42 protein-coding genes, 1 tRNA gene and 9 pseudogenes (1 of these 52 running past the window's edge) are annotated in these 57671 nt (G+C 72.0%); 27 read left to right on the top strand and 25 right to left on the bottom strand.

Annotation, left to right across the window (positions count from 1 at the left end):
- Positions 1 to 16: 16 nt before the first annotated feature.
- On the bottom strand, positions 17 to 232 hold the full coding sequence (locus ABEB13_RS23825; protein WP_345707121.1) for a hypothetical protein: 216 nt from the start codon (positions 230 to 232) through the stop codon (positions 17 to 19).
- 139 nt (positions 233 to 371) lie between these two features.
- A complete protein-coding gene (locus ABEB13_RS23820) occupies positions 372 to 1343 on the bottom strand; it encodes a sigma-70 family RNA polymerase sigma factor (protein ID WP_345707120.1) in 972 nt (323 codons plus the stop codon).
- Between the two features lie 296 nt (positions 1344 to 1639).
- Here ABEB13_RS23820 and ABEB13_RS23815 point away from each other — a divergent pair, with 296 nt between their 5' ends.
- The 4 genes from ABEB13_RS23815 to ABEB13_RS23800 all read left to right on the top strand — a co-directional run bounded on the left by ABEB13_RS23815 (position 1640) and on the right by ABEB13_RS23800 (position 8726).
- Positions 1640 to 2677, top strand: coding sequence for a phosphatase PAP2 family protein (locus ABEB13_RS23815; RefSeq protein ID WP_345707119.1), 1038 nt, complete (start codon positions 1640 to 1642; stop codon positions 2675 to 2677).
- 305 nt (positions 2678 to 2982) lie between these two features.
- Positions 2983 to 4914 (top strand): murein biosynthesis integral membrane protein MurJ, encoded by a 1932-nt coding sequence (gene murJ / locus ABEB13_RS23810; RefSeq protein WP_345707118.1) that lies wholly within the window; start codon positions 2983 to 2985, stop codon positions 4912 to 4914.
- A 423-nt stretch (positions 4915 to 5337) separates the two neighbouring features.
- Positions 5338 to 8529: an N-acetylmuramoyl-L-alanine amidase gene (locus ABEB13_RS23805; RefSeq protein WP_345707117.1), complete on the top strand. Its 3192-nt coding sequence runs from the start codon at positions 5338 to 5340 to the stop codon at positions 8527 to 8529.
- Positions 8526 to 8726 (top strand): N-acetylmuramoyl-L-alanine amidase, encoded by a 201-nt coding sequence (locus tag ABEB13_RS23800; protein WP_345707116.1) that lies wholly within the window; start codon positions 8526 to 8528, stop codon positions 8724 to 8726. The genes ABEB13_RS23805 and ABEB13_RS23800 overlap by 4 nt, the downstream gene beginning before the upstream one ends.
- A gap of 1958 nt (positions 8727 to 10684) precedes the next feature.
- Here ABEB13_RS23800 and ABEB13_RS23795 read toward each other — a convergent pair.
- Complete coding sequence (locus tag ABEB13_RS23795; protein WP_345707115.1) at positions 10685 to 11479, bottom strand: TRADD-N-associated membrane domain-containing protein; 795 nt, start codon at positions 11477 to 11479, stop codon at positions 10685 to 10687.
- A 525-nt stretch (positions 11480 to 12004) separates the two neighbouring features.
- On the opposite strand from ABEB13_RS23795, the gene ABEB13_RS23790 reads away from it, so the two are divergent.
- Entirely contained in the window at positions 12005 to 12319 is a 315-nt protein-coding gene (locus ABEB13_RS23790) for a hypothetical protein (protein WP_345707114.1), read from the top strand.
- 74 nt (positions 12320 to 12393) lie between these two features.
- On the top strand, positions 12394 to 12855 hold the full coding sequence (locus tag ABEB13_RS23785) for a nuclease-related domain-containing protein (protein WP_345707113.1): 462 nt from the start codon (positions 12394 to 12396) through the stop codon (positions 12853 to 12855).
- A 3-nt stretch (positions 12856 to 12858) separates the two neighbouring features.
- Here the strand turns inward: ABEB13_RS23785 and ABEB13_RS23780 are convergent, their stop codons facing one another.
- Positions 12859 to 13617 (bottom strand): GntR family transcriptional regulator, encoded by a 759-nt coding sequence (locus ABEB13_RS23780; RefSeq protein WP_345707112.1) that lies wholly within the window; start codon positions 13615 to 13617, stop codon positions 12859 to 12861.
- Positions 13618 to 13810: 193 nt separating this feature from the next.
- Between ABEB13_RS23780 and ABEB13_RS23775 the strand changes: the two genes are divergently transcribed.
- From ABEB13_RS23775 to ABEB13_RS23725, 11 genes and pseudogenes are all read left to right on the top strand, one after another.
- Positions 13811 to 14158, top strand: coding sequence for an SCO3933 family regulatory protein (locus ABEB13_RS23775; RefSeq protein ID WP_345707111.1), 348 nt, complete (start codon positions 13811 to 13813; stop codon positions 14156 to 14158).
- Between the two features lie 5 nt (positions 14159 to 14163).
- Positions 14164 to 15551, top strand: a pseudogene (locus tag ABEB13_RS23770) (FtsK/SpoIIIE domain-containing protein).
- Positions 15552 to 15644: 93 nt separating this feature from the next.
- Positions 15645 to 16340 (top strand): DUF2637 domain-containing protein, encoded by a 696-nt coding sequence (locus ABEB13_RS23765; protein WP_345707110.1) that lies wholly within the window; start codon positions 15645 to 15647, stop codon positions 16338 to 16340.
- A 14-nt stretch (positions 16341 to 16354) separates the two neighbouring features.
- Entirely contained in the window at positions 16355 to 16546 is a 192-nt protein-coding gene (locus ABEB13_RS23760; RefSeq protein WP_345707109.1) for a mobile element transfer protein, read from the top strand.
- 15 nt (positions 16547 to 16561) lie between these two features.
- Entirely contained in the window at positions 16562 to 16765 is a 204-nt protein-coding gene (locus ABEB13_RS23755) for a hypothetical protein (protein WP_345707108.1), read from the top strand.
- Entirely contained in the window at positions 16762 to 17301 is a 540-nt protein-coding gene (locus tag ABEB13_RS23750; protein WP_345707107.1) for a DUF6197 family protein, read from the top strand. Before ABEB13_RS23755 ends, ABEB13_RS23750 begins: the two co-directional genes overlap by 4 nt.
- Positions 17302 to 17378: 77 nt before the next feature.
- On the top strand, positions 17379 to 17927 hold the full coding sequence (locus ABEB13_RS23745; protein WP_345707106.1) for a GGDEF domain-containing protein: 549 nt from the start codon (positions 17379 to 17381) through the stop codon (positions 17925 to 17927).
- A 392-nt stretch (positions 17928 to 18319) separates the two neighbouring features.
- Positions 18320 to 18508: a hypothetical protein gene (locus ABEB13_RS23740; protein WP_345707105.1), complete on the top strand. Its 189-nt coding sequence runs from the start codon at positions 18320 to 18322 to the stop codon at positions 18506 to 18508.
- An 82-nt stretch (positions 18509 to 18590) separates the two neighbouring features.
- Positions 18591 to 20020: pseudogene (locus ABEB13_RS23735) on the top strand (replication initiator).
- Positions 20005 to 20211, top strand: coding sequence for an excisionase family DNA-binding protein (locus tag ABEB13_RS23730; protein ID WP_345707104.1), 207 nt, complete (start codon positions 20005 to 20007; stop codon positions 20209 to 20211). Before ABEB13_RS23735 ends, ABEB13_RS23730 begins: the two are co-directional and overlap by 16 nt.
- Positions 20211 to 21377 (top strand): tyrosine-type recombinase/integrase, encoded by a 1167-nt coding sequence (locus tag ABEB13_RS23725; RefSeq protein ID WP_345707103.1) that lies wholly within the window; start codon positions 20211 to 20213, stop codon positions 21375 to 21377. Before ABEB13_RS23730 ends, ABEB13_RS23725 begins: the two co-directional genes overlap by 1 nt.
- Before the next feature lie 96 nt (positions 21378 to 21473).
- On the opposite strand, the gene ABEB13_RS23720 is transcribed toward ABEB13_RS23725, so the two are convergent.
- A tRNA-Arg gene (locus ABEB13_RS23720) sits at positions 21474 to 21546 on the bottom strand.
- Positions 21547 to 22061: 515 nt separating this feature from the next.
- On the opposite strand from ABEB13_RS23720, the gene ABEB13_RS23715 reads away from it, so the two are divergent.
- The 3 genes from ABEB13_RS23715 to ABEB13_RS23705 all read left to right on the top strand — a co-directional run bounded on the left by ABEB13_RS23715 (position 22062) and on the right by ABEB13_RS23705 (position 25457).
- Positions 22062 to 23537, top strand: coding sequence for a glycosyltransferase family 39 protein (locus tag ABEB13_RS23715; RefSeq protein ID WP_345707102.1), 1476 nt, complete (start codon positions 22062 to 22064; stop codon positions 23535 to 23537).
- 58 nt (positions 23538 to 23595) lie between these two features.
- Positions 23596 to 24387, top strand: a complete 792-nt coding sequence (locus ABEB13_RS23710; protein WP_345707101.1) for a polyprenol monophosphomannose synthase — start codon at positions 23596 to 23598, stop codon at positions 24385 to 24387.
- 197 nt (positions 24388 to 24584) lie between these two features.
- Complete coding sequence (locus ABEB13_RS23705; protein WP_345707100.1) at positions 24585 to 25457, top strand: ribonuclease BN; 873 nt, start codon at positions 24585 to 24587, stop codon at positions 25455 to 25457.
- Between the two features lie 147 nt (positions 25458 to 25604).
- On the opposite strand, the gene ABEB13_RS23700 is transcribed toward ABEB13_RS23705, so the two are convergent.
- Positions 25605 to 26435, bottom strand: a complete 831-nt coding sequence (locus ABEB13_RS23700; RefSeq protein ID WP_345709796.1) for a hypothetical protein — start codon at positions 26433 to 26435, stop codon at positions 25605 to 25607.
- Positions 26432 to 28174, bottom strand: a complete 1743-nt coding sequence (locus ABEB13_RS23695) for a hypothetical protein (RefSeq protein WP_345707099.1) — start codon at positions 28172 to 28174, stop codon at positions 26432 to 26434. Before ABEB13_RS23695 ends, ABEB13_RS23700 begins: the two co-directional genes overlap by 4 nt.
- Positions 28175 to 28457: 283 nt before the next feature.
- On the opposite strand from ABEB13_RS23695, the gene ABEB13_RS23690 reads away from it, so the two are divergent.
- The 3 genes and pseudogenes from ABEB13_RS23690 (at position 28458) to ABEB13_RS23680 (ending at position 30578) form a co-directional block, all read left to right on the top strand.
- On the top strand, positions 28458 to 29198 hold the full coding sequence (locus ABEB13_RS23690; RefSeq protein WP_100888878.1) for a GOLPH3/VPS74 family protein: 741 nt from the start codon (positions 28458 to 28460) through the stop codon (positions 29196 to 29198).
- Positions 29199 to 29507: 309 nt separating this feature from the next.
- Positions 29508 to 30372 (top strand): annotated as a pseudogene (locus tag ABEB13_RS23685) (helix-turn-helix domain-containing protein).
- A complete protein-coding gene (locus tag ABEB13_RS23680) occupies positions 30369 to 30578 on the top strand; it encodes a DUF397 domain-containing protein (RefSeq protein WP_345707098.1) in 210 nt (69 codons plus the stop codon). The pseudogene ABEB13_RS23685 and the gene ABEB13_RS23680 overlap by 4 nt, the downstream one beginning before the upstream one ends.
- A 25-nt stretch (positions 30579 to 30603) precedes the next feature.
- Here ABEB13_RS23680 and ABEB13_RS23675 read toward each other — a convergent pair whose 3' ends face one another.
- Both ABEB13_RS23675 and ABEB13_RS23670 read right to left on the bottom strand, forming a co-directional pair.
- Positions 30604 to 31701 carry an ADP-ribosylglycohydrolase family protein gene (locus ABEB13_RS23675; protein ID WP_345709795.1) on the bottom strand — a complete coding sequence of 366 codons (1098 nt, stop codon included), beginning with the start codon at positions 31699 to 31701 and terminating at the stop codon, positions 30604 to 30606.
- Positions 31702 to 31861: 160 nt separating this feature from the next.
- The gene (locus tag ABEB13_RS23670) at positions 31862 to 34435 is read right to left on the bottom strand and encodes a bifunctional FO biosynthesis protein CofGH (protein WP_345707097.1); all 2574 of its coding nucleotides are present in this window, start codon (positions 34433 to 34435) and stop codon (positions 31862 to 31864) included.
- A gap of 166 nt (positions 34436 to 34601) precedes the next feature.
- Between ABEB13_RS23670 and ABEB13_RS23665 the strand changes: the two genes are divergently transcribed.
- Genes ABEB13_RS23665 through ABEB13_RS23655 form a run of 3 tightly spaced genes read left to right on the top strand, consistent with a single transcriptional unit; the run spans position 34602 to position 37697 of the window.
- On the top strand, positions 34602 to 35801 hold the full coding sequence (locus ABEB13_RS23665; RefSeq protein ID WP_345707096.1) for a LolA family protein: 1200 nt from the start codon (positions 34602 to 34604) through the stop codon (positions 35799 to 35801).
- Positions 35802 to 35818: 17 nt separating this feature from the next.
- Positions 35819 to 36799, top strand: a complete 981-nt coding sequence (locus tag ABEB13_RS23660; RefSeq protein WP_345709794.1) for an ABC transporter ATP-binding protein — start codon at positions 35819 to 35821, stop codon at positions 36797 to 36799.
- Positions 36786 to 37697: an ABC transporter permease gene (locus tag ABEB13_RS23655; RefSeq protein ID WP_345707095.1), complete on the top strand. Its 912-nt coding sequence runs from the start codon at positions 36786 to 36788 to the stop codon at positions 37695 to 37697. Before ABEB13_RS23660 ends, ABEB13_RS23655 begins: the two co-directional genes overlap by 14 nt.
- Before the next feature lie 41 nt (positions 37698 to 37738).
- On the opposite strand, the gene ABEB13_RS23650 is transcribed toward ABEB13_RS23655, so the two are convergent.
- The 3 genes and pseudogenes from ABEB13_RS23650 to ABEB13_RS23640 form a co-directional block, all read right to left on the bottom strand.
- On the bottom strand, positions 37739 to 38176 hold the full coding sequence (locus tag ABEB13_RS23650; protein ID WP_100888886.1) for a hypothetical protein: 438 nt from the start codon (positions 38174 to 38176) through the stop codon (positions 37739 to 37741).
- A gap of 121 nt (positions 38177 to 38297) precedes the next feature.
- Positions 38298 to 39367, bottom strand: a pseudogene (rarD, locus tag ABEB13_RS23645) (EamA family transporter RarD).
- A 99-nt stretch (positions 39368 to 39466) separates the two neighbouring features.
- A complete protein-coding gene (locus tag ABEB13_RS23640) occupies positions 39467 to 40321 on the bottom strand; it encodes an NAD(P)H-binding protein (RefSeq protein ID WP_345707094.1) in 855 nt (284 codons plus the stop codon).
- Positions 40322 to 40414: 93 nt separating this feature from the next.
- On the opposite strand from ABEB13_RS23640, the gene ABEB13_RS23635 reads away from it, so the two are divergent.
- The gene (locus ABEB13_RS23635) at positions 40415 to 40846 is read left to right on the top strand and encodes a winged helix-turn-helix transcriptional regulator (RefSeq protein WP_345707093.1); all 432 of its coding nucleotides are present in this window, start codon (positions 40415 to 40417) and stop codon (positions 40844 to 40846) included.
- Positions 40847 to 40943: 97 nt separating this feature from the next.
- Here ABEB13_RS23635 and ABEB13_RS23630 read toward each other — a convergent pair.
- The 13 genes and pseudogenes from ABEB13_RS23630 to nuoF form a co-directional block, all read right to left on the bottom strand.
- Positions 40944 to 41986: pseudogene (locus tag ABEB13_RS23630) on the bottom strand (2-oxoacid:ferredoxin oxidoreductase subunit beta).
- Positions 41983 to 43951 (bottom strand): annotated as a pseudogene (locus ABEB13_RS23625) (2-oxoacid:acceptor oxidoreductase subunit alpha). Before ABEB13_RS23625 ends, ABEB13_RS23630 begins: the two co-directional pseudogenes overlap by 4 nt.
- A 183-nt stretch (positions 43952 to 44134) precedes the next feature.
- Positions 44135 to 44794 carry a LuxR C-terminal-related transcriptional regulator gene (locus ABEB13_RS23620; RefSeq protein ID WP_345709793.1) on the bottom strand — a complete coding sequence of 220 codons (660 nt, stop codon included), beginning with the start codon at positions 44792 to 44794 and terminating at the stop codon, positions 44135 to 44137.
- 73 nt (positions 44795 to 44867) lie between these two features.
- Complete coding sequence (locus ABEB13_RS23615; RefSeq protein ID WP_345707092.1) at positions 44868 to 45881, bottom strand: polyprenyl synthetase family protein; 1014 nt, start codon at positions 45879 to 45881, stop codon at positions 44868 to 44870.
- 304 nt (positions 45882 to 46185) lie between these two features.
- Positions 46186 to 47815, bottom strand: a pseudogene (gene nuoN, locus ABEB13_RS23610) (NADH-quinone oxidoreductase subunit NuoN).
- Positions 47812 to 49428 carry an NADH-quinone oxidoreductase subunit M gene (locus ABEB13_RS23605; RefSeq protein WP_345707091.1) on the bottom strand — a complete coding sequence of 539 codons (1617 nt, stop codon included), beginning with the start codon at positions 49426 to 49428 and terminating at the stop codon, positions 47812 to 47814. The pseudogene nuoN and the gene ABEB13_RS23605 overlap by 4 nt, the downstream one beginning before the upstream one ends.
- A gap of 36 nt (positions 49429 to 49464) precedes the next feature.
- Positions 49465 to 51362, bottom strand: a pseudogene (gene nuoL, locus ABEB13_RS23600) (NADH-quinone oxidoreductase subunit L).
- A gap of 14 nt (positions 51363 to 51376) precedes the next feature.
- Positions 51377 to 51676, bottom strand: a complete 300-nt coding sequence (gene nuoK, locus ABEB13_RS23595; RefSeq protein ID WP_100888896.1) for an NADH-quinone oxidoreductase subunit NuoK — start codon at positions 51674 to 51676, stop codon at positions 51377 to 51379.
- On the bottom strand, positions 51673 to 52518 hold the full coding sequence (locus ABEB13_RS23590; protein WP_345707090.1) for an NADH-quinone oxidoreductase subunit J: 846 nt from the start codon (positions 52516 to 52518) through the stop codon (positions 51673 to 51675). Before ABEB13_RS23590 ends, nuoK begins: the two co-directional genes overlap by 4 nt.
- Positions 52515 to 53099, bottom strand: coding sequence for an NADH-quinone oxidoreductase subunit NuoI (gene nuoI / locus ABEB13_RS23585; RefSeq protein ID WP_345707089.1), 585 nt, complete (start codon positions 53097 to 53099; stop codon positions 52515 to 52517). Before nuoI ends, ABEB13_RS23590 begins: the two co-directional genes overlap by 4 nt.
- A 6-nt stretch (positions 53100 to 53105) precedes the next feature.
- Positions 53106 to 54451: pseudogene (nuoH, locus tag ABEB13_RS23580) on the bottom strand (NADH-quinone oxidoreductase subunit NuoH).
- Positions 54451 to 56886, bottom strand: a complete 2436-nt coding sequence (locus ABEB13_RS23575; RefSeq protein WP_345709791.1) for an NADH-quinone oxidoreductase subunit G — start codon at positions 56884 to 56886, stop codon at positions 54451 to 54453. The pseudogene nuoH and the gene ABEB13_RS23575 overlap by 1 nt, the downstream one beginning before the upstream one ends.
- Positions 56883 to 57671, bottom strand: the 3' portion of a protein-coding gene (gene nuoF / locus ABEB13_RS23570) for an NADH-quinone oxidoreductase subunit NuoF (protein WP_345707088.1). The gene runs 570 nt beyond the window's last position; only the last 789 of its 1359 coding nucleotides appear in the window; its start codon lies off the right edge, out of view — the gene reads right to left on this strand; its stop codon occupies positions 56883 to 56885. The genes ABEB13_RS23575 and nuoF overlap by 4 nt, the downstream gene beginning before the upstream one ends.

Below are 57671 nucleotides of genomic sequence, written 5' to 3'. Positions count from 1 at the left end.
CCCTGCCCGCGGCGGGCTACTCCCCGTGGTGGGGCGGGCGCTGGCTCAGGTACCAGTCCAGGCCTCGGCCGCCGGCCCCGCCGGGCCGCTCGCCCCACCCGCTGTCCGTGTCGTCGCTGGTCTGGCGATCCAGCGGGTCGTCGAAGACCAGCCTCGTCGCACCGGGCTTCGGCTCCACGACCGTCTCCGGCTCCCCACCCTGTGCGGGCCGCGCGCCGTCCTGCTCACCCATACGTCCTGCCTCCCACTCTCTCGACCGCAAGCGTAGGGCTCCACGGCTCGACGGCTCCACGCCTCCACAGCCCCACGGCAGCCGACCCGACCGGCCCGGTACCGGAGAACGTGTGCAGTTCCGGCACCGAGCCTCCGGCTCACGCCGCCTCGAAGCCCGCGTGGTCGGCGATCTTCTTCAACTCGGCCAGCGCGTGCTTCTCGATCTGGCGGATCCGCTCACGCGTCAGACCGTGCTGCTTTCCGACCTCGGTGAGCGTCCGCTCGCGACCGTCCTCCATCCCGTACCGGGACCGGATGATCGACGCCGTCCGGTCGTCGAGCCGGCCGATGAGGTCGTCCAGCTCCTCGCGACGGAGCATGACCATCACGGCATCCTCCGGCGACACGGCGCCGGTGTCCTCGACCAGGTCGCCGAACTGGGTCTCGCCCTCGTCGTCGACCGCCATGTTCAGGCTGACCGGGTCGCGCGCCCAGTCCAGCACGTCCTTGATCCGCTGCTCGGTGGTGTCCAGCTCGGCCGCGATCTCCGACGGGTCGGGCTCCCTGCCCAGCTCCTTGGCCTTCTCCCGCTGCACCCGCCGGATCCGTCCGAGCTCCTCCACGAGGTGGACGGGCAGCCGGATGGTGCGCGACTGGTCGGCGATCGACCGCGTGATCGCCTGCCGGATCCACCACGTCGCGTACGTGGAGAACTTGAACCCCTTGGCGTAGTCGAACTTCTCGACCGCCCTGACCAGGCCTGCGTTGCCCTCCTGAATGAGGTCCAACAGCGGGAGCCCGCTGCGCGGGTACCGGCGGGCCACCGCGACCACCAACCGGAGGTTGGACCTGATGAAGACGTCCTTGGCGCGCTCGGCGTCGTCGGCTATCGCCTCCAGTTCGTCACGCGTCACACCCGCGGGCACCTCGTCGTCGTCCAGCAGGTGCTGGGCGTACACGCCCGCCTCGATGCGAAGCGAGAGCTCGACCTCCTCGGCAGCGTCGAGCAGAGGCGTCCGAGCGATCTCGTCCAGGTACATGCCGACGAGGTCACGGTCGGCCTCAAGGTTGGTCGGGCGGGCCGAGCGAGTCCGGGCGGCCTTGTCGCGTACGACGGCACGGGTGGCCATGCTTGCTCCCTTGCTGGATAGCCGGGTGGGGCGGCGATGCCCGCGCGGGGCTGCGCTGCTCATAGAGATGCGGGCCTCATGGAGGCTCACACGTAACGATCCAACGCACAGAAAAGGGACAACATTCCCAAGACACTCAGATTTTCTCGCACTATGCAGTATCCTGCCGGTTTTCACCGGGGTGGTCAGCAGAACGTCACCGACTGCACACCCTGAGACTCCGACCGCGACTCTGCGGCCCGCCTCACCCCTATCAACGAACAACACCGCGCGATGGCACCAACCCTGCACAAAAGATGCCGAATCGCTATCCCGCCAAGGCCGCACAGGCACTCCCGCCGGGGAATGTGAAGGCCATGCACCCGCCGGCCGCCACCGCCCGCGCCGCTCGCCGGCGACCGGCCCGGCACGCCCTGGCGGGCATCGGCTGCGCGATGCTGTTCCTCGGACTGCTCACGCTGGTCGAGCGGCACTGGGGCCCGCTCGCCCGCCTCGACCGCCACTGGATCGAGGGGCTGCACAGCTACGCCCGGCAGCACACCGCATGGACGGCCGCCATGCAGACGCTCACCGACATCGGCGGTCCGGTCACCCTGCGCGTGGTGGCGCTCGCGGTGGCCGCCTGGCTCTGGATCGTGGGTGCCCGCACACTGTCCTGCTGGACCTCGACACAGGCGCTGCTCGGCTGGGCCTCGGCGGCGGCACTGCGGAGTGTGATCGGGATGCCCCGGCCGCGCTTCGCCGACCCGGTGTCGCATGCGAGCGGAGGCTCGCTCCCCTCCGACCACGCCATGGCCTCGGCGATCACCTGCGCCGCACTGGCCGCACTGGTCTGGCCGGTCTCCGGCCGAGCACTGCGGATCGGGGCCTGCACGGTCGCCGCCCTCACGGTCTTCGCGGTCGGCTGGAGCCGGATCGCCGTCGGCGCGGAGCGCCCGAGCGACGTCCTGGCCGGCTGGCTCGCCGCAGCGACCACGCTCGGCCTGCTCACGGCCGCGGTCGAGCTGTGGCGCCCGGGGGCCTTGGTGCGCGACTTGGCCACCGTCAACCGGCTCACCCGGCCACGGGTGCAGCGCGTGTTCGTCCGCGGCACGGGTCCGGCGCGACCCTTCGCCGAGGACACCGAAGGCACCGCGGACGACGAAGGCGCCGAGGACGACGAAGGCGCCGAGGACGACGAGAGCAGCACGAACAACGGAGGCAGCGCCGGCCATGCCCCGGGCCGGCCGGGGGCAGGAGCCGACCCGGGCCGATCGACCGACCGCGAGGACGGCGACGGCCTGGCCGTCCGGCGCGCCCACCGGAGCGGCCCCCTGGGCGGGCAGCACCTCTAGCTGACATGCAGTGAGAAAGGTCACATGTCGCGCGGGAGATCCATCGAAGGGAGGGGCGGAGCGATGGTCGATCAACCCGAACGGGGCGATCACAAGGCGGACATAAGGGTTCTGATCGTGACAATCCATCACGCTCCTCGCGCCTCGGACCGTCGAGGCACCGATATCCTCCGTTCACGGAGAGCTGTCCTCCACGACACCGGTCTCCCCAGCGAGTGCCGCCGTTTGGCAGACTTCTCCGGCTGGGTGCACCTGCGCGGAGGCCCCGCAGCCCCACCGCCCAGGCACCGAGTGACGGGGGTCCGATGACCATGCACACGACGGACGAGTCCTCCGACTCGTACGCGTACGCCGACCCGCCCACCATGGCGCTGCGCAAGATCCCCGCCCAGCCCCCGCAGGCCGGCCAGCCGGCCGCGCCCGGGCAGCCGCCGGCCCCGGCCGTACCGGCCCAGCGCCAGGACGAGACCGGCCGGAGCCCGGAGCCCGCGACCTCGACCGGCCGCAGCGGCCTGATCATGGCCCTGGGCACGCTGTCGTCCCGCGCCCTCGGCTTCATCCGCAGCTCGATGATCGTTGCCGCGCTGGGCGCCGGCCCCGTCGGCGACGCCTTCAACATCGGCAACTCGCTGCCGAACGTCGTCTACATGATGCTCATGGGCGGTGTCCTCGCCTCGGTCTTCGTGCCGGAGCTGGTCCACGCCGCCCAGACGCACAAGGACGGCGGCGTCGCCTACACCGACCGCCTGCTCACCCTGTGCGGCGTCATCCTCGTGGTGCTGACCGTCGGCGCCTGGCTGGCCGCACCCACCATCGCGGACTTCTACTCCGGGTACCCGGACGGGCCGCAGCGCGACCTGACCATCGCATTCGCCCGCTACTGCCTGCCGCAGATCTTCTTCTACGGCGTCTTCACCCTGCTCGGCCAGGTGCTCAACTCGCGGGACCGCTTCGGCGCGATGATGTGGACCCCCGTCCTCAACAACGTCGTCGCCATTGGCGTCTTCGGCCTCTACATCGCGATCGGCGCCAGCGCCCGCGACGCAGGTGAGATGACCTCGGGCCAGACCATGCTGCTGGGCCTCGGCAGCACCCTGGGCATCGTCGTGCAGGCCGTGGGCCTGCTGCCGTCGCTGCGCTCGTCCGGCTTCCGCTGGCGCCCGCGCTTCGACTGGAAGGGCGCCGGCCTCACCAAACCCCTCCGCGCGGCCACCTGGGCCCTGCTCCTGGTCGTCGTCACCCAGCTCTCCTTCGCCGTCATCACGCAGCTCACGGCCCGCGCCGGCGCCCTCGCCGACGGCAGCGGCCTGAAGGAGATGGGCCTGGGCTTCGTCGGCTACAACAGCGCCTACCAGCTCTTCGTGGTCCCGCAGGGCGTCATCACCATCTCGCTGGTGACCGCCCTGCTGCCCGGCATGACCCGCGCGGCGACCGCCGGCCGGCTCTCGCAGATCGGCTCGGACCTCGCGGGCATGCTCCGCTCGTCCGCCGCGATGATCATCACCGCCTCGGTCCTGTTCATCGCACTGGCCCCGCAGATCACCGCCATCGCGTACGGCCACGGGCGGACAACGCCCGCCGCGACCTGGGTCATTGCGCAGACCCTGATCGCCTTCGCGATCGGCATGCCGGCCTTCTGCGCGCAGTACGCCCTCGCCCGCGGCTTCTACGCCATGGGCGACGCCCGGACCCCGTTCTGGCTGACCACGGTGACCACCGGCGCGAACGCCGGCCTCGCGTGTCTCGCCTACGCGCTGCTCGGCCCGCGCTGGATCATCATCGGCATGGCCGGCGCCCAGACGGTGGCCTGCCTGATCAGTGTCGCGATCACGGGCTGGGCCCTCGGCCGCCGCCTGCGCCGTCCGGTCGCACCCGCGGCCGGCGCCCCCGCGGCCGCTCCGGACGCCACTATGCAGCTCGGGCTCCGCCGGGGACGCCCGCACAGCGGCCTGGACGGCGGCTCGGTGGTGGCCCTGCACCTGTCGCTCGCCGCGGCCTGCGCCCCCGGTGCGCTGGCGGCGGTCTGGATCGGCGGCCGGATCAACGACAGCCTGGGCAACGGCCTGCTGAGCAACACCGTCGGCCTCGCGGCCGGTTCGCTCACCGTGCTGCTGTCGCTGTTCGTGCTGGCCCGCCCGTTCGGTGCGGGCACCTCGGTGGCGCCGCTCGCCCGCAAGCTGCGCATCCCGTACCCGGAGCCCGCGGCAGCCACCGGCAACGGCAAGCACCGCCGCTAGGGCGTTCGGGGGCGTCGCCGAAGCCCCCGCGGTCCCACCACACCTCGTGGCGCCCGGCACAGCATCGTCCTCAGCCCCCGCAGTACCCCTGGCCCGCGGCACCGGGCTCCCGCCGGCAGGGTCGGCCCCGCCCGCGGGAGGCCGGTCATCCGTCGGAGCCGGGTCGACCGAGGGGCACTCCTCGCCTGACTCCGGGTCAGCCCGTACGGCCCCCTGGTCCGCCCGTCCCGGTGACGTTCGTGGTCGAATCCCCGACGGGTCGACCCCGCCGGGGTGTACACGTCCGACCAGGTGCTAGCTTCTCGTCGCCCGCTGTGTGACCAGGCACACCAGCCCCCGCTGGGACGCCCCTTCGCGCGCCAGCCGGCTCAGACACGGGCCGACTCCCCACCGGCCCTGAACACGGGAAGGCCGCAGACTCCCTTGACTGCCTCTCACAGAGCCGGGAACGGCTCCACAGGTGCCGCACACCGCCGTAGCCACCGGCTGCGGATTCCGCTGGCGATCACCGCAGCGGTCGTCGCCTCCGCCACCGGCTTCGCCCTGTTCGCCGGTGCAGACACCACCCCGGCGTCCGCCGCGGCGGGTTCGGATGCGCTCCAGCGCCAGTTCGCGGCCGCGGCCGGGGAGTTCCACGTGCCGGAGAGCGTCCTCCTGGCGCTGTCCTACCAGCAGACCCGGTGGGAGTCGCACCACGGCGAGCCGAGCACCACCGGCAACTACAACGTCATGGGGCTCACCCAGGTCGACCCCGCGGCCGTCGCCAAGGCCATCGCCGCAGGCCCGGGACCGGAGGTGGACGGCCGTGGCGACGACGCGCCCGTGCGGGCCAAGGCCGCACCGGTCCAGGTCGAGGACAGCCCGGCGCTGCACACGCTCGACAAGGCCGCCAAGCTGATCAAGAAGCCCGCGGACCAGCTGCGGACGGACTCCGAGCAGAGCATCCGCGGCGCCGCCGCCCTCCTCGTGAAGTACCAGAAGGAGGCCGGGAAGCCGCTGTCGGGCGACCCCGCGTCCTGGTACGCCGCGGTCTCACGGTTCAGCGAGTCGCCGGCCGACCAGGGCGGCAACGACTTCGCCGACCGCGTCCTGGGCACCGTCCGGGTCGGCGCGAGCCGGATGACCGCCGACGGGCAGCTGGTGACGCTCGCGGCGGCCCCCGCGGTCACCGCGGGCGACTCGGCCGCGCTGCGGCTGAGCTCGGCGGACGGCCAGACCCCCGTCCCGGTCGCCGCCCCCGTCAAGGCGGTCAAGCGTCCGACCGGGGCAGGGAAGACCGGCAGGACCGGCAGGACCGGCAGGACGGGCACCACCGGCACTGCGGGCAAGGGCGGGACGACCGGCACCACCCCGCACGGCACCGCCGGCACCTCGTCGCACGCTGCCACCGGCACCACCGGCACCACCACGGCCGTCCAGGCCGGGTTCACCACCGCACCGGCGGCCGTCGGCCTCGCCGCCGCGGACGAGCCCCACCCGATCGAGTGCCCGACCGGCCTCGGCTGCGACTTCAAGCCGGCTGCGTACGCGCTGACCTCGGCGTCCGACCCGACCTCGTACGGCAACTACACGATCGCCGACCGGCCGAGCGACGGCGACACCATCCGGTACATCGTCATCCACGACACCGAGGGCGGCTTCGACGGCTCGATCGCCACCTTCCAGAAGCCGGCCACCCAGGCCAGCGCGCACTACATCATCCGGTCCTCCGACGGCCACGTGACCCAGATGATCAACACCAAGAACATGGCCTGGCACGCCGGCAACAAGACCGTCAACATGCACAGCATCGGCATCGAGCACGAGGGCTACGCCTTCCCGACGACCCAGTCGACCTGGTACTCGGAGCAGCTGTACCAGTCCTCCGCGGCACTGACCCGCTACCTGGCGGACCGCTTCGGCGTCCCGCTCGACCGGCAGCACATCATCGGCCACGACGACGTGCCGGGGCCGCGCCAGAGCGACATCTCGACCATGCACTGGGACCCGGGCACGTTCTGGGACTGGAACCACTACATGGACCTGATCGGCGCCCCCGTCCGGGCCAGCACCGGTGGTCCGATCCTGGTCGGCGGCAAGGTCACCATCGCGCCCGCCTTCGACTCGACCAACACGCCCCCGGTGGACGGCACCGCCGCCCGCCCGGAGAACTTCGTCTACCTGCGGACCGCGCCCAATGCGAGCGCCGCGCTGATCAGTGGCGGCACCACCCAGGCGGCGAACTGGAAGGCCAAGGCCGTCGCGGGCACCAGCTACGTGGTCGCCGGCCAGCAGGGCGACTGGACGGCCATCTGGTACGACGGTGTGAAGGGCTGGTTCTACAACCCGAACGGGCAGAGCGGCGCTGCCGACAACCGGGCCGGCCAGAGCGTGCTCGTGCCGCGCGCCGGGCTGTCCTCGATCCCCGTCTACGGCCGGTCGTACCCGGAGCTCGACGCCTACGCCCAGCACCCGGCGATCGACACCACCAACCTGGCGCCGATGCCGTACACCGCGACGATCCCCGCCGGTCAGGGGTACCTCCCCGGCGCCGACCAGCCGCTCGCGGGCGACTTCTACTACGCGCAGAACATCGACGGCGATGCGCCCGACGACCGCACGCTGGTGGTGGGCAGCGACACCTACTACCCGATCCGCTACAACCACCGGCTGGCCTTCCTCAAGTCCACCGACGTCGACGTGGTCACCGCGACGACGCCCGTACCGAGCGGCTACAGCCCGGTGACACCGCAGCGGCTGTTGGACACCCGGTACGGCACCGGCGCGCCGAAGGCCCGGGTCGGTGCTGGCGGCACCGTCACGCTCCCGATCACCGGCGGCAGCACCGGGGTGCCCGACGGGGCCACCGCGGTGATCCTCAACGTCACCGCCGTGAACCCGACCTCCGGCGGCTTCGTCACCGTGTACCCGGACGGCCAGCCGCGGCCGGTCGCGTCGAACCTGAACTTCGCGGCCGGACAGGTCATCCCCAACCTGGTCGTCGTCCCGGTCGTCAACGGCAAGGTGGACCTGTACAACAAGTTCGGCAACGTCGACCTGCTGGCCGACGTCACCGGCTACTACGCGCCGGACGGTCCCGGCCGCCTGGCCACGGTCGCGCCGACCCGCCTGCTCGACACCCGGTACGGCACCGGCGCCACGAAGGCCCCGGTCGGTCCGGACAGCACGATCACGCTGGCGCTCGACGGCGTGCCCGCGAACGCCACCGGCGTGGTTCTCAACGTCACCGCCGTGAACCCGTCGTCCGGCGGCTTCGTCACCGTGTTCCCGCACGGCAGCGCGCTCCCGGTGGTCTCCAACCTGAACTTCACCGCGAAGCAGACCATCCCGAACCAGGTCATAGTCCCGATATCCGAGGGCAAGGTGGACCTGTACAACAAGTTCGGCAGCGTCGACCTGGTCGCCGACATGACCGGCTACTACTCCCCGATGCCGGCGCGAAGTTCATCAGCACCGGCCCGGCACGACTGCTCGACACCCGGACGGGCACCGGCACCGCGAGCGGCAAGGCGGCCCGCCTGCACGGCGACAGCTCCCTGGACCTCGGCGTCGCCGGCCGCGCGGGGCTCCCGCTCACCGGGGTCACCGCGGTCGTCCTCAACGTCACCGCCGTGAACCCCACGGCCGGCGGCTTCGTCACCGTCTACCCGGCGGACACCACACGCCCCGTCGCGTCCAACCTCAACTTCACCCCCGGCCAGGTCATCCCCAACCTGGTCGTGGTCCCGGTGAACAACGGCAAGGTGTCCTTCTACAACCGCTACGGCGACATCGACCTGGTCGCCGACATCACCGGCTACTACACCGGCTGACGGCGGACCGCCCCACGACGTCTCCGCCGCTCGAATCGACAGCAAAGGGCCGGCTCCCGAGGTTCCCCCTCGTGAGCCGGCCCTTCCTCGTTCCGCACCGCCTCCGACAGAGCGCCTCACGGCGGGGTTCGAAGCTGTGGCAGCGACATGGCGCAACGAGCCGGCGGTTATGGCTGGAGATGATCCTTGAGCACCCTTACAGCCGTTGTCACGGCCTCGTCAGCGCTTGTCGTTTGAAGCAGTGCTTCGACCGGGTGATCGTGCTTGTGGGCCACCGAGTAGCTGCCCCCGAGAGAAGTGCGATGCACACGGGGAGCACGTCGCCCTCTCCCAGCCAGTACCGGGGACCGGTGCTGAAGCAGAGCCTGGCGTGGCTGGTGAAGGGATAGAACCGGCCGAGCACGCTGTTCCGCGCCGCATCAACGAGGGCTTGCATGATCGGCGGTACCCAAATCGCGGTGGAGGCTCTGGCCCGGTCGTCCCAGTCCGCCGCGGAACGTGCCTGGAAGTCCCATGCCGCCTCGACCGAGTCGCCGGATTCTCGCTCTGGGCCCATGGCCTGATCCCCCTCTGCGCTGCTCACGGCACGCTACTGCGTGGGTGACGGGGCCTCAGTATCCGACGTCAACGCCGGCGTGAGTGCGGACGTGCATTTCCACGATCCTCGGGCACGGCGCGGGCACGGGAGGCGCAGCCGTCCGGAACGAGAGAGGCCCAGGTCGGAGGGTTCCCACCCTCTGGCCTGGACCTATTTCTGTCTCCGGTTGTGTGCCCCATGCAGGATTCGAACCTGCGACACCGGCTTTAGGAGAACGGGCGTTGCCCTACCTGTCTGACCTGCACGCTTGCTGTGCTGCATGGTTGGTGACTTCTCCTCCGCTACCACCCGAGACTCCCCGCGACTCCCCGCCCCACATGGCACGGCTGTGGCACGGCCGTCAGCCCTAGAAGAGGTTCGGATAAGGGCAGACCTCCAGCGGTTCCCCCGGCCTATCTGACCAACCCCACCAGACGTGCCCACGAGCGCAGCCCCACACTGCTCTACAGACACGCTGCCCGTCCTCCTCACGGCGGCCGAGCACCATGGCTCCTTGCGTCAGGGACTGGTCACAGTCGGGACAGCGTGGGCTGTTCTCGTCAGCTGGCATGGTGTGCACCGTATCGCGCAAGCACCGAGCCTCGATCCGATTAGCTGCTGACCCGAGGCTCGTCCTCGGACCGCTGCATGCCCTGGGCTTGTTGAGGTCGTGGCCTCTTCGTCCCGAAGCAACCCAGATGACCTTCTCGGCAGGTTCCAGGTCGTCGATGGCCTGTGCAAACAGTCCCCTGGAGTCCGCGATCGTCCGTTCAAGTGCGGGGTCGTTGTAGCGAAGTTAGACACTCAGTCTCTCGAGAGTCTGCAGGCATAGCCGGCAGCCAACTCAACTCGGGCAGAGACAACTTAGACTCCTGGGCATGAGTGAAGCACCAGAGTGGACAGCGGCCACCGAAGTTGTTGTGAAGAGCCCCAGCCTGGCAAGGGCCGAGATCACGCACGCGTGGGACAGCGGCCGGCAGCACACAGCTTGCGGTAAGGGGGGCGAAGGCCTTGCCCTGCGGTCTCGTCCGTGGGGGATCAGCCGCGATGGACGATGCTCAGACTGCGAGCGCCAGACCTCCCGTTGACCACCTGAGTTGCTGGCAGGTTCTGATCACCCGCCCTGCCGACCAACGACCGCACTCACTCCAGCTAGCTGACCAGCAGGAGCGCCGTCACCAGTCGCCATCGTCGATTGGCGCTGGCTGACCTCGTATCGCCCAGAGGCGGCCCCGGACTCACCGTCCGGGGCCGCCTCGGCGTCTAGCCACGTCTATGGCGGGTCAACCAACCCCCAACATGTTGAGTCGAGCCGTCGACCCACCGGACCGCAGAACCGTCGGCAAGTGCCAAGATCCGCCAGCGCCCGCCGCTGTTGCTATCAGCCGGAAGCTGCTCGCTGGCTTGCCACCTGTGGCGACGGAGCAGCATCACTCAGATCGGGAAGCTGGGCATCTGAGAACTTCAGAATCAGGGCGGCCTGTAGCCGGGATCGCAGTGCCTTGTCATCGACGTGGTCCACCAGCCGCACAGCTTGTCGGAACCCGCGTTCAGTCCTCATGTCCAACCGGAGATGTTGCGCTTGGCCCTCCATGTGCTGCAGCGCAAGGCGTCCCTGCCTGTGGAATAGCACAGCAATCGTGCCGGTCACGAGGCCACTGACGCTAGTGGCCATAGCCGCATATAGCTGGCCAGTCGTCTCAGAGCGCCAGATCGCGAGCGAAACGCCAGCCATGAGAATGATCCCGCCTACAATTGATGCTGCCAGGCTGACCACTGAGCTGCGCTGTGCTTGAGCCAGACCGTGAGCGTAGTAGTCAGCCAAGAGGACCGTGAAGGTCTGCTCCTCCCGCTCAGCACGTTGTTGCTCAAGCGCATCCTGGTGGACGTGGATCTCATAGTGGGTGTTGGTGACGCGACGATCAGAACCGCTCGGCTCCCCGGCAGTGTCCCCGGGAGGCTCCTCGGGTGGAATGGTGAGCACCACGCCGCTTGCATCGGCAGCGAGCTTGGTTCCGCCGGCTGGGGTGGCAGGCAGCTCACGCCGGAGGCGTTCACGGTATTCATCTACCAATCGTCGGTACGATGCCGAGGCGCCTCGGGCGGCAAGGGCCGTACCAGTCATAGCACCCACCAGTGCAACCGCTGGTGCTAGCCATTGGATCGTGTTAGTCACAGCATCATGCTCCCAGCCCCGCCGTCCACTGATTGGGCCTTCCGGCAAACGGGCTCAGATCGCAACTCGGGCGGTGGAGCGGTTTTGGCCGGTGCCCTGTCTGGTCTGGGTCCGAGCATGATCGGGGGCCGTAAGCTGTTGCGACTCGGTCAGGGCTTCTGGGCCTGACCGCAATTTGGCCGAGTGGCCCCCGGTCTTGCTCGGTGCGGGTCCCGGTCCTGACAGGTGGGTAAAACCGTGGAGCCGCCCGCCCCCGGCCCCGGCGGGGTTCTGGGCTCAGCCCATCCCTGCCGTCCGTCCGCCGGCGCGGCCGGGGCGCCGCCGGAGCGGGGCGAAGACAGGAGCGTCGGCGAGCGGCCAGGGCCGCGCGCTGGCGCGCTGTGCGCGCCTTGATGAAGTAGCGAAACTCGTAACAACCTCTCCACCTCGACCAACCAACCACCCACCCCGCCTCGTTGACTGCGCCACGACGATCGTCCGTGTACTGGCTCTTGCGCCTGGGTAGCTCCTGTTCCGGGGGTGGGGATGGACGGCTTCGAGATCAAGCGCTGGCGTCGTCACGGGCACGACCGGCTGTATGTGAACCGGGTGGCTGACGGCACGTGTGTGGGGTGGCACGACGTGGTCACCGGTCGGACCGTCATCCTCGATGAGAGCTGCCGCGAGGTGGTGATGGCCGCCCATCCTGCTGCAGCTGGCACCTCCCAGAGACCTGCTCCCCCGGCAGAGTTCGCCCAGTCGGCCCCGGAGCTGCCGGCTGGACAGCCGGTGGACCTATCCCTGAACAAGCCCGGCGATGCTCTCCGTCGGCAGATCTCGGCTCTTGAGCCGAGCCCCTGAAGAGGCTCGTAGCCCGATGGCTGCCGGCCGACCGAACGGAAGCGCATTCCTGGGCAGTTGGCCTGCGAGGCGAGATGGTCACCGGGCGACGGCTGAACCGCCTTCGTGGCCGGGGCTGGGAGGTGATCCACTCGCTCCAGTTACCGAGCGGCAGTGACATCGACCATCTGGCCATCGGTCCTGCCGGCGTGTTCACCATCAACACCAAGCATCACCGGGGCGCCGCCCTCTGGCAGGGCGACCATGCCATCACGGTGAATCGCGCGTCGACTCGCTACGTGCCGATCAGCGAGAACGAGGCTGCGCGGGTCACTCGCCTGCTCTCCGCGCTCTGCGGCTTCGCTGTCACCGTCCGACCCGTAATAGCCGTCGTGGGTGCCGACAGCATCACCGTGGCGAACGCACTCCCGTCAGTCCTGCTCGTAGACGGGGGACGGCTGGACCGAGTGCTCGCAGGGCTGTCTCCGACATTGAGCTCCGAACAGGTGGGCCGAATCTTCTCGGTGGCCCGGCAAGGCCGCACCTGGGAGCGCTGACGTTCAGGCGTCGAAGTCGTACTCCAGGACGTAGGAAGCGGAGTCGAGGGTCATCTCATTGACCTCAACGGCGTGCCCTTCCCCGGCGAATGCGGTCCGGCAGATCAACATCACCGGCGTACCCATGGACAGGCGAAGCCGGTCGGCCTCGTCCTGGGACGGCATCCGGGATCGGATCTCCTCACGGAAGTGCACGGGCTTGTGGCCCAGCTCTGCCAGCCGGGCATACGTCCCGCCAGGGCCGGTGTCCTCCTGGGTGATGGCCGAACCCGCCACTAGATCGGCGGGAAGGTAGGACGTCGACAGCAAGACCGGCTTGCCATCGAGAACGAACCGGCGACTCCGGACGCACACCGCACGCCCCGGCTCGACGCCGAGCACCTGGGCGATGTCGGCTGGCGACTCCTCCTCGGTGACGCTGACCTGATCGACCACCAGAGTGCGGTCCTCGATGTCGGCCGACCAGATCGAGCGGCCAGAGCCCCACTGCTCCTGTGAGAGCCGCTTGATGCCCTGCCGGCGGAGCGGGCGGAAGTCACGCACGAAGACGCCCACGCCCTTTCGAGCCTCGGCGATCCCTTCGTTCTGCAGCACGCCCAGAGCCTGACGCGCGGTCATGCGGGCGACCCCATGGGTGGCCATCAGATCGTTCTCACCAGGGAGACGGTCGCCCGGCCCGTACTGACCAGACCGGATGGCGTCCTTGAGCGCATCGGCGATCTGCTGGTACTTGGGCTGGCGGCGGTCGTCTGGGCTGGCCATCGTGGCGGCTCCTCGCTGTTCTCTAGACATCCTAGGGTCGCCCCCTTCTGCCCGCACCTCTGGCATCACAGGCATCCCACTCCATAGATCTCTAGAGAAGTAGATTGACTTCTCTAGAGATGAGAGCTTCACTGGAGACATCTCTAGAGAAGAGCCTCACTCGGAGGCTCCTCAACGAAGGGGAGATGCCGTCATGGCTGTGTTCAAGGTCGACACCTCTACCGCGTTCGTGTTCGTCGCCGTCCCGCCGGCGCCCAAGGTGACCAACCGCCAGACGGGCGAGGTCGCGATCGACCGGGAGACCGGGGCCCGGATGGTGACCGTGGGGCTGACCATCGCGGACGAGGGTGAGGCGAACCTCTACACCGTGTCGGTCCCGGAGACCGGGATCTCGGACGGGCTCACCGTCGGCACGCCGGTCGCGCTGACCGGGCTCAAGGCGCGGGACTGGGAGAACGAGTTCAACGGCCAGAAGCGGCACGGGATCTCGTTCCGCGCTACCGCGGTGACCTCGCTCGTCCCCGCCGCGGTCCAGGGCTGATCGCCATGTCGGGGGCTCTCGTTCTCACCGAGGCGGGTACCGCGCTCGCCGCCGTCACCAGTGGCGCCGCGTACGCCCGGGTCAAGGCTCCGGCCGTGTTCTGGTCGGCGGTCGGTCTGCCGGTCACCGCACTGCGCTTCTCGGCTACCTACAGCAGCACGATGGACTCGTGCGGGCTCACCGTGGCGCCGTCCCGGCTGCGGGTCCTGGTCACCCGGGCGACCACTCGCCGCGAGATCCGTCCGGTTCCGCCTCGCATCCGCCGGGTCCGGCCGACGACCACGGGCCTTCGGGTCCGGCTCCGGCTGGCGCCCGGGCAGGAACCGGCGGACGTGGCTGCCTCTGCGGAACGGCTGCGGCACGCTTGGGGTGTCCACTCCGTCCACGTCGCCGAGATCAAGCCGGGTGTGGTGGAGCTTCGGATGACCGGCTTCGACGTGCTCCGCAAGGTGCGGATGCCGCGCCGTCCACCGTCTGGTGACCTGGTGGTGCCGGTCGCGATGCGGGACGACGGCACGGCGTTCACCCGGGACTACCGGGCGGTGCCGCACTGCATGACGCTCGGCGCAACGCTGACCGGCAAGTCCGTCTACATCCGCAACCTGATCACCCAGCTCGCCGGCCGGAACGTGGCGCTGGTCGGGATCGACTGCAAGCGGGGCGTCGAACAGGCCCCGTTCGCACCGCGCCTCTCAGCGCTGGCCACCGATCCGGACATGGCCCGGGGCCTGCTGGACGCCCTGGTCCAGGAGATGGAGGACCGGTACGACCTGATCCGTGAGTACCAGGGCATCCCGCGGGCCGTGGCGGCCGACGACATCGCCTCGGACATCTGGGGTCTACCGGCCAAGCTCCGGCCGGTCCCGGTGGTCCTGATCGTGGACGAGATCGCCGAACTGTTCCTCATCGCCACCCGCAAGGAGGAGGAACGGCGGGACCACATGGTCACGCAGCTGATCCGTCTCGCCCAACTTGGCCGCGCCGCAGGGATGTTCCTGGAGATCTGCGGCCAGCGGTTCGGCGCCGAACTGGGCAAGGGCGCAACGATGCTCCGCGCCCAGCTGACCGGCCGCGTCATTCACCGCGTCAACGACAAGCCCACCGCGGAGATGGGCCTCGGCGACATCTCGCCGGAGGCTGTCCTCACCGCCACTCAGATCGCCCCCGACATGCCGGGCGTCGCCGTCGCCGGTGACACCTCCGGCGGCTGGTCCCGCATCCGCACCCCGAACCTCTCCTCGCCGACGCCGCGGCCGTCTGCCGCGCGACCACGCACCTGGTGCCCGATCTGGCGACGCTCGCCGCATTCCGGCCGTACGTCCCGCCGGTGGTCATCATCCCGCCGAAGCCCTCGGTGCCGCCCCGGTTCTTCCCGAACCCGGTCACCGAGTAGCACCGCACCCCATCGGCCGGCGCTGCCGTCTCCGCGCCACGTCCCTACCCAGTCATGCCCACACCCGGGCTCTCATCGAAGGGAGGAAGACCGATGCGCCTGCCCCGCCCGGACGCCGTCCTGATCCAAGCCGCCATCGCGGGCGCCCTGTCCTTCGCCCATCTCCACGACATCGCCGAAGCCGCCGGCCAGCACGGCTGGAAGGCCTGGGCCTACCCGGTCTCCGTGGATCTGCTGCTGGTCGCCGCCTGGCGCCGGATGCGCACCCTTCGCGCCTCCGGCCGCCCGGCGGGCTCGGCCTGGACCTGGTTCGCCATCGCCTTGGCCGCCTCGCTCGGCGCGAACGTCGCCACCGCCGGGCTCCTCGACCTGGTCCACGTCCCGGCCTGGCTCCGCATCCTCGTCGCCGGGTGGCCCGCCCTCGCCTTCTTCGGCGGCACGCTCCTCGCCCACAGCCCCGGAAGCCACGCCGAACCGGCCAGCGAAGAAGCCGACCTGCCGCTCTACGAGACCGCCGCGGAGCTGGTCGACACCGAACCGGCCCCGGTCCCCGTCCTGTCGCCGGAACCACTGCCCGCACTGCCCACCGCGACTGCCGCTGACCCGGCTCCCGCCCCTGCCCCGGTTCCGCCGGCCGTCGCCGTCCCGGCCGCCCTGGTCGACCACGCCCGGAAGGTCGCCGACGACCACCGCGCCCGGACCGGCGAGCCGATCGGCACCGACACCCTCCGGGCCCGCCTCGGCGTCCCGCCGCACTTCGCCGACGCCATCGCCGCCCAACTCGCCTGACAGGAGGACATGCCATGCCCCGCCCGATCCGCCCCCGCAACGTCGTCCGCATCGGCCCCGTCCAGGTCGCCACCTACTACGACGGCCGCGGCCGCGAGATGCACACCGCCGTCTGCACTGCCCCGCGCTGCGGCTTCTCCGCCGAGTACACCGGCCGCGCCGCCGCCGAGATCGCCGCCCGCACCCACCGCTGCACCGTCCGCTGACAGGAGAGATCCGCCATGACCGTCACCCTGCCGCTCGTCGTCGTCCTCGGCGTCATCACCTGGGCCGTCATCCGCTTCCTCGGCATCCGCCTCTGGGTCGCCGTCGCCATCGGCCTCTTCGGCTTCTACCTCGCCCACAGCTTCCTGGCGCCGGTCATCGACGGCACCACCCGCACCGGCGTCCAGGTCGTCAACGGCACCCAGCAGGACCACCGATGACCACCGCCGCCGCGCTCCTCCGGGGACCGCTCGTCCTCACCCCGGAGGGCTCCGCCCTCGTCGCCGAGATCGAGGCGTACCTCGCCACCCTCCCGGCCGCCACCCGGCAGACAGCCCCGTACGTCTGCCCGCTCGGCAGCACCGTGCAGGCCTGGAACGCCGCCTTCCCGCTGACCCGCCCGACGCTCCTCGACCGGCTCACGCACCGCCCCGCCCGTCCGGCCCCGGTGACCGTCGCCGACCACCTCCGCCTCACCTCCCGCTACATGGCCGCCTTCGGCTGGACGCAGGGCCGCCTCTGGGACACCACCGGCAGGGTCTGCCTCCTCGGCGCCCAGGCCGCCGTCCTCGCCCACGGCTACGGCACCCCCGGCACCGTCACCCGGGCCCGGGTCCAGGTGATGGAGGTCCTCCACGCCACCGGACGGGCGCACGCCTCTCCGGACCGCTTCAACGACGCGCCCGGCACTCGCCAGGCCGACGTGCACCACCTGCTCGACCGGGCGTCCGCCCGCGCCCTGTCCCTCGGTATCTGACCGGCCCCCGGGGCGGCAAAGCCGCCAAGCATCCCGCCGTCCTCGGGCCCGCAACCCGCTCCGGAAGGACTCGCACCATGGACCTCGCCCCGATCCTCGCCGCCGGCGTTCCCCTCGCCGGGTGGACCGGCCACAGCCTCTGGCTCCACCAGAAGCTCACTACCGCCCGCCGCGACCCGCTCACCGGCCTGCACACCCGCGACGGCTTCACCACCCGCGCCGAACACCTGATCCGCACCCACCCGGACCGAGTGACCGTCCTGCTCATCGACCTGGACGACTTCAAGACGACCAACGACACCCACGGCCATGCCGCCGGAGACACCGTCCTCGCCGCCACTGCCGAGCGCCTGCACATCTGGTGCGGACGCAACGGGACCCCCGCCCGCCTCGGCGGGGACGAGTTCGCCGTCGTCGTCTTGGACGCGGCCGACCGCCTCGAAGCCCTGAGCACCACTCTTGGAGAACCGGTGCCCTACCTCGGCCAGCCGCTGCCGGTGGGCGCCTCCGTCGGCGTCTGCCACCTGGCCGCCCTGCCGGTCCCATCACTTACTGACGCGCTCACCGCAGCCGACCGCGACATGTACGCCCACAAGCCCGGCAGCCGGACCTCCCGCCGCCGCTAGCGGTCCGACTCGGGCCCTCGGGGGTCAGCATCGGGGCCACCGCGGGCCAAGGCTGTTCGCCGACCTCGCAGTGGTAGCACCGAGCGGTAACGCCGTCCTGGTTGTACCACTCGTGCGCCCCGCAGTCCTGCTCCCCCTTGGGGGCGAAACCACGATCCAGCAGGAACCACGGAAGGTGCCTGCGCAGGCGCGTGCGCCACCGATACCTGCCCACCCGAGTCATGAGCAGGAGGCTAACCCCGCAGACGCGATCCTCCGCGCGAATTACCTGGCCAGCGACCGTGAACGAGCCGCTGACAGACCGATCCCCGGGCCGGCAAAAGCCGCCAAGCATCCCACCGGCCCGGGGACCGCAACCCCTCCACGAACCGAAGTCCACGAAGGAGACCTTCATGATGCCCCAGACCTCTCACGCCCCGGGCCGGATCTGCCCCGCCTGCGACGGCTTCGCCCAGGCGGTCATCGCCACCGGCACCCGCCTCCGCGACGGCTCCCGCCACACCATCCCGGTCAACTGCCCCACCTGCCGCGGCCTCGGCATCATCGTCCGCCCCCTGGCCACCGCGGCCCGCACGGCCTGACGCCCCAGTCCTGACCTGACCACCTGCCCCGGAGTCGCGGCCACCGCCCGGCTCCGGGGCCTCCGTTGGAGGGATTCGTACCGTGCCCAGCACCACCACCCCGCCGCCGGACCTGGAGCGCCTGGCCGTCGCCGACCTCGCCCGGCTCGCCTCCCGCGGCGATCTCCCCAAGCTCCACGACCAGATCACCCGCACCGGCGGCTGCTCCAACCCGATCCACCTCAAAGGCTTCCGGACTCTGGTCCACACCCCGACCGGCAACGTCCTGCACCGCTTCTCGACCGACCACGAACCCGGCCACCGCCTCAAGGTCGCCTGCGGCAACCGCCGGGCCTCCCGCTGCACCTCCTGCGCCCGGACCTACTCGGCCGACACCTTCCACCTCATCCGCGCCGGCCTCGCCGGGGACGAGCCCAAGGGCATCCCGGCCACCGTCCGCGACCACCCCCGCGTCTTCGCCACCCTCACCGCCCCATCCTTCGGCCCGGTCCACAACCGCCCCGACACCGGCCGCTGCCGCTGCGGCACCGACCACCCCGACGGCTCGCCCGTCCTCGGTACACCCTTCGACCTGGACGCCTACGACTACGCGCACGCCGTGCTCTGGAACAACCACGCCCCCGACCTGTGGCGCCGCTTCACCATCTACCTCTTCCGGACCATGGCGAAGATGGCCGGCCTCTACCAGTACGAGTTCAAGGAGCAGGCGAAGCTCTCGTTCGGCAAGGTCGCCGAGTACCAGCGCCGCGGCGCCGTCCACTTCCACGCCGTGATCCGCATCGACGGGCCCACCGGCCCCGACTCACCGCCCCCGCCTGGGCCACCGTCGCGCTCCTGGACGCCGCCATCCGCGCCGCCGCCCGCCGCGCCGGCGTCCCGCTCGCCACCTCCGGCCACGTCCGGGGCCGCGTCCTCCAGTGGGGCAAGCAGGTCGACGTCCGGCCCATCGGCGCCTTCGGCTCCGGAGAGATCTCCGAACAGGCCGTGGCCTCCTACGTCGCCAAGTACGCCACCAAGAGCGCGGAAGCCACCGACACCGTGGACCGCCGCATCCTGGAACGCCACGAGCTGGACCGGCATGACCTGCCCGAGCACACCCGCCGCCTCATCGAGACCTGCTGGGACCTCGATCCGCTCTACCCGGATCGGCTGCTGGCGCACTGGTCGCACATGCTCGGCTTCCGCGGCCACTTCTCCAGCAAGTCCCCTACCTACTCGACCACCCTCGGCGCGCTCCGCCAGGTCCGGGCCGACTTCCGCGCCGACCAGGCCCGCAGCGGCCTCCGCGAACGCCTCCTCGCCGCCGGCCTCCTCGACCTGGACGACCTCGACGCCGCGGACACCCTCGTCCTCGCCCACTGGGCCTTCGCCGGGGCGGGCAACTCACCCGGCGAATCCCTCATCGCGGCCACCATCGCCCGCGAGCTGCACGAACGCCGCACCACCGACCGTCAGGAACTGCTCGCCCAACTCGCCCAGGAACAGGAGCACACCGCATGGACCCCCTGCTGAGCATCGCTGAGGCGGCCGAACTGCTCGGCACCACCGAGCGGTTCCCGCGCCGTCTGATCGAGGAACGCCGGATCGAGTACGTGAAGGTGGGGAGGCACGTCCGGATCAAGGCGTCCGTGCTGGCCGCCTACATCGCGTCCAACACCGTGAAGTCGATCGCACGCCCGCGCGGTCTGCGGGCGGTGGCCTGATGGCGAACTCCAAGGGCAACCGCCGGCGCTTCGGTGCGGTGCGGCGACTCCCCTCCGGCCGCTGGCAGGCCCGGTACCGGGATCCGCTCACCGGGCAGCTCCGGTCGGCCGACGAGACCTACGCGACCAAGACGGACGCCGAGGTGGCCCTGACCGTCATCGAGGCGTCCATCGTCACCAGTAAGTGGACCGACCCGGATGCGGGCGCGGTGAACTTCGGGGACTTCGCCGCGACCTGGCTCAAGGATCGGAAGCTGGAGGAGAGCACCCGCGAGCGCTACGCGACCATCCTCCGGCTGCACATCCTGCCGAGGCTGGGCAGCCGGAGCATCGCCGAGATCACCCCGCCCCGGGTGCGTTCCTGGCGCTCCGGGCTGCTGGACGCCGAGGTGGGAGAGCCGAGCGTGGTCAAGGCGTACCAGATGCTCCGGGCGATCATGAACACTGCCGTGGACGACGGGCTGATCCAGCGCAATCCCTGCCGGATCAAGGGTGCCGACGCCTACGACGTGCCGGAACGCCCGGTGCTCACCGTGCCCGAGGTCTTCGCCGTCGCCGATGCGATCGGTCCCCGGTGGAGGGCCCTGGTCCTCGTCACGGCCTTCACGAGGCTCCGGTTCGGCGAGCTGGCCGCACTCCGCCGGCGGGACGTCGACCTGGAGGCGCGCCTCGTCCGCGTCCGCCGGAACCAGGCCGAGCTGAACAGCGGCAGGCTGCTCGACAAGGCGCCGAAGAGTGCCGCGGGCTTCCGCCCGGTGGCCTTCCCCGCCGAGATCGTCCCGGCGCTCGCGCACCACCTGGAGCACTTCGCCGGCACGGGTCCGGACGGGCACGTCTTCGTCGGCCCCCGCGGTGGCAGGCTCCGCCGGAGCAACTTCCGGGACGACTGGGTGTCCGCCCGCGCCAAGGCCGGCATCACCGGGAACGTCCACTTCCACGATCTCCGGCACACCGGCAACACCCTCGCTTCCCAGAGCGGGGCCAGCACCCGGGAGCTCATGACCCGGATGGGGCACAGCACCACCCGGGCCGCGCTGATCTATCAGCACATGACCAGCGAGCGGGACCGCATCCTCGCCGACCGTATGGGCGAAGCCGTCCGCCAGGCGCTCGGCGGTCAGCCGCTCCCGGGACCTTCTGGCACGGGTGTGGCACAGCCGGACTGACCACCGGATCGACCGGACCAACGACAAAGGGCCGGCTCCCGAGGTTCACCCCTCGTGAGCTGGCCCTTTTCATGTCCTCCGCCGTCTCCGGCGGTGTGCCCCATGCAGGATTCGAACCTGCGACACCGGCTTTAGGAGAGCCGTGCTCTATCCCCTGAGCTAATGAGGCGGGGGCTCGTCCGTCCGGCTTCGCCGACCACCAGGGGTGGGTCTTCGGCAGGACTGGATGTGCACCCGGGTCGGACGGTACGTGGGTGGTGCTGGTGCCTCCGGGGAGGGTGCACCGGACCGGGCCCACAGTGGGATGTCCGTCTGACCGATCACAGACTAGCGGATCGGGCGCCGGGGGTGGCCGGCGTTATGGGCAAGGTCCTGACCTGGAGGGTCACGCGGCTCTCCCCGGGGTGCAGCCATCGCGCCACCGGGAAGGTCGACGGGACCTCGCCCGGGACACCCGCGTGCCTGCCCATCCGACCCCGGCCGCGCATTCGTACGACCGCCCGTACGACCGCTCGTGGCGCTCCGGCGTGAAGCCTCCGGTGGGCGCCCCCTGCGGCGGAGGTCCACCCCTGCGGCCCAGCGGCAGCCGCCTCCCGGCCTCCGCCACGGCAGGCCGAGTCGGGCTCCGGGCCGCTATTCTGACGTCGCCCGGGATGCCCGAATTGATAGCTAATGAATACTTATATGAGGATTGTCAGACAATACGGCCCGTGGCTCGTTCCCGCTCTGGCCGCCCTCGCGGTCGGGCTGGTCCGGGCCGGTGTGCCGGAGCTGTGGCGGGACGAGGTGTCGAGCTGGAGCGCCTCCGGGCGCCGGCTGGGCGAGCTGTTCGCCCTGCTGCGCAACGTCGACGCCAGCAACGGCGCCTACTACGTGCTGCTGCACGGCTGGACGCAGGCGTTCGGCGACTCCCCGACCGCCCTGCGGCTCCCCTCCGCCCTCGCCATGGCGGGTGCCGCCGCCCTCACCGCCCTCACGGCCCGCCGCCTCTTCGCCTCACCGGTGGCCGGGCTCGCCGCGGGCCTGCTGCTGGCCACCGTTCCCCAGGTGTCCCGCTACGCACAGGAGGCCCGCTCGTACGCGGTGGTGACCTGTGCGGTCGCGGGGGCGACCTGGTGCCTGCTGCGGGCCCTGGACCGGCCGAGAATCGGCAGCTGGGCCTGCTACGCCCTGTGCACCGCCGCCGCCGGCCTCTTCCACTTGGTGGCCCTGAGCGCGCTGGTCGGCCAACTGCCCATGGTGCTGCTGGCCGCCCGCCGCCCGGGCCGGCGCGCGCTGCTGTGGCAGTGGCCCGCGGCCGCCGCCGCCGGCCTGCTGCCGACCGTGCCGCTGATACTGCTCGGCCACCACCAGTCGGGCCGGCAGCTCTCCTGGCTGGCCGCACCGACCGGGCGCGACCTGCGGTTCGTCTGGCAGGACGTCTTCGGCTCGTACCACGTGCTCTACACCTTCCTGGTGCTCGGCCTGATCGCCCTGGTACGGCGGCCCTCCAGCGGCGCGGCCGTCCGTCTGCTGGCGGCCGCGGTCCTGCCGGTGGCGGCCGTCTGGTTCGTGTCGCGGCACGGCGGGACGTCCTACTTCCTCGCCCGCTACCTGCTCTTCACGCTGCCCGCGTGGGCCGCACTGGCCGGGGGCGGCGTCGGCGTGCTGTACGCGCTGCTGCCGCGGGCCGCCCGGCGCGCGCCGGTGGCGGTGGCGCTCGCGATCGCGGTGGCCGCCGTCCCGGCCTGGCTCGGGCTGGACGCCCAGCGGGCGCTGCGCACCGCCGCCGGGCACACCGACACCGACTACCGGGGAGCGGCCGCCCTGGTCGCGGCCGGCTACCGCCCTGGGGACGGCCTGGTCACGGCCGGTGGCGCCGAGAGCTGGATGATGGTGGGCCCGGCGGTCGCGTACTACCTGCCGCGCTCGGTGCGGCCGCAGACGATGTTCGTCCAGGAGAGCGCCGTCTCGGCGGACGACCTCTTTCCCGTCGAGTGCCGGGTGCCCGCCGCCTGCACCGGTGACGGGAGCCGCGCCTGGGTCGTTACCATCGGCACGGGGTCCGATCCGTTCCGGAACCTGCCCGCCGCCCAGGCGCTGGTACTGCGGACGGACTTCACCCCGGCCGAGGTCCGGCAGATTCCCGGGCTGACGGTTTCGCTGCTCGTGCGCCGGTAGCCGCCCGGCGCCCCGCGCCGGCAGCCGACCAGGCCACGCCAACGTGAAAGGCTCTGACGTGACTGCCCCTGAGGAGAGCACCTTCGCCGATCTCGGCAGGGTGCTGGTGATCATCCCGACGTACAACGAGGCCGAGAACATCGAGCGGATCGTGTCCCGGGTCCGTGCCGCGGTCCCGGAGGCGCACGTCCTGGTCGCGGACGACAACAGCCCGGACGGCACCGGCGACCTCGCCGACAAGCTCGCCACCGACGACGCCCACGTCCGCGTCCTGCACCGCAAGGGCAAGGAAGGCCTCGGCGCCGCCTACCTGGCCGGCTTCCGCTGGGGCATCGACGAGGGCTACGCCGTCCTCGTCGAGATGGACGCCGACGGCTCCCACCAGCCCGAGGAACTCCCCCGACTGCTCACCGCCCTGCGCGGCGCCGACCTCGTCCTCGGCTCGCGCTGGGTGCCCGGCGGCGAGGTCGTCAACTGGCCGAAGTCCCGCCTGCTGATCTCCCGCGGCGGCTCGCTCTACTCCCGCCTGATGCTCGGCGTCCCGATCAAGGACGTCACCGGCGGCTACCGCGCCTTCCGCAAGGAGACCCTCCTCGGCCTCGGCATGGACGAGGTCGCCTCCGCCGGCTACTGCTTCCAGGTCGACCTCGCCTGGCGCACCGTCAAGGCCGGCTTCAAGGTCGCCGAAGTCCCGATCACCTTCGTCGAGCGCGAGCACGGCGCCTCCAAGATGAGCCGCAACATCGTCTTCGAAGCCCTCCTGCGCGTCACCGGCTGGGGCATCACCGACCGCCTCAACAAGCTCACCGGGAAGAGCGCCCGGCCGACGGCCCCGGTCGGCCGCGGCTGACACAGCAGGTGCGGGGGACCGCTGCGCGGGTGAGCATGGGCTCGGGTCGCGCACGGTGCGGGCCTGCGGAGGGAGCCGGAGTGAGCGGGTCGCGGCAGCCGGGAATCCGGGCCAGGGCCGAGGCACTGGCCGGGTCGCTGCGTGAGGTCCCGGACCGCATTCCGATGGTCGCCCGCAGCCTGCACCATATCGTTCGGGTGAATCTGCTGGACAGTTCGACCCGGCTCGCCGCACAGGCCTTCCTCAGCGCGCTGCCGGCGCTGTTCGTGGTGGCGGTCTTCGCACCGGCCTCCCTCAAGCACGGCATCGTCTCCTCGATGCAGGAGCAGCTGGGGCTGAAGGGCATCTCCAGTGACCAGATCAAGCAGCTGATGGCACCGAAGAGCGACGACGTGGCGCAGGGGTTCGGTGTCTTCGGGGCCCTGGTGACGCTGCTGTCGGCGACGGCGCTGAGCCGTGCCCTGCAGCGGGTCTTCGAGCGGTGCTGGGAGCTGCCGAAGGCACGTGGCCGGGTCGCGGTCGGGCGCTGGCTGCTCTGGCTGGGGGTGTGGCTGATCGTCATGGTCTTCCAGCACCCCCTGCACGACGGCTTCGGCGCCGGGCGCTGGCTGGGCCTGCCACTGACCTTCGTGGCGACCACGGCGCTCTGGTGGTGGACGCAGCACCTGCTGCTGGCGGGCCGGATCCCCTGGGGCCCGCTGCTGCCCGGGGCGGTGCTGTGCGGGGTGGCCGTGCTGGGTGTCGGGGCGGTCGCGGAGGTGTACCTGCCGCGGGCGGTGTCCGAGAGCGTGACGAGGTTCGGCCCGTACGGGGTGGTGTTCACCGCGCTGTCGTGGCTCATCGTGCTGTTCACGGCGCTGACGGTGGCGGTGACGCTGGGGCGGGTGATCGCGCAGGAACCGGAGGTGTCCCGGCGCCTCGGCTCCGCCGAGCCGGAGCCGGAGCCGGAGCCGGCCGCCACCGCACCGGAGACCGGAGCGGGGCCTGCGACCGGAGCCGGACCGCTGGCGGCCGGCCCGGCCGAGCCCCCGGGAAACGGCCCGGAACCTGAGGACCGGCCAGGAACCTGAGGACGGCCAGGAGCCTGAGGGACGGCCGAGGCCCCGGCGGCCGCACGCCCCTGGGGGGTGAACGGTCGCCGGGGCCTCGACGGGACCGGCCGGGGTGTGGCCCATGCCCGGCAGGTCGGTTGCCCGGCAGGTCGGTTGCCCGGCGGGTCAGAGCACCCGCACCAGCCTGGAGAGGATGGACGGCGGCGCCAGGTCCCGCTGGAGGGTAACCGGGACCTCGATCCGGCCCTCGCCCTCCCCCGCCGAGAGGGTGCCGACCTGGGTGCCGGCCTTTTCGGTGTGGCGGAGCTTGGCGGCGTCCAGGGTGAGGGTGGCGGTGATGCCGGCCCAGCCGGCGACGGTCAGCTCCTTGCCCGCGACGATCGGGACGGTGCCGCCCAGGCCGTCGTCGACGTGGCCGACGACCTGGCCCTGCTTGGCCAGGGTCTGGCCGTCGAGACCGTTCTGCACCGACTTGATGATCTTCAGGCTGGGTGCCTGGGCGACCACGGCGAGGTCCACGCCGGCCACCGCCGGCTGGCGCAGCGTGACTCCGACGATGGTGCGCTTGACGCCGCCGATCTCCTTGACCGCGGCCCACATCAGGGCGGACTGGGCGGCCGTGGAGGATCCGGTCTTGGTGCCGATCACGCTGCCCCGCTCGCTCCACACCAGCTTGTTGGTGTTGGAGATGACGAGCCCGTTGTAGCGCATCTCGGGCTCGGCGACGATCTGCCGGAAGACGTCGTCCTTCATGACCTGCTCGGCGAGCTTGAGCTGGTCGGCGGCGGTGCTCTTGGTGTTGTCGTTGTAGCCGGCCGGGTCGGCGTACACGGTGCTGGCCATCCCGAAGGACGCCGCCTGGTCGTTCATCTTCTTGACGAAGGCGTCCTCGGAGCCGGCGTCCCAGCGGGCGAGCAGCCGGGCGACGTTGTTGGCGGACGGCAGCATCAGCAGTTCCAGCGCCTGGTACTCGCTGAGCTGCTGGCCCTCCGTCAGCTTGGCCCGGGACTGGTCGGTGTCGGTGGACTCCGTGGCCGCGGCCTTGTCGACGGTGATGCTCGGGCCGCTCTCCCCTTCTTGAGGGGGTGCGCCTGGAGGATGAGGTAGGCGTTCATCACCTTGGTGACGGAGGCGATCGAGACCGGGGTCTGCTCGCCCGAGGTGCCGAGCGGGCCGACGCCGATGACGGAGGCGGCGGCCTGGCCCTTGGCCGGCCAGTCCACGGCGAGCTTCTCGCCGCCGAAGGTGTAGCTGCCGGCCAGGCCGAGGCTGGTCTTGGGGTCGGGCAGCGGGCGGAGCAACTGTGCGACCACGACGACACCGAGGACGAACGCCAGGAAGATCCCCCAGATGGCGCTGCGCTTGGCGGCGCGGCGCAGCGGGGTGTCCGGCCGGGCGCTGAGGGTGGCGAGCACCTCCATCGCCTCGATGGTGTTCTCCGGCAGCGGCACGGGCTCCGGGACGGGTGCCGGGTCCGGGACGGGCAGCGGCTCCGGCGGCGGAGTCGGCTGGGGCAGCGGGCGCGGCGGTACGGGGGCCGGACGCGGGGCGGGCTCCGGCTCAGGCTCCGGCTCCGGCTCCGGGTCGGGAGTGGGCTCGGGCTGCGGGGCGGGCTCGGGGGGCGGGACGGGGACGGTGCCGCCGGACGGCTTGCGGGTGTCCTTGAGGTCGGCGCCGGCGACGGTACGGCTGTCCCGCATGGCGAGACGCGGATCGGTCCCTGCCGACTCCGCCTTGCCCTCCGAATCCGCCTTCCCGGCTGCGGCGGCTGCCGCGGCACCGGTGGCAGTGGCGCCGGCCGGGGCGCCGGGTGCCGATCGGCGTGCCTCGGCGGGCAGGCGCAGGGCGGTGGTCCGGTCGTCCACCGGGGTCCGCTCGGCAGTGCGGGCCTCGGCGGCGGGGACGGCGGCCTTCGTGGCGGGCGTGCGGAGTTCCGGCGGCAGGCGCAGGGCGGTGGTGGCCTGGTCGACGGGCTTGGCGGGGGCGTCACCCTGCTGGTCCGCGGCCTTCTTCGCCGTGCCGGACTTCTCCGGACCGTCGGGCTGTGCGGCCCGCTCGACGCTCTCCGGGCTGTCCGAGGTGTCCGTGGTCGCGGCCGCGGTGTCGGCTCCGTCGGGGGTCTCGGCGGTGGCGGCGGCTGCGGCCGGCCGACGGGCCTCGGCGGGCAGGCGCAGGGCCGTGGTGGCGTTGTCGACGGGCAGCCTCAGCGCTGTGGTGGCGTGGTCCGCGGGCAGCCGGATGGCGGTGGTGGCGTTGTCCACAGTGCGGACACGGAGGTGCACGGTGGAGCCGGCGGGGGCGTCCCCGCTGTCGTGCTCATCGGCATCGTCCTGCTCGGCGTCGTCCCGCTCGGCATCGCGCAGGTCGCCGTCGGCGGCGTCGGTGTCCGCTCCGTCCGGGTCGGTACCGGACTCCGCGTCAGGCCCGGCCGCGCGCTCCGTCCCGGCGTCCGCACGCAGCTTCGGCTCCGGCTCCGACTTCGGCCCGGCAGCCGGCTTCGGCTCCGCGTCCGCAGTCGGCTCGTCGGCGTCCGTGTCGGCGTCCGCCGGGCCGGCCTCGTCCGCGGGGTCGGGTGCGGTCGCGGCCCGGGCGGTGTCCGGGGTGTCCTGGCCGGCCGGGCCGGTCGGCGGTGCACCGTCCGCGGGCCCGGCGGCCCGGTCGGCGGCGGCGCTCTCCGCCTCGGTCACCCGCTCCGCCGCCCCACCGCGCTGCCCTGTGTCCGGGGACTCGCCCACTGACCCATCCTCCTCATCCCGGCCGCTGCCGCGCCGATCCGATTTTCCGACGGGTTCACGTCCCGTCGGGATATCTGTACAGTCTCCGCCACCGGCGGCCCCGCGGGTGTGCACACCCCGCTCGACCGGCCGTTATTCTCCCCGTCCGGCCTGTCCCCTGCTCGGACGCCGGGCTCAGGGGCGCCGGTTCCAGCCTGCCGGGGCAAGGTCACGATTCGGAGGCGTACTCGACAAGCCCGTGTGAGAGGCGTCACGCTGTCTGCATCCACGCGGGGAGGCTTGGATGGGCAGGAGCCGCAGAACTATTCCCGAGGAGCTGTTGCTGCTCGCACTGGACCCGGCCACGGGTACCACCGCGCAGCCGCAGACCCTCGACCTCGGACTCGCCGGGGCGCAGCTGGTCGAGCTGTCCCTGGCCGGACGCATAGCCCCGGACGGGGATCGGATCGCCGTGGTACTGGCGCGGCCGACCGGTGACCCGACCCTCGACCACGCCCTGGAGCTGCTGCGACGGCGCGGCAGCCCGGTCCGGGCGTCGCACTGGATCGGCGGGCCCCGGTTGGGGCTCCGGCAGACGTACCTGGCGCACCTGGAGCGGTGCGGCATGGTGACGGCTGTGGCGGGCCAGGTGTGCGGGGTGCTGCCGACGACGCGCTATCAGGCGTCGGACGACTGCACCAACGCTGCGATCAAGCAGCGGCTGGACACCGCGATCCGCACCGGCGTCCCGCCGGACCCGCGGACGGCCGCCCTGGCGGCGCTGGCGCACGCGGTGGGCCTGGGCAAGCACCTGTACCCGGGCAACGAGGGCCGGTCCTCGCGGTCCCGGCTGCGTGACCTGATCCGCTACGACCCGCTGGGCGGCATGGTGGCGCACGCCGTGATGGACGTGCAGAACGGCCTGCCGGTGCAGCAGAGCCGGACGGCCGCACCACCGGCCGGGCGGCCCGCGACAGGGCGTCCGGTGGCGGCGAGGCCGCCGGCGGGCGGCCGTGCGGTGGCCAACCGCGTGGGCGTGCGGTGATCGGCGCGCGCCGTCGATGAGATCTGGGGCGGCCCGCCCGGCAGGACGACTGCCGGGCGGGCCGCCTCTGCGTTCCGGGGCCGGCAGGTGAAGGCGGAGCGCTTTTACCGTGCGGGCCGTCAGGAACGCAAGGGTTGTCATCCCGATTGAGCTGTTTTCCGATGATCTGTTCAAGTGCGCTGGCCGGATTCCCGCGCACGGAACGGAGACGAGATGGCATGCTCTCCACGTCAGGGGTCGGTACCAATTTCCACACTGTTCCGAGGCGCGGCGCTGCCGCCCGTGCCAGAGGTCCGGCCGGAGGTCGATGTGTCCGCCAGCGTCAATCCCACCGTGCGCCGACGAAGGCTCGGCGCCGAACTTCGGCGCCTGCGTGAGCTGAAGGGCATGACCGCCGAAGAGGTGGCCGGCCGCCTGATGGTGTCCCAGTCCAAGATCAGCAGACTGGAGAACGGGCGCCGGAGCATCAGCCAACGCGATGTCAGGGACCTCTGCGACGTCTACGCGGTGGAGGACGAGCGGATTCGCGCGGGCCTGATGGAGATGGCCCGCGAATCCCGGCAGCGCGGCTGGTGGCACGAGTTCGGCGACATCCCCTACAGCGTCTACATCGGCCTGGAGGCGGAGGCGTCGTCGATCCGCGCCTACGAGTCCTCGTTCGTGCCGGGCCTGATGCAGACCCGCGAGTACGCGGAGGCCGTGGTGGCCGGCACCTTCCCCGACTACGACGCGCAGGCCGTGGAAGCGGCGGGTCGAGGTGCGGGTCAAGCGCCAGCACCGGATAGACGGCGACGACGAGGACCGGCTCGGCAGCCTCTGGGTGGTGATAGACGAGGCGGTGCTGCGCAGGGAGGTCGGCAGCAAGGCGGTGATGGCCGATCAGCTCGCCCGGATGCTGTCGCTCAGCGAGCGCCCGAACATCAACCTGCAGGTGATCCCGTTCAGCCACGGCGCACACCCGGGCATGACCGGGACATTCTCCCTCATGGAGTTCCCCGAGTCGGCGGATTCGACGGTTGTCTACTTCGAAGGAGTGACGAGCGATCTCTACCTGGAGAAGGAGGCTGACGTGCGCCGCTATACCAATCTGTACGACCACCTCCGAGCCGCGGCACTCAGCGTCGCGGACAGTCGGGCACTGATACACACCATCGCAGAGGGGTTCCACGAATGAGCACCACGTCCAGCACCAACCTGAACTGGCGCAAGAGCAGCCACAGCGGCGGCAACGGCGCCTGCGTGGAGATCGCCGTCCCCGACGCGTCCTCGATCGCGGTGCGCGACTCCAAGGACCCGGACGGCCCCCGACTGCACTTCTCGAACGAGGCCTGGGCCGCCTTCGCCGGTGCCGCGGCAGCGGGCGCGTTCGGCGAGGTCTGACCCACCGTGGCGCTACCCGGCGGGCTCAGCCGGTCGGGTAGCGCTCCGCCCAGACCGGGGTGCCGTGCAGCTCCGGCCCGGCCGTCAGCTCCAGGACGAAGTCGTCGGCGAGCTGCAGGATCGTCCCCCGCCCCTCCAGCTCCGCCACCAGGCCGGCCGGCAGCGCCGTCTCCCCGTGCAGCGCGCCCAGCAGGTTGCCGCAGATCGCGCCGGTGGAGTCGCTGTCGCCGGAGTGGTTGACGGCCAGCAGCAGCCCCGTCCGGACGTCCTCCGCCACCAGCGCGCAGTACAGGCCGATGGCCAGCGCCTCCTCGGCGACCCAGCCCTCCCCCAGGGTCTCGATCCGCTCGGCGGAGGGCTCACCGGCCCGGACGGCGTCCAGTGCGCCGCGCAGGGCCGCGGTCGTCTCCTCGTGCTGCGGCCGCTCCGACAGGAGGGCGAGCGCCAGGTGGACGCCCTCCTCCAGGGTGCCGCCGCGGGCCACCGCGTGGACGATGACGGCGAGCGCACCGGCCGAGAGGTACCCGGTGGGGTGGCCGTGGGTCAGCACCGAGCACTCGACCGCGAGCTGGAACACCAGGCCCGGGTCCCAGGCGGTCAGCAGGCCGAACGGGGCGGCGCGCATCACGGTGCCGCAGCCCTTGGAGTGCGGGTTGCGCGGCGCCTCCACGGTGCCGAGGCGTTCGGCGTCCGGCCCGGACAGCCCGGAGAGGCAGGCCTGACCGGGTGCCCGCTGCGCGTAGAGCCACTCCTCGCGGCCGAGCCAGCCGAGGTCGGCGCGGCGTTCGTCCGGGCCCCAGTCGCGCTGGGTGGCGTGCCAGCGCAGGTAGGCGCGGTGCACGTCGGTGGGCGGGTGCCAGGTGCCGGTGTCCCGGCTGATGTGCGCCCGGATGAGGCCGTCCAGGGTGAACAGGCTCATCTGGGTGTCGTCGGTGACGGCGCCGCGCCGCCCGTAGGCCGGAACGTAGCCGGTCACGCCCCGCTCGCCGTGCGCCGCCCGGATCTTCTCCAGCGAGTCGAACTCGATGCCGGCGCCGAGCGCGTCGCCGACCGCCCCGCCGAGCAGACAGCCCCGGACGCGGCTGCGGAAGTCCTGCTGCTGGGCTCGCGACCACAGAGGCATCACGGTGCGCTTCCTTTCGGCCGAGGGGAGGTCCGGGAGCTGCACTGTATTCGAAGATTCGGACGGGTCGGCGGGGAGGTCGAACACCAGCGCCTCAACAGCCTGTTGAAGCACCGGGTGCGACCTCCCCGGCGGCGGCCACCGGGCCGCCGCCGGACCGTCAGTCGAGGACCGGCAGCAGGGCCGGGAGGTGACCGTCGGAGGCGAGCGCGGCCGCCCGCCGCTCGGCCGGCACCTCGCCGTAGGTGGTGGTGCGCTGCCGGTGCGGACGCCCGGCGGCCACCGCGATCGCCTCCAGGTCGCGCACCGACTTGTGGCTGCCCCAGGACGACCCCGCCATCCGGGAGATGGTCTCCTCCATCAGCGTCCCGCCCAGGTCGTTGGCCCCGGACCTGAGCATCTCGGCCGCGCCCTCGGCGCCCAGCTTCACCCACGACGTCTGGATGTTGCGGATGTGCGGGTGCAGCAGCAGCCGCGCCATCGCCACCACCGCCCGGTTGTCCCGGGCCGTCGGCCCCGGCCGCGCCACCCCGGCCAGGTAGACCGGCGCGTTGGTGTGCACGAACGGCAGGGTCACGAACTCGGTGAAGCCGCCCGTGCGCTGCTGGATGCCGGCCAGCAGCCGCAGGTGCGCCAGCCAGTGCGCCGGGGTGTCCACGTGCCCGTACATCATCGTCGACGACGAGCGGATGCCGAGCTCGTGCGCGGTGCTCACCACCTCCACCCAGGTCGCCGCCGGCAGCTTGCCCTTGGTCAGCACCCAGCGGACGTCGTCGTCGAGGATCTCCGCCGCCGTCCCCGGAATGGTGTCCAGACCCGCCTCCTTGGCGCGCTGCAGCCACTCGCGGATCGACAGCCCCGTCCGGGTCGCCCCGTTCACCACCTCCATCGGCGAGAACGCGTGCACGTGCATCGCCGGCACCCGCTCCTTCACCGCCCGCGCGATGTCGAAGTAGGCCGTCCCCGGCAGGTCCGGATGGATGCCGCCCTGCATGCACACCTCGGTCGCCCCGACCTCCCAGGCCTGCGCGGCCCGCTCGGCGACCTGCTCCAGCGACAGCGTGTACGCGTCCGCGTCCGTCCGCCGCTGCGCGAACGCACAGAACCGGCAGCCGGTGTAGCAGACATTGGTGAAGTTGATGTTCCGGGTCACGCAGTACGTCACCTCGTCGCCGACCGCCGCCCGGCGCACGTCGTCGGCGATGCCGCACAGCGCGTCCAGCGCCTGGCCGTCGGCGTGGAACAGGGCCAGTGCCTGGTCGTCCGTCAGCCGCTCCGGGTCGTCCGCGGCCACCGCGAGCGCCGCCCGGACGTCCGGGTCCAGCCGGCGCACCCCGGCCGCGGCAACCTGCTCGCGCAGCACCTCCCAGTCGCCGTAGACCTCCTCGAAGTCCGCCCGGCGGTCCGCCGACCGGCCCTCGGTGTCGATGGTGCGGTGCAGGTCGGTGCGGCCGGAACCGACCTGCACGTCCTCCGGCTCCTGCCAGGGCAGGCCCACCGGCAGGGCGTCCGCGCGCGCCAGCCCGGTCTCCGGGTCGGCGAGCGCCGCCACGTGCGGCACCAGCCGCGGGTCCAGCCACGGCTCGCCGCGCCGCACGAACTCCGGATAGATGGTCAGCCGCTCCCGCAGCTCGAACCCGGCCTGCGCCGTCCGCGCCGCCAGTTCCTCGATCTGCGGCCAGGGGCGCTCCGGGTTGACGTGGTCCGGCGTCAGCGGCGACACGCCGCCCCAGTCGTCGATGCCGGCGCCGATCAGCAGCGCGTACTCGGCGTCCACCAGGTTCGGCGGCGCCTGGATCCGCGCCCCGGGGCCGAGCACCAGCCGGGCCACCGCGACCGCCGCCGCCAGCTCCTCCAGCTCCGCGTCCGGCATCGCCCGCATCGCCGTCCCGGGCTTCGCCCGGAAGTTCTGCACGATGACCTCCTGCACGCCCCGGTACTGCCGGGCCGCGCGGCGGATCTCGAACAGCGCGTCCGCCCGCTCCTCGTACGTCTCCCCGATGCCGATCAGCACGCCGGTGGTGAAGGGCACCGAGCTGCGCCCGGCGTCCTGCAGCACCCGCAGCCGCACCGCCGGCTCCTTGTCGGGCGAGCCGTGGTGCGGGCCGCCGGGCTCCGACCACAGCCGGGTCGCGGTCGTCTCCAGCATCATCCCCATGGAGGGCGCCACCGGCTTCAGCCGCTGGAAGTCCGTCCAGGTCAGCACGCCCGGGTTGAGGTGCGGCAGCAGCCCGGTCTCCTCCAGCACCCGGATCGCCATCGCCCGCACGTACGCCAGGGTGTCGTCGTAGCCGTGCGCGTCCAGCCACTCCCGGGCCTCCGGCCAGCGGTCCTCGGGACGGTCCCCGAGCGTGAACAGCGCTTCCTTGCAGCCCAGCGCCGCGCCCTGCCGGGCGATCTCCAGCACCTCGTCCGGGGACAGGAACATCCCGTGCCCGTCGCGCTTCAGCTTGCCCGGCACGGTGACGAACGTGCAGTAGTGGCAGCGGTCCCGGCACAGCCGGGTCAGCGGGACGAACACCTTCTTCGAGTAGGTGACCACCCCGGGCCGGCCGGCCGCGGCCAGCCCCGCGTCCCGGACCCGCGCCGCCGACGAACAGAGGTCCCGCAGGTCCGCCCCACGGGCCTGGAGCAGCACGGCTGCCTCGGCGAGGTCCAGGGTGACGCCGTCCCGCGCGCGGCGCAGGGCCCGGCGCATCGAGGAGGCGGTGGGAGCGGGCTCGGGTGCATCCATGCGCCGACGATACGCGACGTGTCCGACCTCGGGATGACGGGACCCTGAGGCGCTGTCAGGGTTGCGTGAGCCGAACGATGTACACGGATCTGGCCCTCTGGGTCGATGCCCGGGCGGCCGCCGGGCCGTCTAATGGAGAGTGCAGAGGGACGGCGACACGGAGGGGATGAGCGAGATGACGGAGCAGCCGGAGCCGGTGGCGTACCGGTCGCGCCGGAGGGCGCTGGTGCGGGTGGCGGTACCGATCGCGGTGGTCGCGGCGGTGGGGGCGGGCATCGGGCTGGTGCCCGCGCTCGCCAGCGACAACGGGCCGAGCCTGCCGTCGGTGACGGCGCAGCAGCTGGTGGCGAAGGCCCTCGGGTCGGACACCCAGGCGCTGTCCGGCACCGTCCAGGTGAAGGCCGACCTGGGGGTGCCGACGCAGCTGCTGGGCCTGGCCGGCGGGGCGGCCGGCTCCCGGAAGGCGGGCGGCGCCGACCCGACGGCGAAGCTGACGGCCCTGCTGGGCGGTCAGCACACCCTGCAGGTCGCGGTGGACGGCCCCGACCACCAGCGGGTCGGTCTGGTGGAGGACCTGGCGGGCTACGAGCTGGTGCACAACGGCGCCGACGTGTGGGCGTGGGACAGCTCCTCCAACGAGGCGCAGCACCTGAAGGCGCCGCAGGATGCCGCCGGGAGGGCCGCCGCCCGGCAGCCCTCCGGGCCGGTGTCCGGGCTGCCGGTGACGCCGCAGGAGGCGGCCGGGCGCTTCCTGGCGATGAGCGCCGGCACGACGTCGGTGACGGTGGACGGCACCACCACGGTGGCCGGCCGGTCCGCGTACCGGCTGGTGGTGAAGCCGCTGCAGAAGGGCTCCACGATCGGCCAGGTGCGGATCGCGGTGGACGCCGCCACCGGTGTCCCGCTGTCGGTGCAGGCGATGGCGGCGGCCGGCGGCACGGCGCTGGACGTGCACTTCAGCTCGGTGTCGTTCGCGAAGCCGGCGGCGTCGGCGTTCGTGTTCACAGTGCCGAAGGGGGCGAAGGTCACCGAGCACGGGGCCGACGGCGCGCGGGCCGGGAAGGGCGCCCCGGCGCCGGAGCCGGCCGGTACCGCGCCGCGGCCGAAGGTGGTCGGCGAGGGCTGGACATCGGTGGTGGAGGCGGCGCTGCCGACCGGCGGGCCGGCGTCCGGTGACGCGCACGGCGGCAAGGGCGCGACGGGCGCGCTGGGCTCGCTGTCGATGCTGAAGGGCTTCGGCAAGCAGGTCACCGGCGGCACCCTGATCTCGACGAAGGTGCTGAACGTGCTGGTGACGGACGACGGGCGGGTGTTCGCCGGTGCGGTGACGCTGCCGGTCCTGCAGAGTGCGGCCGGGGTGAAGTAGCAGTGGCGGGCGCTCCCGTGGCGGAGCGGGGCCGGGCCCTTCGGGGTCCGGCCCCCGCCGGGCCGGACGAGGTGATCCGCACCCGCGGGCTGAGCAAGGGCTTCGGCGGGCGACTCGCGGTGGACGGACTGGATCTGACCGTCCCGCGGGGCAGTGTCTTCGGCTTCCTGGGCCCGAACGGCTCCGGCAAGACGACGACGATCCGGATGCTGATGGGGCTGATCGCGCCGTCCGCCGGTTCGGCGACGGTGCTGGGCGCGCCGATGCCGCAGTCGGTGGGCACGGTGCTGCCCCGGGTGGGCGCGCTGATCGAGGGCCCGGCGCTGTACGGGTTCCTGTCGGGGCGGGCCAACCTGGCCCGGTTCGACGCGGCCGATCCGACGGCGGATCCGCGCAGCCGGGACACCCGGGTGGCGTCGGCGCTGGAGCGGGTGGGGCTGTCGGCGGCGGCGGGCAAGAAGGCCCGGGCGTACTCGCTCGGCATGAAGCAGCGGCTGGGCCTGGCCGCGGCGCTGCTGCAGCCGCGTGAGCTGCTGGTGCTGGACGAGCCGACCAACGGCCTGGACCCGCAGGGCATGCGGGAGATCCGCGCGCTGGTCCGGGAGGTGGCGGCGGAGGGCACGACGGTCTTCCTCTCCTCGCACCTGCTGGACGAGATCGAGCAGGTCTGCACGCACGCCGCGGTGATGTCCCGGGGGCGGCTGGTGGTGCAGGGCACGGTGGCGGAGCTGGCCGCCCGGGCGCAGCGGCGGCTGGTGGTGCGGACGGCGGACACGGCCGCGGCCGCCGAGGTGCTGAAGCGCCGGGGCGTGACGGACGTGCAGGTCGGCGAGGTGACGGTGGAGGGGCTGCCGCCGGAGGGCGAGGCGGAGCTGCCGGCGATCTGTGCGGCGCTGGTGGCGGCGGGGGTCGGGGTGCGCGGGTTCGGGGTCGAGCGCGGCACGTTGGAGGACGCATTCGTGGCGCTGACCGGGGAGGGCTTCGATGTCGCAGGCTGAGGCCGGGGCGGCGGGCGCGGTGGCGGCCCGCGGGGCGGTGCCGGGCGCCACGGCGCCTCCGGCGGTGCCGCGGGTGACGGCGGCCGGGTACGCGGCACTGTTCGTCTCCGAGTTGGGGCTGGTCTTCCGGCGGGCGCGGACGATGGCGCTGCTGGGGATCCTGGCGGCGTTGCCGGTGCTGATCGGCGTGGTGGTCCGGCTCCGGACGGGTGGCGCGCGGGGCGAGGGCCCGGCGTTCATCGCCCAGGTGACCCAGAACGGCCTTTTCCTCGTCTTTACCGCGCTGGCGGTGGCGTTGCCGGTGTTCCTGCCGATGACGGTCGGGGTGGTGGCGGGCGACGCGGTCGCCGGGGAGGCGAGCGGTGGCACGCTGCGCTACCTGCTGGTGGCCCCGGCCGGGCGGACGCGGCTGCTGGCCGCGAAGTTCTGTGCGGCCCTCGCCTACTGCCTGGTGGCGACCGGGGTGATCGCCCTGTCGGCGCTGGCGACCGGGGCGGCGCTGTTCCCCCTCGGCGAGGTGACCCTGCTCTCGGGCGACACGATCAGTGCGGGTGACGCGCTGCTGCGCGCGCTGCTGGTGGCCCTGGTGGTGGCGGCGTCCCTGGGCGGTCTGGTCGCGATCGGGCTGTTCGTGTCGACGCTGACGACCAGCGGGATCGCGGCGATGGCGACCACGGTGGTGCTGGTGATCACGGTGCAGATCCTGGACACCTTCCCGCAGCTGGAGGCGGTGCAGCCGTACCTGTTCACGCATCGCTGGCTGAGCTTCTCGGATCTGCTCCGGCAGCCGATGCACTGGGACAACGTCCTGGCGGACCTCGGTCTCCAGGCGGTGTACGCGGCGGTGTTCGGCTCGGCGGCGTGGGCCCGCTTCACCAGCCGGGACGTCACGGGCTGACCGGCCGGGGGCGGGCCGGGGCCGCCCGAGGGGCGGCCCGGTCAGCGCAGCGGCAGCATCCGCGAGGCGGCGACGGCGCAGGCGAGCACCGGCAGCTGGCCGGGGGCGATCAGGAACAGCGGCGACCAGTTCGGGCAGACCAGCCGGACTCCCGCGGTCAGGCCGTGCAGCCGGGCGCGGTGCGAGCCCTTCAACTCGACCCGGTCCAGCCGGTACGGGCCGTCGAGGCTTATCGCCGGGCGGCCGTGGCGCTGCCACTGGATGGCGACGGGGCCGCCGCTGGGTGTCGAGGTCAGCAGCAGTTCGCCGCTCTCGGCGGCGTCGAACTCGCGGCGGACGGCGGGCACGTGCAGCCCGGCTCCGGCGAAGAGGCCGTCGGCCTCGTCGCGGACGGACTGGACGGCATGGCCGACGCTCACGGCGGCCCGCCGGAAAGGCCGGGCCAGCTGACCCGTGAGCTGACCGGTGAGGTGAACCATCGCAACCCTCCTGTGGCCGTGCGGCGCCCGCACAGCCCGGGGTTTCCGTCGGCTGTCGGCGGTGGCACCCCGGACGTTAGCAGTCCGGGACGGCGGTTGAGGAGATCCGGCAACCAGTTCTTCACAGCAGGAGTGCCGGTGCGAACGGCCCCCGCGCAGAGCGCAGCCGGGCGGTCTCAGCGGGTGACGGCCGGGCCCGTCGCGGGCTCCTCGGGGAGGCCTGCGGCGGCCGGCCCGGAGCCGAGCGGGGGCGGGCGGCTGCGGCTGCCGCGGCGGCGGCGAGTGCGGCCCGGTCGGCGCGGACGCGGCGCACCGCGTCGAAGGTCAGGATGGCCAGGGCGGCCCAGACCAGGGCGAAGCCGGCCCAGCGGGCGGGCGGCATCGATTCGTGGAAGACGGCGATGCCGATCAGGAACTGGAAGACCGGCGCCAGGTACTGCAGCAGGCCGAGGGTGGTGAGCGGGACGCGGACGGCGGCGGCGCCGAAGCAGAGCAGCGGGACGGCGGTGATCAGGCCGCTGATCATGAGCAGCCCCGAGTGCGCCCAGGCCGAGGTGGATCCGGCGGCGTGGCCGAAGCTGCCGGTGCCGCGGATCTGCAGGTAGATCAGGAAGCCGAGGGCGAAGGGGAACATCACGGCGCTCTCCAGCGCGAAGCTCTCCTGGCCGCCGAGCGCGACCTTCTTCTTCAGCAGTCCGTAGGTGGCGAAGGAGAGGGCGAGGGTGAGGGCGATCCAGGGCAGCCGGCCGTAGCCGACGGTCAGGACGGCCACCGCGAGGACGCCGACGCCGACGGCGGCCCACTGGGCGCGCCGCAGCCGCTCGTGCAGGAGCAGGACGCCGAAGCCGATGGTGACCAGGGGGTTGATGAAGTAGCCCAGGCTGGTCTCGACGACGTGTCCGGAGTTCACACCCCAGATGTAGACGCCCCAGTTGACGGAGATGACAACGGCCGCGGCGGCGACCAGGGCGAGCCGGCGGGGCTGGGCGAGGAGGGCCGGATCCAGGCCCAGCGGCGCTGGACGAGGAGCATCAGCACGACGGCGACGAGGGACCAGACCATTCGGTTGGCGAGGATGTCGACGGCGGCGCTGGGTTCGAGCAGCGGCCAGAAGAGCGGGAACAGCCCCCACATGCCGTACGCGGCGGCTCCGTACCAGAATCCGCGGCCGGCCTCGTCCTGGTCCGTCATGCCGCCCTGCCCTCCACGCGCGCCGTTGTCGGATCGACGGTAGCGGGCGGGAGGGCAGGATGTCACTTCCGTATCCACCTTTTGGTCATGACAGTTGCCTCAGGCACCCAGTGCGGCCTTCACCGAGTCCGCCAGCGGGGTGGTGGGGCGGCCGATCAGCGCCGAGAGGACGCCCCGGTCGCGGGCCAGCTCGCCGCGCCCGATCGCGGCGTCGACGTCCACCAGGATCGCCGCGAAGGCCTCGGGCAGCCCCGCGCCGACCAGCGCCGCCCGGTGCTCGGCGGGGGTCACGTCGCGGTACTCGACCGGTCGGCCGGAGTGCGCGGCCAGCTCGGCCGCGTACTCCGACAGGCTCCACGCCCGGTCGCCGCTCAGCTCGTAGGCCCGGTCGACGTGGCCCTCGCCGGTGAGGACGGCGACGGCGGCGGCCGCGTAGTCGGCCCGCGCGGCGGAGGCGACCCGGCCGTCTCCGCTGCTGCCGAGCACGACACCGCGCTCGACGGCGTCGGCCGCGGCCGCGGTGTAGTTCTCGGTGTACCAGCCGTTGCGCAGGAAGACGTGCGGCAGGCCGGAGGCGAGGATCGCGGCCTCGGTCGCCTTGTGCTCGGCGGCGAGGTCGAAGCCGGCCTCGTCGCCGCCCAGCACGCCGGTGTAGGCGAGCAGCGCGACGCCGGCCTCGGCGGCCGCGTCGACCACCGCGGCGTGCTGGGCGATCCGGGAGCCGACCTCGCTGCCGGAGATCAGCAGGACCTTCTCGCCGGCGCGGAAGGCTCCGGCCAGGGTCTCGGGCCGGCTGTAGTCGACGACCCGGACCTCGACGCCGCGGGCCGCCCAGTCGGCGGCCTTCTCCGCGGAACGCACGGCGACGGCGACCTCGCCGACGGGGATCTCGGCCAGCAGGCCCTCGACGACCAGGCGGCCGAGCTGTCCGGTGGCACCGGTGACGACGATCATTGCGCACTCCCTCAAGGTGGTTTCGTGTTCAACCACCACGGTAGGCGGCCCACTAACCAATCGAAAGTACGCACTTTGAAGTACGGTACTGATATGAAGGTAAGTGCAGCCCTCGCGCCGCTCGCCGCGCTGTCGCCCGCCGAAGCGCTCCCCGCCGGGCGGCCGGCCGGCCCGGTCGGCGACGTCACCGACCGCTCCTGCCCCTCCCGGATCGTCCTGGAGCACGTCACCAGCCGCTGGGGCGTCCTCGTCCTGATCGCCCTGCGCGAGCGCGGCTACCGGTTCAGCGAGCTGCGCCGCCAGGTCGCCGGGGTCAGCGAGAAGATGCTCGCGCAGACCCTGCAGACCCTGGAGCGGGACGGCTTCGTGCACCGCGAGGCCCACCCGGTGATCCCGCCCCGGGTCGACTACAGCCTCACCCCGCTCGGCCGGAACGCCGCCGAACTGGTCGCCGCCCTGGGCCACTGGGTCGAACGGGCCCTGCCCGAGGTGACCGCGGCCCGCAGCGCCTACGACAGCCGCTGAGCGCCCGGGCGACCCGACAACACCCGGCGCCGGCCGCGGACGCCGCAAGGGCCCCTGCACGCCTTCTGCGGGGGCCCTGCGCCGACGGCAACCGGGTCTAGACCACCGTCCAGGTGTCCTTGCCGTGCAGCAGCCCCGCCAGGTCGCCCCGGCCGTGGGCCGACTCGGCCCGCTCCAGCTGCTCGGCCATCAACGTGTCGTACACCGGGCGCTGCACGCTGCGCAGCACGCCGATCGGCGTGTGGTGCAGGGCGTCGGCGTCGGCGAGCCGGGTGAGCGCGAACGCGGTGGCGGGGCCCTCGGCGTGCGCGTCGTGGACGACCACGTCGGCTTCGTTGGCCTCCGTGACCCGGTCGACGCACAGGTCGCCGTCGGGCCGGCGGAAGACGCCGCGGTCGGTGCCGAAGCGGATCGGCCGACCGTGCTCCAGGCGGATCAGCGCCTCGTCCCGGGTGGCGGGCTCCTTGAGGACCTCGAAGGCGCCGTCATTGAAGATGTTGCAGTTCTGGTAGATCTCCACCAGCGCGGTGCCCTGGTGCTCGGCCGCGGCCCGGAGCACCTCGGTCAGGTGCTTGCGGTCCGAGTCGATGGTGCGGGCGACGAAGGTGGCCTCGGCGCCGACGGCGAGCGAGAGCGGGTTGAACGGCGCGTCCAGGAGCCCATCGGCGTCGACTTGGTGATCTTGCCGACCTCGCTGGTCGGCGAGTACTGGCCCTTGGTGAGGCCGTAGATCCGGTTGTTGAACAGCAGGATCTTGAGGTTGACGTTGCGGCGCAGCGCGTGGATCAGGTGGTTGCCGCCGATCGACAGCGCGTCGCCGTCTCCGGTGACCACCCAGACGCTGAGGTCGCGCCGGGAGGTCGCCAGGCCGGTGGCGATCGCCGGGGCGCGGCCGTGGATGGAGTGCATGCCGTAGGTGTTCATGTAGTACGGGAACCGTGAGGAGCAGCCGATGCCGGAGACGAAGACGGTGTTCTCGCGGCGGATCCCGAGTTCGGGCATGAACGACTGAACGGCGGCCAGGATCGCGTAGTCACCGCAGCCGGGGCACCAGCGGACCTCCTGGTCGGTCTTGAAGTCCCTTGCGGCCAGCGGGGTGTCGGACTTGGGTACGAGGCGCAGTGCCGGGAAGTCGCTCATCGGGTCTCCTCCGCGTCGAGGGTGCCGATCGCCGCGTGCAGGACGTCGGCCAACTGGGCGGCCTTGAAGGGCAGTCCGCGCACCTGGTTGTAGGACTGCGCGTCGACCAGGTACTTGGCGCGCAGCAGCATGGCGAGCTGTCCGAGGTTCATCTCCGGGACGATGACCCGCTCGTAGCGCTTGAGGACGGTGCCGAGGTCGGCCGGGAAGGGGTTGAGGTGGCGCAGGTGGGCCTGGGCGACCCGGCCGCCGTCGGCGCGCACCCGGCGGACGGCGGCGGTGATCGGCCCGTAGGTGGAGCCCCAGCCGAGGACGAGGACGCGGGCGTCCCCGGTGGGGTCGTCGACCTCCAGTGGGGGTACGGCGATGCCGTCGACCTTGGCCTGCCGGGTGCGGACCATGAAGTCGTGGTTGGCGGGGTCGTAGGAGATGTTGCCGGTGCCGTCCTGCTTCTCGATGCCGCCGATGCGGTGTTCGAGGCCGGGGGTGCCGGGGACGGCCCAGGGGCGGGCCAGGGTCTGCGGGTCGCGCTTGTACGGCCAGAAGGCCCGGCTGCCGTCCTCCAGTTCGTGGTTCGGTTCGGTGGCGAACTCGACCGACAGGTCGGGCAGTTCGTCGACGGCGGGGATCCGCCAGGGTTCCGACCCGTTGGCGAGGTAGCCGTCCGAGAGCAGGAAGACCGGGGTGCGGTAGGTCAGCGCGATCCGGGCCGCCTCCAGGGCGGCGGTGAAGCACTCGGCGGGGGTGGCGGGTGCGACGATCGGGACGGGCGCCTCGCCGTTGCGGCCGAACATCGCCTGCAGCAGGTCGGCCTGCTCGGTCTTGGTGGGCAGGCCGGTGGAGGGGCCGCCGCGCTGGATGTCGACGACGAGCAGCGGCAGTTCGAGGAGACGGCGAGGCCGATCGTCTCGGACTTCAGCGCCACGCCGGGGCCCGAGGTGGTGGTGACGCCCAGTGCCCCGCCGAACGCCGCCCCCAGGGCGGCGCCGATGCCGGCGATCTCGTCCTCGGCCTGGAAGGTCCGCACGCCGAAGTTCTTGTGCTTCGACAGCTCGTGCAGGATGTCCGAGGCCGGGGTGATCGGGTACGAGCCGAGGAACAGCGGCAGGGCGGCGCGTTCGGCGGCCGCGATCAGCCCGTAGGAGAGGGCGAGGTTGCCGGAGATGTTGCGGTAGGTGCCGGCCGGGACGCGGGCCGGGGGATCTCGTAGGAGACCGCGAAGTCCTCGGTGGTCTCGCCGAAGTTCCAGCCGGCCCGGAAGGCCGTGATGTTGGCCTCGGCGATGTCGGGCTTCCTGGCGAACTTCTGCCGCAGGAAGTCCTCGGTGCCGCGGGTGGGGCGGTGGTACATCCAGGAGAGCAGGCCGAGGGCGAACATGTTCTTCGCCCGTTCGGCGTCCTTGCGGGCCAGGCCGCTGTCCTTCAGCGCCTCCAGGGTGAGCGTGGTCAGCGGCACCCGGTGCAGCCGGAAGGCGTCCAGCGAGCCGTCGCCCAGCGGGTCGGCCGCATAGCCGACCTTGGCCAGGGCGCGCTTGGTGAACTCGTCCGTGTTGACGATGATCTCCGCGCCGTGCGGCAGGTCCGGCAGGTTCGCCTTGAGGGCGGCCGGGTTCATCGCGACCAGCACGTTCGGCGCGTCGCCCGGCGTCAGGATGTCGTGGTCGGCGAAGTGCAGCTGGAAGCTGGAGACGCCGGGCAGCGTACCGGCGGGGGCCCGGATCTCGGCGGGGAAGTTCGGCAGCGTCGACAGGTCGTTGCCGAACGACGCCGTCTCCGAGGTGAAGCGGTCACCGGTGAGCTGCATGCCGTCGCCGGAGTCCCCGGCGAACCGGATGATCACCCGGTCGAGCCGGCGGGTGGGCTTCACGGGACGTCCTTGCCGGGCCGACGGCGGCGCCGAGCCCGGGCGGCCCTCGCTCCCGTCCGAACCGTCCACTGCCTCTGACTGATCGACCTGACTGGTCACTGCCGCGGACCTCCTCGTGGACGCCAGCCGCGGGCGTGAGCCGTGTGCCCCGTCCGCCTGGTGCACCCATCGCATCCTAGGACGGCCGGGGATCACTCGACCGGAACTCGCGCAGGCGGCGTCGCACGGTGCGCCATCTTCGATGACTCGGGGTGCCCCGCACCGCCGCCCGGGCGGGCCCGGCTACGACTCCAGATAGGTGAGGACGGCGAGCACCCGACGGTGGTCCTCCTGGCTCTGCGCCAGGCCCAGCTTGGTGAAGATGTTGCTGACGTGCTTCTCCACCGCGCCGTCGGAGACCACCAGCTGCCGGGCGATCGCCGAGTTGGTGCGGCCCTCGGCCATGAGGCCCAGCACCTCGCGCTCGCGCGGGGTGAGCCCCTCCAGGACGTCGCCGCGCCGGCTGCGGCTGAGCAGCTGCTGCACGACCTCCGGGTCCAGCGCGGTGCCGCCGCCGGCGACCCGGACGACCGCGTCCACGAATTCGCGGACCTCGGCCACCCGGTCCTTCAGCAGGTAGCCGACGCCGCGGGTGGAGCCCGCCAGCAGCTCCCCGGCGTACTGCTCCTCCACGTACTGCGACAGCACCAGCACGCCGATGCCGGGGTGCAGGCCGCGGAGCGTCACGCAGGCCCGTACGCCCTCGTCGGTGTGGGTGGGCGGCATCCGCACGTCGGCGACGACCACGTCCGGCGCGCTGCCGGCCTCGACGAGGTCGTGGACGGCCTTCAGCAGGGCCTCGCCGTCGCCGACGCCCGCGACCACCTCCAGCCCGCGGTCGGTGAGCAGCCGGGTCAGCCCCTCGCGGAGCAGGACGGAGTCCTCGGCGATGACGACACGCAGCACGGCGAACAGCCCCCTTCGGCGGTGGGTCCCCCGGACCCGGCCCGTCCCACGCGGTGCGGGACCGGCGGTCTCACATGGTGCGGATGGCCACCGCGTCGCACAGCCCCTGCAGGGCCGCCTTCGCCGGGCAGTCCGGCAGCGGCTCCAGCAGCGCCCGGGCCTCCTCCGCGTAGCGGAGCGTCTCGCGGCGGGCGCGCTCCAGGGCCGGGTGCCGGCGCAGCAGGCGCAGGGCCTCGGCGTGCGCCTCGTCGTCCTCGGCGAGGTCGCCGGCGAGGAGCTCGCGCAGCCGCAGGTCGGCCGGGTCGTCCTCGTCCACCGGGGTCTGCCGGAGCAGCAGCACGGGCAGCGTGGGGACGCCCTCGCGCAGGTCGGTGCCGGGGGTCTTGCCGGACTCGTGGCTGTCGCTGGCGATGTCGAGGACGTCGTCGGCGAGCTGGAAGGCGGTGCCCATGCGCTCGCCGTACTGGGTGAGGAGGTCGACGACGCGCGGCTCGGCGCCGGCCATCAGCGCGCCGAAGCGACAGGAGACGGCGACCAGCGAGCCGGTCTTGCCGGCGATGACGTCCAGGTAGTGCTGGAGCGGGTCCTCGGAGGGGCGCGGTCCGGCGGTCTCCAGGATCTGGCCGGTCACCAGGCGCTCGAACGCGTCGGCCTGGATGCGGACGGCCTCCGGGCCGAGGTCGGCGAGGACCTGCGAGGCGCGGGAGAAGAGGAAGTCGCCGGTGAGGATGGCGACCGAGTTGTCCCAGCGGGAGTTGGCGCTGGCGGCGCCGCGGCGCACCGGGGCCTCGTCCATCACGTCGTCGTGGTACAGGGTGGCGAGGTGGGTGAGCTCGACGACGACGGCGGCGGGCACCACGCCGGGCGCGTACGGGTCACCGAACTGGGCGGCGAGCATGACCAGCAACGGGCGGAAGCGCTTGCCGCCGGCCTCGATCAGGTGGCTGGCGGTCACGGTGATGAACGGAACCTCGCTCTTCACCGTCTCGACCAGCGCCGCTTCCACGGCGTCCATACCGGCCTGGACGTCGCGGGTCAGATCGCGGTCCTGCACGCTCAGCCCGAAGGGCCCCACGACGGTCACGAAGACCACTCCTGTCCCTGGTCGATCCAGCGGCCCGGCCCTTGCTGCCGCCCTCAGCACGTGCCCCTGCACGTACTAGGCAGCGTATCCGGTCACGAGTGGATCACTGCACCGGGCATGCGCCCTCCGGCGGTGCTTGGGCCGGGTGGTGCACCCTGCGGGGCGGCCGCCGGCGGAGCGGGTCGCACCCGTTCGGGCCGGGCAGCCGTCCGGCCCCCGCCGAGTGGCGGGGGCCGGACGCCGCCGAGCCCGTTCCACGTCGTGTCGTCAGCTCCCGCCTGCCCGGCGGCGCCGAACGCACGCCCTACCGGACGAAGAGCGAGGCCTTCGCCGCCAGGTCGAGGAAGTACTGCGGCAGCAGGCCGAGGCCGAGGGTCACCAGCACGCCGATGCCGATGGCGGTGGCGGTGAGCGGGCTGGGGACGGCCACGGAGGGCCCTGCGGCTGCGGGTCGGAGAAGAACATCAGCACGATGACGCGGATGTAGAAGAACGCCGCGACGGCCGAACTGAGCACACCGATGATCACCAGCGGCGTGGCGCCGCCCGCCGCCGCGGCCTGGAAGACCGCGAACTTCCCGGTGAAACCGCTGGTCAGCGGGATGCCGGCGAAGGACAGCAGGAACAGCGCGAAGACCGCGGCGAGCAGCGGGGAGCGCCGGCCGAGCCCGGCCCAGCTGGACAGGTGGGTGGCCTCGCCCTTGGAGTCGCGCACCAGGGTGACGACGGCGAACGCGCCGAGGGTCACGAAGGAGTACGCGAGGAGGTAGAAGAGCACCGCGCCCAGGCCCTGCTTGCTGGTCGCGATGAGGCCGGTCAGGATGAATCCGGCGTGCGCGATCGAGGAGTAGGCGAGGAGCCGCTTCACGTCCTGCTGGGTGACGGCGAGGATCGCGCCGACCACCATGGTCAGGATCGCCACGCCCCACATGACGGGCCGCCAGTCCCACTTCAGGCCGGGGAAGGCCACGTAGAACAGCCGCAGGAAGGCGCCGAACGCGGCCGTCTTGGTGGCCGCCGCCATGAACCCGGTGACCGGGGTCGGGGCACCCTGGTAGACGTCCGGGGTCCAGGAGTGGAAGGGGACGGCGCCGACCTTGAAGAGCAGGCCGACCGCGACCATCGCCAGGCCGATCAGCAGCAGCGCGTCGTTCTGGGTGGTGACGGCGAGGGCCGGGGTGACCGGAGCGACGCCCGACACCACGTCGGCGATGTCGCCGAGCTGGACGCTGCCCGCGTAGCCGTACAGCAGGGCGGTGCCGAACAGGAAGAACGCCGAGGCGAAGGCGCCGAGCAGGAAGTACTTGACCGCCGCCTCCTGGGAGAGCAGCCGACGGCGGCGGGCCAGGGCGCAGAGCAGGTACAGCGGGAGGAGAAGACCTCCAGCGCGACGAACATCGTCAGCAGGTCGTTGGCGGCCGGGAAGAGCAGCATGCCGCCGACCGCGAACAGGGTGAGCGGGAAGACCTCGGTGGTGGCGAAGCCGGCCCGGGTGGCGTCCCGCTCCTGCTCGCCGCCGGGGACGGCGGAGGCCTGCGCGGTGAACGCGTCCACGCCGTGCCCGTTCAGGCGCGGCTCCAGCTTCCGTTCGGCGTAGGTGAGGACGGCGAGGACGGCGGTCAGCAGGATGACGCCCTGCAGGAAGAGCGCGGGTCCGTCGATCGCGACGGCGCCCATCGCCAGCAGGCCGGCCTTGGTCGTGCCGTAGCCCTGGGCGGCGAGCACGACCACGGCGGCGAAGGCGCCGCCGAGGCCGAGCAGCGAGATGCCGAGCTGGGCGCCGTAGCGGGACCGGCGGGGCAGGAACGCCTCGGCGAGGATGCCGGCGATCGCCGCACCGAAGACGATCAGCATCGGGGAGAGCTGACCGTACTCGACGTGCGGGGCGGGGATGCTGGGGCTGTTGCCGCCCGCAGCAGCGAGCCAACCGGTCACTGGTGCTCACCTCCGGAGGTGGCGGCGACCGGGTGGGCCGGTGCCGGGTCGGACTGGTGGACCTGCGAGAGCGTGGCGTCCACCGCCGGGTTGACGATGTCGGTGAGCGGCTTCGGGTACACGCCCAGCAGCAGGGTGAGCGCCACCAGGGGCGCCACCACGGCGAGTTCGCGGACCTTGAGGTCGGTCATGCCCTCCATGCGGGGCTTCACCGGGCCGGTCATGGTGCGCTGGTAGAGCAGCAGCGCGTACAGCGCGGCGAGCACGATGCCGAAGGTGGCGACGATGCCGATCACCGGGTACCGGCTGAACGTGCCGACCAGCACCAGGAACTCACTGACGAACGGCGCCATGCCGGGCAGCGACAGGGTCGCCAGACCGCCGAGCAGGAAGGTGCCGGCCAGCACCGGGGCGACCTTCTGCACGCCGCCGTAGTCGGCGATCAGCCGCGAGCCGCGGCGGGAGATCAGGAAGCCCGCGACGAGCATCCACGCGGCGGTGGAGATGCCGTGGTTGACCATGTAGAGGGTCGCGCCGCTCTGCCCCTGGCTGGTCATCGCGAAGATGCCCATGATGATGAAGCCGAAGTGCGAGATGGAGGCGTAGGCGACCAGCCGCTTGATGTCCTTCTGGCCGATGGCGACCAGCGCGCCGTAGACGATCCCGACCAGCGCGAGGACCAGGATCGCCGGGGCGAAGGTCTTCGAGGCGCCCGGGAAGAGGCCGAGGCAGAACCGCAGCATCGCGAAGGTGCCGACCTTGTCGACGACGGCGGTGATCAGCACGGCCGTTCCGGCGGTGGACTCCCCCATCGCGTTCGGCAGCCAGGTGTGCAGCGGCCAGAGCGGGGCCTTCACCGCGAAGGCGAAGAAGAAGCCGAGGAACAGCGCCTTCTCGGCGGTCGGGTCGATGACCAGCTTGCCGTCGGCGATGGCGCCGGTGAGGGTCGGCAGGTCGAAGGTGGCGAGGTTCTGGTCGGCGGCGATCACGTACAGGCCGATCACCGCGGCCAGCATCACCAGGCCGCCGAGCAGGTTGTAGAGCAGGAACTTCACCGCGGCGTAGCTGCGCTGCCGGCCGGCCTCCGGACCGCCGGCCCGGTCGCCGAAGCCGCCGATCAGGAAGTACATCGGGATCAGCATGGCTTCGAAGAACACGTAGAACACGAAGATGTCGGTGGCCAGGAAGGACACCAGCACCATCGCCTCGACGGCCAGGATCAGGGCGAAGAAGCCCTGGGTGCGGCGGCGGTTCTCGAAGGTGCCGTCGGGCCGCGGCTCCGGGTCGGCGTCGTGCCAGGACGCCAGCATCACCAGCGGCACCAGGACGGCGGTGAGCAGGATCAGCACGGTGCCGATGCCGTCCGCACCGAGCGCGAAGTCGATCCCGAAGGAGCGGATCCAGGTGTGCGACTCGGTCATCTGGTAGCGGGGGCCGCCCGGCTGGAACCGGGCGGCGACGGTGGCGGTCAGGGCCAGCGTGGCCGCGGAGACGGCCAGCGCGACGGACTTGCTCGTCCGCCGGCGCGCCTCGCTGGACCCGGCCGGCAGCGCGGCGGTGACCACCGCGCCGACGGCGGGGACGGCGCAGGTGGCGGTCAGCAGGTAGCTCATGGCCGTCCTCCTCGGCAGTCATCATGTGGCGTCCCATCAGACGGACCTCATCAGCAGGGTGGTGGCGACCAGCACGAGCGTGCCGCCGAACATGGAGAGCGCGTAGGAGCGGACGTACCCGGTCTGCACCCGGCGCAGCCGGGCGGAGATCCCGCCGATGGTCGCGGCCAGGCCGTTGACGAACCCGTCCAGGCCGCGGCTGTCGAACCAGACCAGCGTCGCGGCGAGCGCGGTGCCGGGGCGGACGAGAGCTGCGTGGTTGAAGTCGTCCTGGAGCAGGTCGCGGCGGGCGGCCCGGGTGAGCGCGGAGCCCACCGGGGGTGTCACCGGGACGCGGGTGCGGACGTACATCACGTACGCGAGGCCGACGCCGGCCAGCATGCAGACGGTGGTGAGGCCGGTGACGACGCCCGACGGGATCGGCGAGTCGCCCTCGGCGAAGCCGGTGACCGGCTCCAGCCAGTGCACGAAGGAGTCGCCGATGCTGAACAGGCCGCCGGCGAAGACCGATCCGACGGCGAGGACGACCATCGGGAGCGTCATGATCTTCGGCGACTCGTGCGGGTGCGGCTCCTCGCCGGTCTCCGGGGAGGGCTGCCAGCGCTTCTCGCCGAAGAAGGTCAGCACCATCACGCGCGTCATGTAGAACGCGGTCAGGGCGGCGCCGATCAGGGTGCACAGGCCGAGGATCCAGCCCTCGGTGCCGCCCTTGGAGAACGCCGCCTCGATGATCTTGTCCTTGGAGAAGAAGCCGGACAGGCCGGGGAAGCCGATGATCGCGAGGTAGCCGAGGCCGAAGGTGGCGAAGGTGACCGGCATGTACTTCCGCAGGCCGCCGTAGTGGCGCATGTTCACCTCGTCGTCCATGCCGTGCATGACCGATCCGGCGCCGAGGAAGAGCCCGGCCTTGAAGAAGCCGTGCGTCACCAGGTGCATGATCGCGAAGACGTAGCCGATCGGGCCGAGTCCGGCCGCGAGGACCATGTAGCCGATCTGCGACATCGTCGAGCCGGCCAGCGCCTTCTTGATGTCGTCCTTGGCGCAACCGACGATCGCACCGAAGATCAGCGTGACCGTGCCGACCACGACGACGACGGTCTGCGCGTTCGGCGCGAGGTCGAAGATGGCCGAGGAGCGGGTGATCAGGTAGACGCCGGCGGTCACCATGGTGGCCGCGTGGATGAGGGCGGAGACCGGGGTCGGGCCCTCCATGGCGTCGCCGAGCCAGGACTGCAGCGGCACCTGGGCGGACTTGCCGCAGGCGGCGAGCAGCAGCATCAGGCCGATCGCGGTGAGCCGGCCCTCGCCCGCGTGCCCGGCGGTGGCGAACACCGGCCCGAAGGCGAAGGAGCCGAAGGTGGTGAACATCAGCATGATCGCGATGGACAGGCCCATGTCGCCGACCCGGTTGACGATGAACGCCTTCTTGGCGGCCGTCGCGGCGCTCGGCTTGTGCTGCCAGAAGCCGATGAGCAGGTACGAGGCGAGGCCCACGCCCTCCCAGCCGACGTACAGCAGCAGGTAGTTGTCGGCCAGCACCAGCAGGAGCATGGCGGCCAGGAACAGGTTGAGGTAGCCGAAGAAGCGGCGGCGGCGCTCGTCGTGCGCCATGTAGCCCACCGAATAGAGGTGGATCAGCGTGCCGACGCCGGTGATCAGCAGGACGAAGGTGATCGACAACTGGTCGAGCTGGAAGGCGACGTCGGCCTGGAAGCCGTTCACCGGGATCCAGCTGAACAGGAACAGGTGGACGGCCCGTTGATCGGTGGGGCGGCCCAGCATCGAGAGGAACAGGGCGAGGCCGAACCCGAAGGAACAGGCGGCGGCCAGGGTGCCGAGCCAGTGCCCGACCCGGTCGAGCCTGCGCCCGCCGAGCAGCAGCAGGGCGGCACCGGCCAGGGGGCTGCGACCAGCAGCGGAATGAGTGAGTTCACCGTGGGCCCTCCGCCTACAGCTTCATCAGATTGCTGTCGTCGACCGAGGCGGTGTGCCTGGTCCGGAAGATGCTCACGATGATGGCGAGGCCGACCACGACCTCGGCCGCCGCGACCACCATGGTGAAGAAGGCGATGACCTGGCCGTCCAGGTTGCCGTGCATCCGGGAGAAGGTGACCAGTGCCAGGTTCGAGGCGTTGAGCATCAGCTCGACGCACATGAACAGCACGATCGCGTTCCGCCGGATCAGCACACCGGACGCACCGATGGTGAACAGCAGGGCGGCGAGATAGAGGTAGTTGACGGGGTTCACTCCTCGCCCTCCTTCGTCGGTACGGTCTCCAGCGCCCGGCGCTGCTCGGGCGTGACCGGCCGGGCGGAGGACCGCCGCCCGAGGAAGTAGGCCGTGGTGTCCTCCAGTTCGGCCATCCGGTCGAGCATCTCCTGGCTGACGTCGCGGACCTGGCCGCGCTCGCGCAGGGTGCCCATCACCGAGTCCTCGGCGACGGTGCCGTCCGGCAGCAGACCGGGGACGTCGACCGCGTTGTGCCGGGCGTACACGCCGGGGGCCGGCATCGGCGGCACCTGGAGGTTGTCCCGCACCCGCTGGGCGGCCAGCTCGCGCTGGGTCATCGGGGCCTTCACGTGCTCGCGGTGGGTCAGCACCATGGCGCCGATGGCGGCGGTGATCAGCAGGGCGCCGGTGACCTCGAACGCCCAGACGTACCGGGTGAAGATCAGCCGGGCCAGGCCCTGCACGTTGCCCTCGGCGTTGGCCTCGGACAGTCCGGTGAAGTGGCTCAGCCTGGCGTTCGCCAGGCCGGCCACCAGCAGGACTCCGAAGCCGAGCCCGCAGAGGACGGCGGCGATCCGCTGCCCCTTGAGCTGCTCCTTCAGCGAGTCCTCGCTGGTGACACCGACGAGCATCATCACGAACAGGAACAGCATCATGATCGCGCCGGTGTAGACGACGATCTGCACCACGCCCAGGAACACTGCGCCCTGGGCGATGTAGCAGAGCGCCAGCGCCAGCATCGTGGCGGCCAGGCAGAGCGCGCTGTGCACCGCCTTCTTCATCAGCAGCATGCCGAGCGCACCGCCGACGGCGATCACCGCGAGGATCCAGAACTGGACGGCCTCTCCGGTGGAGGTCATGACTGCGCCTCCTTGTCCCTGCTGGTCCGCTCCTGCTGCACCGTGCCGGGCGCCGCCGCGGTGATCTCACCGCGGTAGTAGGCCTGTTCGTCGGTGCCGGGGAAGATCGAGTGCGGGCTGTCGACCATGCCCTCGGAGAGGCCGACCAGCAGCTGCTCCTTGGTGAAGATCAGGTCGGCCCGTGAGGAGTCGGCCAGCTCGTACTCGTTGGTCATGGTGAGGGCCCGGGTCGGGCAGGCCTCGATGCAGAGCCCGCACAGGATGCAGCGGGCGTAGTTGATCTGGTAGACCGCGCCGTACCGCTCGCCGGGCGAGTAGCGCTCCTCGTCGCGGTTGTCGGCGCCCTCGACGTAGATGGCGTCGGCGGGGCAGGCCCAGGCGCACAGCTCGCAGCCGACGCACTTCTCCAGGCCGTCCGGGTGCCGGTTCAGCTGGTGGCGGCCGTGGAAGCGCGGAGCGGTGGGCTTCTTCTGCTCCGGGTACTGCTCGGTGAGCCGCTTCTTGAACATGGCCTTGAAGGTCACGCCGAAGCCGGCGGCCGGGCCGAGGATGGACGGCTTGTCCGTCTCGTCTGACGACATGTCGGCTCAGCTCCCTTCGGAATGGTCGGCGCCGTTGAGGGCGTCCTGGAGTTGCGGGGCGCGGCTGCGCCGGCGCGGCACCGGCGGCAGTTCCTGGCCCGGCAGCGGGGGCACCGGGTAGCCGCCCGCCATCGGGTCGAAGGCGGCGGGCTCGGCCGGGGCGCCGCCCTCGGCCGGCCGCTCCGTCCCGGGCTTGCGGCGCAGCATGTCCCAGACCAGGGCGAGCAGCAGCAGGGCGGCGATCGGCGCCCCGACGTACAGCACGACCCGGGCGAAGTCGTAGCCCTCGTTGCGCAGCGCGCGGACGCTGGCGACCATCACCAGCCAGACCAGCGAGACCGGGATGAGGACCTTCCAGCCGAGCTTCATGAACTGGTCGTAGCGCAGGCGGGGCAGCGTGCCGCGCAGCCAGATGAAGAAGAACAGCAGCAGCTGGATCTTGATGACGATCCAGAGCATCGGCCACCAGCCGTGGTTGGCGCCCGCCCAGAAGGTGGAGATCGGCCAGGGGCGCGCCAGCCGCCCAGGAAGAGGGTGGAGGCGACGGCGGAGACGGTGACCATGTTGACGTACTCGGCCAGCATGAACATCGCGAACTTCAGCGAGGAGTACTCGGTGTTGAAGCCGCCGACGAGTTCGCCCTCGGCCTCCGGGAGGTCGAACGGTGCGCGGTTGGTCTCGCCGACCATCGCGATGATGTAGACGATGAACGAGACCGGCAGCAGCACGGCGAACCAGGTGGGCTGCTGGGAGGCGACGATCTCCGAGGTGGACATCGAGCCCGAGTAGATGAACACCGCCGCGAAGGACAGGCCCATCGCGATCTCGTAGCTGATCATCTGGGCGGAGGAGCGGATGCCGCCGAGCAGCGGGTACGTCGAGCCGGAGGACCAGCCGGCCAGCACGATGCCGTAGATGCCGATCGAGGCGGTGGCCAGGATGTACAGCAGGGCGATCGGCAGGTCGGTGAGCTGGAGCGGGGTACGGGTGCCGAAGATCGACACCTGGTCGTCCGCGGGGCCGAACGGGATCACCGCGATGGCCATGAAGGCCGGGATGGCGGCGACGATCGGGGCGAGGATGTAGACGATCTTGTCGGACCCGGTGACGACCAGGTCCTCCTTGAGGGCCAGCTTCACACCGTCGGCGAGGGACTGGAGCAGGCCCCAGGGGCCGTGCCGGTTCGGGCCGATCCGCAGCTGCATCCAGGCGACGACCTTGCGCTCCCAGACGATCGCGATCAGCACCGTGCCGACCAGGAACGCGAAGCAGAAGACCGCCTTGAGCAGCACCAGCCACCAGGGGTCGCGGCCGAAGAAGGCGAGGGTGTCGTAGGCAGCGAGGTTGTGCATCACGCCTCCTGTGCCGGGGCGATGGTGACCAGGTGGCCGACGGTGGTGCCGAGTGCGCGGTGGGCGCCGCCCGGTGTGGAGTTGAGCGGCAGCCAGACCGTGCGGTCGGGCACCGCGTCGGTGACCTCCAGCGGCAGGACGACCGACCCGCCGGGGCCGGTGATCCGCAGCGCCGCGGTGGCGCCGATCTCGGCGGCGGTGGCCGCGGACAGGCGGGCGACGACCGGGTGCCGGGTGCCTGCGAGGGCGTCGTCACCGATCTGCAGCAGGCCGTTGTCGAGCAGCATCCGGTGGCCGGCGAGGACGGCCTGCCCGGTCGCCGGGCGGGGCAGCGGCGCGGGGTGCGCGGCGGGTGCGGCCGGGCGGTCGCCCGACCAGGGTGTGAAGCGGTCGAGCTCGCGGCGGGCGGCCGGGACGTCCGGCAGGCCGAGCGGCCGGCCGAGCGCGTCGGCGAGCATGTGCAGGACCCGCAGATCCGGGTGGAGGTGCCGCTGCATCAGCTGGTCGGCCTTGAGGGCGGGCTCGAACAGCCGCACCCGGCCCTCCCAGTCGAGGAAGGTGCCGGCCTTCTCGGCGACGGCGGCCACCGGCAGCACCACGTCGGCGCGGGCGGTGACCGCGGACGGCCGGAGCTCCAGGGACACCACGAACGCGGCCCGCTCCAGGGCCTCCTCGGCGAGCGCCGGGTCCGGCAGGTCGTCGATCTCGACGCCGCCGACCAGCAGGGCGTCCAGTTCGCCGGCCACGGTGGCGGCCAGGATCTGGTCGGTGTCGCGGCCGAGCCGGGACGGCAGGTCCGGCAGGCCCCAGGCGGCGGCGGCCTCGGCCCGGGCGGCGAGCACGGTGACCGGCCGGCCGCCGGGCAGCAGCCCGGGCAGGGCGCCGGCCTCGACGGCGCCGCGCTCACCGGCCCGGCGCGGCACCCAGGCGAGGGTGGCGCCGGTGGCGTGGGCGAGCCGCAGGGCGGCGGTGAGGCCGCCGCTGACGGCGGCCAGCCGCTCGCCGACCAGGATCACCGCGCCCGGGGAGCGCAGCGCGTCGGCGGCCCGGCCGGCGTCGTCCGCGAGGATCTCCTCGCCGGCGAGGGCGGCCAGCCACTCGGCCTCGGTGCCGGGGGCGGCGGGCAGCAGCGCACCGCGCAGCTTGCCGAGGCCCCGGGTGGCGTGGGTGGCGATCGCGTAGACCCGCTGGCCCTTGTCGCGGACGGCCTTGCGCAGCCGCAGGAAGACGATCGGCGACTCCTCCTCGGGCTCGAAGCCCGCGAGCAGCACGGCCGGTGCGTCCTCCAGTTGCCGGTAGGAGAGGCCGTCGCCCCCGAGGTCGACGCCGCGGCCGGCGACGGCGGCGGCCAGGAAGTCGGCCTCCTCGCCGCTGTGCGGGCGGGCCCGGAAGTCGACGTCGTTGGTGCCGAGCACGGTGCGGGCGAACTTGCCGTAGGCGTAGGCGTCCTCGACGGTGACCCGGCCGCCGGTGAGGACACCGGTGCGGGCGCCGCGCAGGCCCTCGGCGGCCTTCGCCAGGGCCTCCGTCCAGGAGGCGGGGGCGAGTTCACCGTCGTCGCCGCGGACGAGCGGGGTGGCGAGCCGGTCCCGCTGCTGGGCGTAGCGGAAGGCGAAGCGGCCCTTGTCGCAGCTCCACTCCTCGTTGACCTCCGGCTCGTCGCCGGCCAGGCGCCGCAGCACCTTGCCGCGGCGGTGGTCGGTGCGCAGCGAGCAGCCGGAGGAGCAGTGCTCGCAGACGCTGGGCGAGGAGGTGAGGTCGAACGGGCGGGAGCGGAAGCGGTACGCCGCGGAGGTGAGGGCGCCGACCGGGCAGATCTGGATGGTGTTGCCGGAGAAGTACGACCGGAAGTCGTCGCCCTCGCCGGTGCCGACCTGCTGGAGGGCGCCGCGCTCGACGAGGTCGATGAACGGGTCGCCGGCGATCTGCTGGGAGAAGCGGGTGCAGCGGGCGCAGAGCACGCAGCGCTCGCGGTCGAGCAGCACCTGGGTGGAGATCGGGACGGGCTTGGCGTAGGTGCGCTTCATGCCGTCGAAGCGGCTGTCGGCGGCGCCGGTGGACATCGCCTGGTTCTGCAGGGGGCATTCGCCGCCCTTGTCGCAGACCGGACAGTCCAGCGGGTGGTTGATGAGCAGCAGCTCCATGACGCCGCGCTGGGCCTTCTCGGCGACCGGGGAGCTGAGCTGGGTGCGGACGACCATGCCCTCGGCGACCGGGATGGTGCATGAGGCGACCGGCTTGCGCTGTCCTTCGATCTCCACGATGCACTGCCGGCAGGCACCTGCCGGGTCGAGCAGCGGGTGGTCGCAGAAGCGCGGGATCTGGGTGCCGATCTGCTCGGCGGCGCGGATCACCAGGGTGCCCTTGGGGACCTGGAGCTCGACGCCGTCGATGGTGAGCGTGACGAGGTCGGTGCTCGTCTCGGTGACGGTCACGCGTGCACCTCCCTCTCCGTGGCGGACTCGTGGGCGTGGGGCCGCCCGGCCCAGACGGTGGAGGCGGCCGGGTCGAGCGGGCAGCGCCGCTCGGTGAGGTGCTGCTCGTACTCCTCGCGGAAGTACTGGAGCGAGGAGACGATCGGGCTGGCGGCGCCGTCGCCGAGCGCGCAGAACGACTTGCCGTTGATGTTGTCGGCGATGTCGAGCAGCTTCTCCAGGTCGCCCTCGACGCCTTGGCCGGCCTCGATCCGCCGGAGCAGCTGGACGAGCCAGTAGGTGCCCTCGCGGCAGGGGGTGCACTTGCCGCAGGACTCGTGGGCGTAGAACTCCGTCCAGCGGGTCACCGCGCGGACCACGCAGGTGGTCTCGTCGAACACCTGGAGCGCCTTGGTGCCGAGCATGGAGCCGGCGGCGCCGACGCCCTCGTAGTCGAGCGGGACGTCGAGGTGCTGGTCGGTGAACATCGGGGTGGAGGAGCCGCCCGGGGTCCAGAACTTGAGGCGGTGGCCGGCCCGGATGCCGCCGGAGACGTCGAGGAGCTGGCGCAGGGTGACGCCGAGCGGCGCCTCGTACTGGCCGGGGTTGGTGACGTGCCCGGAGAGCGAGTACAGGGTGAAGCCGGGGGACTTCTCGGTGCCCAGGCTCTTGAACCACTCCTTGCCGCGGCTGAGGATCGGCGGGACGGAGGCGATCGACTCGACGTTGTTGACCACCGTCGGGCAGGCGTAGAGGCCGGCGATGGCGGGGAACGGCGGCCGGAGCCGGGGCTGGCCGCGGCGGCC

It is taken from the genome of Kitasatospora paranensis (assembly GCF_039544005.1).
In the GTDB taxonomy this organism is placed as follows: domain Bacteria; phylum Actinomycetota; class Actinomycetes; order Streptomycetales; family Streptomycetaceae; genus Kitasatospora; species Kitasatospora paranensis.
This window is presented reverse-complemented; position numbering and strand designations above follow the sequence as displayed.

Excerpts from the sequence above, each read along its gene's own strand:
- ABEB13_RS23825 (WP_345707121.1), bottom strand. The coding sequence starts at position 232 with ATGGGTGAGCAGGACGGCGCGCGGCCCGCACAGGGTGGGGAGCCGGAG.
- ABEB13_RS23820 (WP_345707120.1), bottom strand. The coding sequence starts at position 1,343 with ATGGCCACCCGTGCCGTCGTACGCGACAAGGCCGCCCGGACTCGCTCG.
- ABEB13_RS23815 (WP_345707119.1), top strand. The coding sequence starts at position 1,640 with ATGCCGAATCGCTATCCCGCCAAGGCCGCACAGGCACTCCCGCCGGGG.
- murJ (WP_345707118.1), top strand. The coding sequence starts at position 2,983 with ATGACCATGCACACGACGGACGAGTCCTCCGACTCGTACGCGTACGCC.
- ABEB13_RS23790 (WP_345707114.1), top strand. The coding sequence starts at position 12,005 with ATGGACGGCTTCGAGATCAAGCGCTGGCGTCGTCACGGGCACGACCGG.
- ABEB13_RS23785 (WP_345707113.1), top strand. The coding sequence starts at position 12,394 with ATGGTCACCGGGCGACGGCTGAACCGCCTTCGTGGCCGGGGCTGGGAG.
- ABEB13_RS23780 (WP_345707112.1), bottom strand. The coding sequence starts at position 13,617 with ATGGCCAGCCCAGACGACCGCCGCCAGCCCAAGTACCAGCAGATCGCC.
- ABEB13_RS23775 (WP_345707111.1), top strand. The coding sequence starts at position 13,811 with ATGGCTGTGTTCAAGGTCGACACCTCTACCGCGTTCGTGTTCGTCGCC.
- ABEB13_RS23765 (WP_345707110.1), top strand. The coding sequence starts at position 15,645 with ATGCGCCTGCCCCGCCCGGACGCCGTCCTGATCCAAGCCGCCATCGCG.
- ABEB13_RS23760 (WP_345707109.1), top strand. The coding sequence starts at position 16,355 with ATGCCCCGCCCGATCCGCCCCCGCAACGTCGTCCGCATCGGCCCCGTC.
- ABEB13_RS23755 (WP_345707108.1), top strand. The coding sequence starts at position 16,562 with ATGACCGTCACCCTGCCGCTCGTCGTCGTCCTCGGCGTCATCACCTGG.
- ABEB13_RS23750 (WP_345707107.1), top strand. The coding sequence starts at position 16,762 with ATGACCACCGCCGCCGCGCTCCTCCGGGGACCGCTCGTCCTCACCCCG.
- ABEB13_RS23745 (WP_345707106.1), top strand. The coding sequence starts at position 17,379 with ATGGACCTCGCCCCGATCCTCGCCGCCGGCGTTCCCCTCGCCGGGTGG.
- ABEB13_RS23740 (WP_345707105.1), top strand. The coding sequence starts at position 18,320 with ATGATGCCCCAGACCTCTCACGCCCCGGGCCGGATCTGCCCCGCCTGC.
- ABEB13_RS23730 (WP_345707104.1), top strand. The coding sequence starts at position 20,005 with ATGGACCCCCTGCTGAGCATCGCTGAGGCGGCCGAACTGCTCGGCACC.
- ABEB13_RS23725 (WP_345707103.1), top strand. The coding sequence starts at position 20,211 with ATGGCGAACTCCAAGGGCAACCGCCGGCGCTTCGGTGCGGTGCGGCGA.
- ABEB13_RS23715 (WP_345707102.1), top strand. The coding sequence starts at position 22,062 with ATGAGGATTGTCAGACAATACGGCCCGTGGCTCGTTCCCGCTCTGGCC.
- ABEB13_RS23690 (WP_100888878.1), top strand. The coding sequence starts at position 28,458 with ATGGGCAGGAGCCGCAGAACTATTCCCGAGGAGCTGTTGCTGCTCGCA.
- ABEB13_RS23680 (WP_345707098.1), top strand. The coding sequence starts at position 30,369 with ATGAGCACCACGTCCAGCACCAACCTGAACTGGCGCAAGAGCAGCCAC.
- ABEB13_RS23675 (WP_345709795.1), bottom strand. The coding sequence starts at position 31,701 with ATGCCTCTGTGGTCGCGAGCCCAGCAGCAGGACTTCCGCAGCCGCGTC.
- ABEB13_RS23670 (WP_345707097.1), bottom strand. The coding sequence starts at position 34,435 with ATGGATGCACCCGAGCCCGCTCCCACCGCCTCCTCGATGCGCCGGGCC.
- ABEB13_RS23665 (WP_345707096.1), top strand. The coding sequence starts at position 34,602 with ATGAGCGAGATGACGGAGCAGCCGGAGCCGGTGGCGTACCGGTCGCGC.
- ABEB13_RS23655 (WP_345707095.1), top strand. The coding sequence starts at position 36,786 with ATGTCGCAGGCTGAGGCCGGGGCGGCGGGCGCGGTGGCGGCCCGCGGG.
- ABEB13_RS23650 (WP_100888886.1), bottom strand. The coding sequence starts at position 38,176 with ATGGTTCACCTCACCGGTCAGCTCACGGGTCAGCTGGCCCGGCCTTTC.
- ABEB13_RS23640 (WP_345707094.1), bottom strand. The coding sequence starts at position 40,321 with ATGATCGTCGTCACCGGTGCCACCGGACAGCTCGGCCGCCTGGTCGTC.
- ABEB13_RS23635 (WP_345707093.1), top strand. The coding sequence starts at position 40,415 with ATGAAGGTAAGTGCAGCCCTCGCGCCGCTCGCCGCGCTGTCGCCCGCC.
- ABEB13_RS23605 (WP_345707091.1), bottom strand. The coding sequence starts at position 49,428 with ATGAGCTACCTGCTGACCGCCACCTGCGCCGTCCCCGCCGTCGGCGCG.
- ABEB13_RS23590 (WP_345707090.1), bottom strand. The coding sequence starts at position 52,518 with ATGACCTCCACCGGAGAGGCCGTCCAGTTCTGGATCCTCGCGGTGATC.
- nuoI (WP_345707089.1), bottom strand. The coding sequence starts at position 53,099 with ATGTCGTCAGACGAGACGGACAAGCCGTCCATCCTCGGCCCGGCCGCC.